The 52,748-nt window shown below is 57.5% G+C and carries 53 protein-coding genes; 47 read left to right on the plus strand and 6 right to left on the minus strand.

Annotated elements, in window-relative coordinates; all coding sequences use genetic code 11:
* Positions 1 to 110: 110 nt before the first annotated feature.
* Positions 111 to 317 carry a hypothetical protein gene (locus tag RWM61_RS09285; protein ID WP_313999840.1) on the plus strand — a complete coding sequence of 69 codons (207 nt, stop codon included), beginning with the start codon at positions 111 to 113 and terminating at the stop codon, positions 315 to 317.
* 75 nt (positions 318 to 392) lie between these two features.
* Here RWM61_RS09285 and RWM61_RS09290 read toward each other — a convergent pair whose 3' ends face one another.
* On the minus strand, positions 393 to 1,487 hold the full coding sequence (locus RWM61_RS09290) for a phosphodiester glycosidase family protein (RefSeq protein WP_313999843.1): 1,095 nt from the start codon (positions 1,485 to 1,487) through the stop codon (positions 393 to 395).
* Positions 1,484 to 1,915, minus strand: coding sequence for a hypothetical protein (locus tag RWM61_RS09295; protein WP_313999844.1), 432 nt, complete (start codon positions 1,913 to 1,915; stop codon positions 1,484 to 1,486). The genes RWM61_RS09290 and RWM61_RS09295 overlap by 4 nt, the downstream gene beginning before the upstream one ends.
* A 1,119-nt stretch (positions 1,916 to 3,034) precedes the next feature.
* Here RWM61_RS09295 and RWM61_RS09300 point away from each other — a divergent pair.
* The 7 genes from RWM61_RS09300 (at position 3,035) to RWM61_RS09330 (ending at position 10,555) form a co-directional block, all read left to right on the plus strand.
* A complete protein-coding gene (locus tag RWM61_RS09300; protein ID WP_399538289.1) occupies positions 3,035 to 4,609 on the plus strand; it encodes a 2-isopropylmalate synthase in 1,575 nt (524 codons plus the stop codon).
* A gap of 378 nt (positions 4,610 to 4,987) precedes the next feature.
* Positions 4,988 to 5,878, plus strand: coding sequence for an AraC family transcriptional regulator (locus tag RWM61_RS09305; protein WP_313999849.1), 891 nt, complete (start codon positions 4,988 to 4,990; stop codon positions 5,876 to 5,878).
* 315 nt (positions 5,879 to 6,193) lie between these two features.
* Positions 6,194 to 7,480 carry an MFS transporter gene (locus tag RWM61_RS09310; RefSeq protein WP_313999851.1) on the plus strand — a complete coding sequence of 429 codons (1,287 nt, stop codon included), beginning with the start codon at positions 6,194 to 6,196 and terminating at the stop codon, positions 7,478 to 7,480.
* 306 nt (positions 7,481 to 7,786) lie between these two features.
* Entirely contained in the window at positions 7,787 to 8,563 is a 777-nt protein-coding gene (locus RWM61_RS09315) for an ABC transporter permease (RefSeq protein ID WP_313999853.1), read from the plus strand.
* 148 nt (positions 8,564 to 8,711) lie between these two features.
* The gene (locus tag RWM61_RS20255; RefSeq protein ID WP_231504337.1) at positions 8,712 to 8,762 is read left to right on the plus strand and encodes a putative holin-like toxin; all 51 of its coding nucleotides are present in this window, start codon (positions 8,712 to 8,714) and stop codon (positions 8,760 to 8,762) included.
* A 289-nt stretch (positions 8,763 to 9,051) separates the two neighbouring features.
* Positions 9,052 to 10,083, plus strand: coding sequence for a DUF1835 domain-containing protein (locus RWM61_RS09325; protein WP_313999855.1), 1,032 nt, complete (start codon positions 9,052 to 9,054; stop codon positions 10,081 to 10,083).
* A 61-nt stretch (positions 10,084 to 10,144) separates the two neighbouring features.
* Positions 10,145 to 10,555: a DNA/RNA helicase gene (locus RWM61_RS09330; RefSeq protein ID WP_313999857.1), complete on the plus strand. Its 411-nt coding sequence runs from the start codon at positions 10,145 to 10,147 to the stop codon at positions 10,553 to 10,555.
* Positions 10,556 to 10,577: 22 nt separating this feature from the next.
* On the opposite strand, the gene RWM61_RS09335 is transcribed toward RWM61_RS09330, so the two are convergent.
* Both RWM61_RS09335 and RWM61_RS09340 read right to left on the minus strand, forming a co-directional pair.
* Positions 10,578 to 11,843 (minus strand): NAD(P)/FAD-dependent oxidoreductase, encoded by a 1,266-nt coding sequence (locus RWM61_RS09335; protein WP_313999859.1) that lies wholly within the window; start codon positions 11,841 to 11,843, stop codon positions 10,578 to 10,580.
* Positions 11,844 to 11,975: 132 nt separating this feature from the next.
* Positions 11,976 to 12,452: a VOC family protein gene (locus RWM61_RS09340; protein ID WP_313999862.1), complete on the minus strand. Its 477-nt coding sequence runs from the start codon at positions 12,450 to 12,452 to the stop codon at positions 11,976 to 11,978.
* Positions 12,453 to 12,774: 322 nt separating this feature from the next.
* Here RWM61_RS09340 and RWM61_RS09345 point away from each other — a divergent pair, with 322 nt between their 5' ends.
* The 36 genes from RWM61_RS09345 (at position 12,775) to RWM61_RS09520 (ending at position 43,188) form a co-directional block, all read left to right on the plus strand.
* A complete protein-coding gene (locus RWM61_RS09345) occupies positions 12,775 to 13,635 on the plus strand; it encodes a lysophospholipase (RefSeq protein WP_313999864.1) in 861 nt (286 codons plus the stop codon).
* A 189-nt stretch (positions 13,636 to 13,824) separates the two neighbouring features.
* On the plus strand, positions 13,825 to 13,977 hold the full coding sequence (locus RWM61_RS09350) for a hypothetical protein (protein ID WP_313999866.1): 153 nt from the start codon (positions 13,825 to 13,827) through the stop codon (positions 13,975 to 13,977).
* A gap of 15 nt (positions 13,978 to 13,992) precedes the next feature.
* Positions 13,993 to 14,409 (plus strand): DUF3905 domain-containing protein, encoded by a 417-nt coding sequence (locus tag RWM61_RS09355; RefSeq protein WP_313999869.1) that lies wholly within the window; start codon positions 13,993 to 13,995, stop codon positions 14,407 to 14,409.
* A gap of 123 nt (positions 14,410 to 14,532) precedes the next feature.
* Positions 14,533 to 14,967, plus strand: a complete 435-nt coding sequence (locus RWM61_RS09360; RefSeq protein ID WP_313999872.1) for a BrxA/BrxB family bacilliredoxin — start codon at positions 14,533 to 14,535, stop codon at positions 14,965 to 14,967.
* Between the two features lie 22 nt (positions 14,968 to 14,989).
* Positions 14,990 to 15,799 (plus strand): ammonia-dependent NAD(+) synthetase, encoded by an 810-nt coding sequence (gene nadE / locus RWM61_RS09365; protein WP_313999876.1) that lies wholly within the window; start codon positions 14,990 to 14,992, stop codon positions 15,797 to 15,799.
* 69 nt (positions 15,800 to 15,868) lie between these two features.
* Positions 15,869 to 16,954, plus strand: a complete 1,086-nt coding sequence (locus tag RWM61_RS09370; RefSeq protein ID WP_313999878.1) for a GTP-binding protein — start codon at positions 15,869 to 15,871, stop codon at positions 16,952 to 16,954.
* A gap of 353 nt (positions 16,955 to 17,307) precedes the next feature.
* A complete protein-coding gene (locus RWM61_RS09375) occupies positions 17,308 to 18,489 on the plus strand; it encodes an XRE family transcriptional regulator (protein WP_313999881.1) in 1,182 nt (393 codons plus the stop codon).
* On the plus strand, positions 18,489 to 18,953 hold the full coding sequence (locus RWM61_RS09380; protein ID WP_313999884.1) for a DUF4411 family protein: 465 nt from the start codon (positions 18,489 to 18,491) through the stop codon (positions 18,951 to 18,953). Before RWM61_RS09375 ends, RWM61_RS09380 begins: the two co-directional genes overlap by 1 nt.
* Before the next feature lie 515 nt (positions 18,954 to 19,468).
* Positions 19,469 to 20,770, plus strand: coding sequence for a DUF4367 domain-containing protein (locus RWM61_RS09385; protein WP_313999887.1), 1,302 nt, complete (start codon positions 19,469 to 19,471; stop codon positions 20,768 to 20,770).
* A gap of 240 nt (positions 20,771 to 21,010) precedes the next feature.
* The gene (gene alr / locus RWM61_RS09390) at positions 21,011 to 22,204 is read left to right on the plus strand and encodes an alanine racemase (protein ID WP_313999890.1); all 1,194 of its coding nucleotides are present in this window, start codon (positions 21,011 to 21,013) and stop codon (positions 22,202 to 22,204) included.
* 266 nt (positions 22,205 to 22,470) lie between these two features.
* Positions 22,471 to 22,752: a CopG family ribbon-helix-helix protein gene (locus RWM61_RS09395; RefSeq protein ID WP_313999893.1), complete on the plus strand. Its 282-nt coding sequence runs from the start codon at positions 22,471 to 22,473 to the stop codon at positions 22,750 to 22,752.
* 3 nt (positions 22,753 to 22,755) lie between these two features.
* The gene (locus RWM61_RS09400; protein ID WP_313999896.1) at positions 22,756 to 23,106 is read left to right on the plus strand and encodes a type II toxin-antitoxin system PemK/MazF family toxin; all 351 of its coding nucleotides are present in this window, start codon (positions 22,756 to 22,758) and stop codon (positions 23,104 to 23,106) included.
* A 97-nt stretch (positions 23,107 to 23,203) separates the two neighbouring features.
* Positions 23,204 to 23,488: a hypothetical protein gene (locus RWM61_RS09405; protein ID WP_313999899.1), complete on the plus strand. Its 285-nt coding sequence runs from the start codon at positions 23,204 to 23,206 to the stop codon at positions 23,486 to 23,488.
* 154 nt (positions 23,489 to 23,642) lie between these two features.
* Positions 23,643 to 24,365 (plus strand): SAF domain-containing protein, encoded by a 723-nt coding sequence (locus RWM61_RS09410; protein WP_313999902.1) that lies wholly within the window; start codon positions 23,643 to 23,645, stop codon positions 24,363 to 24,365.
* Complete coding sequence (locus tag RWM61_RS09415) at positions 24,362 to 25,201, plus strand: hypothetical protein (protein ID WP_313999905.1); 840 nt, start codon at positions 24,362 to 24,364, stop codon at positions 25,199 to 25,201. Before RWM61_RS09410 ends, RWM61_RS09415 begins: the two co-directional genes overlap by 4 nt.
* Positions 25,198 to 26,544, plus strand: coding sequence for an ATPase, T2SS/T4P/T4SS family (locus RWM61_RS09420; RefSeq protein WP_313999908.1), 1,347 nt, complete (start codon positions 25,198 to 25,200; stop codon positions 26,542 to 26,544). The genes RWM61_RS09415 and RWM61_RS09420 overlap by 4 nt, the downstream gene beginning before the upstream one ends.
* Positions 26,538 to 27,503 carry a hypothetical protein gene (locus RWM61_RS09425; RefSeq protein WP_313999911.1) on the plus strand — a complete coding sequence of 322 codons (966 nt, stop codon included), beginning with the start codon at positions 26,538 to 26,540 and terminating at the stop codon, positions 27,501 to 27,503. The genes RWM61_RS09420 and RWM61_RS09425 overlap by 7 nt, the downstream gene beginning before the upstream one ends.
* Before the next feature lie 40 nt (positions 27,504 to 27,543).
* Complete coding sequence (locus RWM61_RS09430; protein WP_313999914.1) at positions 27,544 to 28,446, plus strand: hypothetical protein; 903 nt, start codon at positions 27,544 to 27,546, stop codon at positions 28,444 to 28,446.
* A gap of 15 nt (positions 28,447 to 28,461) precedes the next feature.
* On the plus strand, positions 28,462 to 28,611 hold the full coding sequence (locus RWM61_RS09435; RefSeq protein WP_313999917.1) for a hypothetical protein: 150 nt from the start codon (positions 28,462 to 28,464) through the stop codon (positions 28,609 to 28,611).
* 30 nt (positions 28,612 to 28,641) lie between these two features.
* The gene (locus tag RWM61_RS09440; RefSeq protein ID WP_313999920.1) at positions 28,642 to 28,788 is read left to right on the plus strand and encodes a hypothetical protein; all 147 of its coding nucleotides are present in this window, start codon (positions 28,642 to 28,644) and stop codon (positions 28,786 to 28,788) included.
* Positions 28,785 to 29,210, plus strand: coding sequence for a hypothetical protein (locus RWM61_RS09445; protein WP_313999923.1), 426 nt, complete (start codon positions 28,785 to 28,787; stop codon positions 29,208 to 29,210). The genes RWM61_RS09440 and RWM61_RS09445 overlap by 4 nt, the downstream gene beginning before the upstream one ends.
* A 185-nt stretch (positions 29,211 to 29,395) precedes the next feature.
* On the plus strand, positions 29,396 to 29,884 hold the full coding sequence (locus RWM61_RS09450) for a hypothetical protein (protein WP_313999926.1): 489 nt from the start codon (positions 29,396 to 29,398) through the stop codon (positions 29,882 to 29,884).
* Positions 29,885 to 30,119: 235 nt separating this feature from the next.
* Positions 30,120 to 31,337 carry a Xaa-Pro peptidase family protein gene (locus tag RWM61_RS09455; protein ID WP_313999929.1) on the plus strand — a complete coding sequence of 406 codons (1,218 nt, stop codon included), beginning with the start codon at positions 30,120 to 30,122 and terminating at the stop codon, positions 31,335 to 31,337.
* Between the two features lie 575 nt (positions 31,338 to 31,912).
* Positions 31,913 to 32,455 carry an RNA polymerase sigma factor SigY gene (gene sigY, locus RWM61_RS09460; protein ID WP_313999932.1) on the plus strand — a complete coding sequence of 181 codons (543 nt, stop codon included), beginning with the start codon at positions 31,913 to 31,915 and terminating at the stop codon, positions 32,453 to 32,455.
* Positions 32,439 to 32,876, plus strand: coding sequence for a YxlC family protein (locus RWM61_RS09465; protein ID WP_313999935.1), 438 nt, complete (start codon positions 32,439 to 32,441; stop codon positions 32,874 to 32,876). The genes sigY and RWM61_RS09465 overlap by 17 nt, the downstream gene beginning before the upstream one ends.
* Entirely contained in the window at positions 32,864 to 33,109 is a 246-nt protein-coding gene (locus RWM61_RS09470) for a sigmaY antisigma factor component (protein WP_313999938.1), read from the plus strand. Before RWM61_RS09465 ends, RWM61_RS09470 begins: the two co-directional genes overlap by 13 nt.
* Positions 33,102 to 33,296 (plus strand): PLD nuclease N-terminal domain-containing protein, encoded by a 195-nt coding sequence (locus tag RWM61_RS09475; protein ID WP_313999941.1) that lies wholly within the window; start codon positions 33,102 to 33,104, stop codon positions 33,294 to 33,296. Before RWM61_RS09470 ends, RWM61_RS09475 begins: the two co-directional genes overlap by 8 nt.
* A 27-nt stretch (positions 33,297 to 33,323) precedes the next feature.
* Positions 33,324 to 33,728, plus strand: coding sequence for a hypothetical protein (locus tag RWM61_RS09480; RefSeq protein ID WP_313999943.1), 405 nt, complete (start codon positions 33,324 to 33,326; stop codon positions 33,726 to 33,728).
* A 142-nt stretch (positions 33,729 to 33,870) separates the two neighbouring features.
* The gene (locus RWM61_RS09485) at positions 33,871 to 34,257 is read left to right on the plus strand and encodes an ATPase (protein WP_313999946.1); all 387 of its coding nucleotides are present in this window, start codon (positions 33,871 to 33,873) and stop codon (positions 34,255 to 34,257) included.
* 322 nt (positions 34,258 to 34,579) lie between these two features.
* The gene (gene gatC, locus RWM61_RS09490; protein WP_313999977.1) at positions 34,580 to 34,867 is read left to right on the plus strand and encodes an Asp-tRNA(Asn)/Glu-tRNA(Gln) amidotransferase subunit GatC; all 288 of its coding nucleotides are present in this window, start codon (positions 34,580 to 34,582) and stop codon (positions 34,865 to 34,867) included.
* Positions 34,868 to 34,997: 130 nt separating this feature from the next.
* Complete coding sequence (gene gatA, locus RWM61_RS09495) at positions 34,998 to 36,440, plus strand: Asp-tRNA(Asn)/Glu-tRNA(Gln) amidotransferase subunit GatA (protein WP_399538293.1); 1,443 nt, start codon at positions 34,998 to 35,000, stop codon at positions 36,438 to 36,440.
* 16 nt (positions 36,441 to 36,456) lie between these two features.
* Positions 36,457 to 37,902, plus strand: a complete 1,446-nt coding sequence (gene gatB / locus RWM61_RS09500; RefSeq protein ID WP_313999952.1) for an Asp-tRNA(Asn)/Glu-tRNA(Gln) amidotransferase subunit GatB — start codon at positions 36,457 to 36,459, stop codon at positions 37,900 to 37,902.
* A 221-nt stretch (positions 37,903 to 38,123) separates the two neighbouring features.
* Positions 38,124 to 38,819 (plus strand): MgtC/SapB family protein, encoded by a 696-nt coding sequence (locus tag RWM61_RS09505; RefSeq protein WP_313999981.1) that lies wholly within the window; start codon positions 38,124 to 38,126, stop codon positions 38,817 to 38,819.
* 24 nt (positions 38,820 to 38,843) lie between these two features.
* Positions 38,844 to 40,763 (plus strand): DUF4097 family beta strand repeat-containing protein, encoded by a 1,920-nt coding sequence (locus RWM61_RS09510; protein WP_313999955.1) that lies wholly within the window; start codon positions 38,844 to 38,846, stop codon positions 40,761 to 40,763.
* 106 nt (positions 40,764 to 40,869) lie between these two features.
* Complete coding sequence (gene perR, locus RWM61_RS09515) at positions 40,870 to 41,307, plus strand: peroxide-responsive transcriptional repressor PerR (protein ID WP_313999956.1); 438 nt, start codon at positions 40,870 to 40,872, stop codon at positions 41,305 to 41,307.
* Positions 41,308 to 41,463: 156 nt separating this feature from the next.
* Positions 41,464 to 43,188: a glycosyl hydrolase family 18 protein gene (locus tag RWM61_RS09520; protein WP_313999984.1), complete on the plus strand. Its 1,725-nt coding sequence runs from the start codon at positions 41,464 to 41,466 to the stop codon at positions 43,186 to 43,188.
* Between the two features lie 122 nt (positions 43,189 to 43,310).
* Here RWM61_RS09520 and RWM61_RS09525 read toward each other — a convergent pair whose 3' ends face one another.
* Complete coding sequence (locus RWM61_RS09525; protein ID WP_313999960.1) at positions 43,311 to 43,673, minus strand: YgzB family protein; 363 nt, start codon at positions 43,671 to 43,673, stop codon at positions 43,311 to 43,313.
* Between the two features lie 154 nt (positions 43,674 to 43,827).
* On the opposite strand from RWM61_RS09525, the gene RWM61_RS09530 reads away from it, so the two are divergent.
* The 3 genes from RWM61_RS09530 (at position 43,828) to RWM61_RS09540 (ending at position 52,457) form a co-directional block, all read left to right on the plus strand.
* Positions 43,828 to 44,712 carry a nucleotidyltransferase-like protein gene (locus RWM61_RS09530; protein WP_313999964.1) on the plus strand — a complete coding sequence of 295 codons (885 nt, stop codon included), beginning with the start codon at positions 43,828 to 43,830 and terminating at the stop codon, positions 44,710 to 44,712.
* 191 nt (positions 44,713 to 44,903) lie between these two features.
* Positions 44,904 to 45,854, plus strand: coding sequence for a copper amine oxidase N-terminal domain-containing protein (locus tag RWM61_RS09535; protein WP_313999967.1), 951 nt, complete (start codon positions 44,904 to 44,906; stop codon positions 45,852 to 45,854).
* A 543-nt stretch (positions 45,855 to 46,397) separates the two neighbouring features.
* Positions 46,398 to 52,457, plus strand: a complete 6,060-nt coding sequence (locus tag RWM61_RS09540) for a CARDB domain-containing protein (protein WP_313999969.1) — start codon at positions 46,398 to 46,400, stop codon at positions 52,455 to 52,457.
* A 31-nt stretch (positions 52,458 to 52,488) separates the two neighbouring features.
* On the opposite strand, the gene RWM61_RS09545 is transcribed toward RWM61_RS09540, so the two are convergent.
* A partial coding sequence (locus RWM61_RS09545) for a hypothetical protein (protein ID WP_313999971.1) occupies positions 52,489 to 52,748 on the minus strand: 260 nt, incomplete at its 5' end.

Genomic DNA, 52,748 nt, shown 5'->3' on the forward strand with positions numbered 1-52,748 from the left:
GCAATTCCGAAAACAGCTTCAGCTTATTTAAGCGGGTTTACTGAATAGTTACGAGTATCCCTCGTCGTTTGGCCCTTTTACAAATTTATATCTATTAACGGGAGTTTTTCATGTTCGTCTTGTTCGGTGCTATCATAGGCTACCCAAACATGCCAGGAGTTCGATCGCAGTTCTGGTTTAATCAAGATGAGGCGAGTGATAAATCCAACGAGAAAAAAGTAGTTTTGGATGCCCACATGCTCTGGAAGCTGATTCATGATGAAAAGGAAGTTATCCCGATATATCCGAAAGTTGCATTTTTAATCGGATGCGTGTAAGCAAGGATATATCAATTTCTGCACGGCGACCCGCAAAAATAACGGGAGCCCCTTCTGCAAGGGGCTCCCGTCCAATCATTTAAAAAACAAAAAGTGCGTGGCCAGGCCTCTCAGCCTGCCGTCGGACGGCTTGTTGACGACCCGTCCGTTGAAGATCAGCGACGATGAGCCGCCGCCGTCGAGGTTGTACGCATCTTTGACGCCGAACCGTTCGAGCAACATCTGCATCTCCTTGAGCGTCGCGCCGGAGCGGCCGTTCTCGTTATAGCCGTCGGTGACGATGAAGAGCAGCTGGTCGTCCCTGTAGTTGGCGATGACCGTTCGCGGCGCACGGTAAGGGGTCTTCTGCCATTTCGGCGGAATCGGCTGTCTGCGTCCGTCCTTCATCAGCACGGGGACGAATGAAGCGCCGAACTTCGGCTCTTGCTTGTCCAGCTGATCTCTCGACTTATACTTGCCCCCGATCAGCTTCATATCCTTGTTCATGCCGACGAAAAACAAATCTTTATAGCTCGGCTGGAAGCCTCCGATATACCTGCCTCCCAACACCGTGGTGCTGAGCGGATACCGCTTCCCGCCGTCATCGGCATAACCGCCCGCGTTAACGCCGGCAACCGCCTTGTACCTTCTGGCGGCGGATAAGGTCGTTTCCGCTTTGCCTACCTTATCGTAACCCAGCACCATTCTCATCGCGTTGTCCGACTTCAGCTTGACCTTCATCGCGTAGCCGGTGAAGTTCTGCGCTTTTACATAAAACAACTGCGCCGTTAGCTTATTCGATTGAACCTGCTTCGACGGAGTGCCGATCTTTCCCGTAATTCTCCTGTCGTAGATTCGCAGCGGCTTGGACGCATAGTTTGCCGCCCGCCGTACCATGGTGTTCATGTCGGCGTTCGCCAGGCGATAGATCTGTGCCGATTTCTCGATCGTCTTTGTCGTCTGCGCCGCCAAGGCTTCCGCCTTATCCAGCCCGTCCGATACCGCTGCAGCCGCCTCCGTCGATGCGGCGCTTGCCGCCTCGATGTCAACGCCGCTCGAAAGTCCGGGATCGGCTGCAGCGCCGGCCGTGGTCAGCCAGCTCGTCCATACCATCCAGACCGCTATTCCGAGGAACGGCGCCGTCGCCAGCAAAATCAACCGGTTCAGATATTGAATTCGGACCGCCGTCATTTCAACAGCTCCAAGGTTTTCTCAAGCTCGTCCAATTGCCGCTTCACTTCATTGATTTGCGTGTACAGCTTATTGCTATTGTCGGTCTTGGTGCCGGCATTATCTTTCGTAAACGTCAGCAGCTCGTTCAGCGCGTCGACCTTGCCGGAAAGACCGGTAATTTGAGTGGTGTACTTCGCTTCCATCTGCCCGATCCGGCTCTCATAGTCCGTCTTCAGGGCAGCGATTTGGCGGTCGGCTTGTGCCTGGACATCGGCCGTAATGTCGGATTTCAGCTTGCCGGTATACCAAACGGTACCGCCGATGCCGCCTGCGACAAGAACGAGCCAAGCACCAACTAGAAGCAATACGGGAGGTTTGGCCGCCATTGAGCGGGCTTCCTTGCCATAGCCGCCGCCGGTGACCGTAGTCTGGATGTCGCTTTTCATTCTGTTGCTTGTTCACCTCAACCTGTTATTTTCCGACCCGCTGCTGCGGAATCTTCTCTATCTTACCATATTTATACGTCCGCGTCGGATAAAGTAGAATATTGAAATATAACTGTAACAATTTGTATATTGCTCGGTTGCTTGCTTTTGGGCAATTGGCCCCCGTTCAAAAAACTCAAAAAAATCGAATTGACAGAATATTTTGCGGGGAATATAATGGTCATCAACACTGAATTTCCATACCTTTCAAACGCGATGAGCAGGAACAGTAAGGACGATCCGGGGACGAACGGCGGCGGACAGCCGGCCGGTCGGCAGAGAGCTGCGGGACGGTGCGACGCAGACGAAGGATGCCTGAAGCTCGCCTGGGAGCGGAACGGTTGAACGGACGGCTCCGGCCGGACGCCAGACCGTAACGGCTTACCCCCGTGATCGGGTGCATGCCTGTCGGCGTCATGAACCGGCAGCGTGCGTAAGGTGGGCGCATCCGTTTACTGGAGCGTCAACAAGGGTGGTACCGCGCGGGCCTTCAATGCCTGTCGTCTCTTGATTATTCGAGAGGCGGCAGGCTTTTTTGCGGGGTCCCCGAAAAGTAACCGGAATTTGCTGCAGCGCTTCGCGTCACTTTTTGGGGTGATTTTGTTGAAGCGGAAGTTCAGCGGTGCAGTGCAACCATATATCACCTAAACACGACGAACAGGAGCAGTAGGATCTACCCGGAAAATGGTGCGGCGGAAGGCTATCGCCTCCGCCCGTGCCGGTCAGAGAGCCGCGGGACGGTGCGACGCGGCCGAAGGGAAATCCGAAACTCGCCTGGGAGTGGAACGGCGGAACACATCGGCTCGATTGGAGCCGGTATCGCGTACGCCGTTACGGCTTACCCCCGTGAGCGGGTGCCGGCGTGCGGCAGCGTTCGGGTCGATGACGATCGGCCCGGACGGATAATGCCCGCGCGCCGGCGTGAGCGGACCGCGCCTTCCCTGGCCGGTTAACGAGAGTGGTACCGCGGCAGTCGCACACGACCTGTCGTCTCTTCGAAACAAAGAAGAGGCGGCGGGTCGTTTTTTTTTGGCTGTCCCGGCAACGGGTTCAATTTTAAGGAGGTTAATGCAGATGACCATGAGCATCAACAAGACAAACGAAAAAACAAGAATCACGATATTCGATACGACGCTGAGAGACGGCGAGCAGTCGCCGGGGGCTTCGCTCGAGCCGGAGCAGAAAATCGTCATCGCCCGCCAGCTGGCGAAGCTGGGCATCGACGCGGTCGAGCCGGGCTTCCCGGTCTCAAGTCCCGGCGAATTCGCCGCGGTGCAGCAAATCTCGCGCGAGCTCCAGGGCGTCGAGATCGTCGGCTTCGCCCGGGCGGTAAGGGGCGACATCGACTCCGCGGTGAAGGCCACGCAGGATGCGGCACGGCGCAGGCTTCACCTTTTTATCTCATCGTCGGATATTCATCTGAACCATCAGCTGCGCAAATCGCGCGAGCAGGTGATCGATATCGCAAGGCAGATGATTGCCTACGGCAAGCAGTTCATCGACGAGATCGAATTTTCCGCGATGGACTCCACCCGTTCGGGCGTGGAGTTCGTCATCGAGCTGGTGGAAGCGGCGATCGGCGCGGGAGCGACGATCATCAATCTGCCGGATACGCTCGGCTATGCGCTGCCGGAAGAGTACGGCGAGCTGTTCCGCACCGTGCGCCGACAGGCGAGGGGCGGAGATGGCGTCCGCTACAGCGCGCACTGCCATAACGATCTCGGCATGGCCGTGGCCAACAGTATCGCCGCAATCCGGGCCGGAGCGACGCAGGTGGAAGTCACCGTCAACGGCATCGGGGAACGGGCGGGGAACGCTTCGCTGGAGGAGCTGGTCATGGCGATCGAGACGCGCAAGGAAGCGCTGCAGGCCGAGACGGGCATCAATACGGCGGAAATCTACAATTCGTCCCGTCTCGTCAGCCGGATGATGAATTTCCCGATCGCCTACAACAAGCCGGTCGTCGGCCGCAATGCGTTCCAACACGAGTCGGGCATCCATCAGGACGGCCTGCTGAAAAACCGCAGCACCTACGAGATCATGGATCCCGAAGCGATGGGCATCCCCCGCAGCATGATCATTCTGGGCAAGCACTCGGGGCGGCATGCGATCAAGCACCGGGCGGCGGCTTACGGCATCTCGCTGGATGAACGGCAAATGGAGGAGGTGTATGCGAAATTCAAAGCCGCGGCCGACGAGCGGAAAATCGTCACCGACGACCAGCTGCTGCGCATCATCGGCGAGGCGACGGACGAACACGAAGATCCGTATACGCTGGTAGATGTGCAGGTGCTGTCCGGCACGCAGCGCGCGCGAATCGCGTCGGTCACGATCCGGGACCGGGATGCGGAAACGGAGAAAACCTATTCCGGCATGGGGGCGGGTCCGATCGAGGCGGTTATCCACTGTGTACAACAAGCGGTTCCCGTTGCGGCGGAGTTGGAGGACCTGGAGCTGCATTCGTTGTCCACAGGCGAGGATGCGCGCGGCGAGGCGGTCGTTACGATCGTGCACCGGAATGAACGGTTCCGCGGGACGGCTGTGCATAACGATATCATTTTGGCGGCGGCGCAAGCCTATATCGGCGCGTGCAATCAAGCGGTGCGCAGCGGTTCGATGCATCGGCAGGCCTCCGCAGGGGAGCATGCCGGCTGATCCGCGGCGCAAGCGCCGGAATCACAGGGGTTGTGCACAAACTTATCCACATATCCACCGAAAGCTGTGTATAGGGGCTGCAACCACGTATTCTAGCTGCCGCGGCTTCGTTTTGCAATAGGGGATAGTTTTTTCACAGTCGTGCTGTGAGTAATGTGGATAATGTGCGTAAATTTTTTCATATTAGTCTGAATTTCGTGTCAAATATTAACGAAGTGTTAATCGACGCGGTTTGCAAGCCGTCAGTATCGCCTGAATTGCTCCACAATTCCCCGATTTCTGTGGATAAGCCTGTGGAAAAAGTGGATAGTTGGTCGGAGACCGATCTGCGTCGGAGTAATCGTTTGCAGCGCGCCGTCCATCTGCTAAAATACAATCATGAACCAAGCGAACACACGAATCCTAACACTGCTATCGCCGCCTTTGCCTTACTTTATCGAATCAGACCGCGTCACATACAGGCCCGGCGAGGAGCATCCGAACCGGACCAATATCGGCGCGTTTGACCTGCTGTTCGTCAACAGCGGGGCGCTTCATATCGGCGAAGAACGCCGCCACTGGACGGTTGGAGCCGGCCAGATGCTCATTTTGCGCCCTGACCGCTGGCATTACTCCACCGCGCCCTGCAAGGAGACGACGGTGTTTGACTGGGTGCACTTCCAGACGTCCGGCCCTTGGGAGGAAACGGATCATCCGCACGGCGGAGCCCTTCACGGCGATTATTACGTGTTCCCGATCCGGCTGCCGAAATATGCGGCGCTGCCGTCTCCCGCCAGGGCGCAGGAGACGTTTGCTCAGCTGCATGAAGCGTCCGGTGATTCCTCCCACGCCTCGTTCTGGGGAAGACAGCAGCTTTTTCTGCGCCTGATCGAGATGCTCGACGAAGGCTGGCGCGCCGATTCCGCCCCTACGTCGGTCGGCGTGGCGGAACGGGCGGCCGCTTTTCTGAAATTGAACTACCGCAATCCGGTCACGAACGGAGAGCTGGGCGAAGCGCTGCAGCTTCATCCGAATTACATCGCCCGCTGCATGACGGAGGTGTACGGCTGCACGCCGCAGCAATACATGCTGCTGTACCGGCTCGACCAAGCGAAGCTGCTGCTGCAGAAAACCGATTGGCCTGTCGCGAGAGTGGCGAAGGAAACCGGCTTCCGTCAGACGCCGCACTTCTCGCGGGTGTTCTCGGAGCATGCCGGCATTGCGCCGCTTCAATACCGCAAGCAATATATGAAGGCGGAATACGTCCGGGGAGAGCCGGAGCGAACATAACGGGCCTGAAGACCCGCCGGGAGACTGAATATGAGTATGAAAATGGACCGGCTGCTCGCGACGCGCGAGCAGTGGTTTGAGATGGGGATGACGCCTCCGCCGGTGTGAGGCGGGAATGCCGAATGAAAAAAGACATCCCGAACGGCCGATGGAACCGAAGCGGGATGTCATTTCTACATAAGCGCATTACTTTATTTTCCTCGCATTGAGCCACAGAGGCTGGAAGTTGACGCGTGTGCCGGAGCCGAAGGCGCGGTTGACGACGACGATCGTCGTCAAGGAATAGAAGTGCACTCATTTGAAGGAGCGTTGATCATGGCAAGCGGGCAAGCGGCGGCGGTTATACCGCCGGGGTTATTCCGGAACCGGTTTTTCCAGACGATTCTGCTGTCCAATGTATTGCTGCAGATCGGGATCTGGGTACGCAATTTTGCGATTTTGCTTTATGTGGCGGAGAAGACGAACGACGATCCGATGCATGTCGTCCTGATCCAATTCGTCGAGTATGCGCCGATCTTCATCTTCTCGTTCATCGGCGGCACATTCGCCGACAGGTGGCGTCCGAAGCGGACGATGATATGGTGCGACCTGCTATCGGCGGCATCGGTCTTCGTCGTGCTGCTGACGATGCTAACGGATGCCTGGCAGACGATCTATTTGGTGACGCTCGTATCGGCGATTCTGTCGCAGTTCTCGCAGCCGTCCGCGATGAAGCTGTTCAAGGCGCATGTGCCGCCCGAGCAGCTGCAGCAGGCGATGGCGATGTTCCAATCGCTGATGGCGATCTTTCTGGTGGGCGGGCCGGCGCTCGGGATTTTCGTCTATAACCAATTCGGGATTTACCTATCGATTGCGGTTATGGGCGCCGCTTTCCTGCTGTCGGCGCTTGTGCTCGTCCGCATTCCGGAAAGCACCGAATCCGCGCCTGCCGTTGATTCGGGCCCGGCGTCCCGGAAGGGCGGATTCTGGAAGGAAATGGGCGAAGGGTTCCGCTACGTATGGCGCAGCCCCGTACTGAGAACGCTCGGCGCGACGTTCGCGCTCGCCGGTCTCGCCGTCGGCATTACGCAGGCGCTCGGGTTGTATGTGGTAATCGAACGGCTGGATAAACCGCGTGAGTTTCTTCAGTACATCATGATGGCGGTCGGCGTGGCGATGCTGCTCGGCGGCGGTATCATTGCCGGCATTGCGAAAAAGGTGCCGCCGCAGAAGCTGCTCGCGTTCGGCCTCCTGGTCGGCGCGGCCACCACCGCCGGCATCGGTTATTCCGAGAACGCCGCCCTTACGCTGACGCTGCAATTCATCGGCGGACTCGTGTTCCCGGCGATCCACATCGGGATTACCACGATGATTCTGCAGTGGTCGGAGGAAGACGTCGTCGGCCGCGTCAACGGCATCCTTAATCCGATGTTCGTCGGCATGATGGCGGTCATGATGCCGATCTCCGGGCTCCTGAAGCGGGAGATGCCGCTGGAAACGATCTATGCGATATCCGGCTTGTCGATGCTGCTCGGCATGCTGGTGCTCGTGCCGATCTTCAAGCACAAGCCGCCGGAGTTGGCAGCCGCAGTCAAAGCGCCGAGCGGCATGCCGTCGCATTGAGGCCGGATTGATCTTAACACCGCACAGAGCGTTCGTCATTTTGCGTGGCTAAAGGGGCTGCGGAAGGTGGCGGGCGCTCTCTTTTTTGGAACAAGCAAGACCTTGCCGTCTTCAATTCCGGTATTATGAAAGAAAAGGGAACCTCTCCTCCCGTTAATCGTCTAATGCTCGAGGGGGCTAGGATGTGCAGGGCCGGGACAAAGAGCCGGATGTACGAGCTTATGAGCATATCAAAACCGTTTCAGACGTGCAATGTTGGTTGAGACCTGGCTGCCCTTCATTTCGTATAGTTTGATTGGATTATGAATGACAAAAGGAGTGCGGCGGCGATGGCGGAAGCAGGCGGCCCGGGCGGTGCTGTTCGCGGCGGCGGTTCTGGTGTATATGCCTCCCGTTCTATGGAGCCTGGAAGGCAGGACGGATGCTGTTATGTGGCTGTTTGTGCTGACGGCGGGCGCGCTCCCTGCCGCCGTACGCTTGAAGCTGCGCGCGAAAGGGACATATGCAAGCGACGTGTATGAGGAGAGCAAGGCCAGGGTGGCAAGCGCTTCCCTTTTGCTCTCTCAGGTGACGGAACGCAAAGGCAAGCCCCTCATCCGGCTCGGCAAACCGCTGCTGTTCCGCGGCTCGGGGCGGCTGTTCCGGCGCTCGGATGCGGGCACGGTGCTGGCCGAGATGCGGATCAAGGCTTTTTTGCGCAAGCTGGAGAACGTGCGGCTGTGGTTCGGCTTTTTCAGCGTCTCGTCATCGGCCGTACTGCTTTCCCCCGGCTGGGTCGCCCTGATTCTGGCTTTGCTGCTGCCGCTGCTAGCGGCGGTTTGGGCGCACCGCCATTGGAAGGATTGGCTGCAGGAGCCGTTCGTGGCGCAGTTCCGGTGGGAGAAAACAGCGATGCGGCAGGGGGCGTCCATCTCCCGCTTTTGGCTGATCATGCCGGGTGTCGTCATCCTCTCGGTGTTAACCGGTTTCAGCATCGGCGGTTGGCTGGGAATCGCGGCCGTTCCGGCGATATGGGCTTATTGGTTGGGGCTGAACAAGCTTTTGGCCGAGTGGATGGCGCCTGCTCCTTCCGTTCAAGAGTAGGGGATGAGGACACAAGAAATAACCCCATTCATAGGGGCTTTGTGGTAGAATAGCGTCAAGTACATAGATGGCTGCAAGGGCGGTCGGCTAAACCTCTCGGAAGGGAGGTGATGCCTTGGAGGTTAAAGATGCGTTGACGCTGATGTTCATGTTCGGCATGTTCATCCTCGCTTTGCTGACATACCTCAAAAAGAAATAGACCGCCCTTTCGCGAGGGAAGCGGTCTATTTCCACACCGTATTACCAAGCCAACCGCCTTTGAAGCGGCTGTGTACCCGAACCGTAGATGTTCGCGCATCTGCGGTTCTTTTGTATTTTAAGCATATCATACCCATTTTAGACGTGCAATAGTCCCTTACGGGGCCGAGTGGATGGTACCTGCTCTTCCGTTCAAGCCTGACGAAAAACGACCCCCATTTTGCTGCTTGCGAAGCGATAGCGGTACGACGACTGTAATTGGTATAATGGAAAAAAGGCGGTGATGCGGAATGCTGCATATAACGAACGGAGACATGGCGGCGAATCTGCTGCGGCAATGCGGGCTGGACGGGGATGTGCTGCCCTGGCGGGAAATGTGGATCGACGGACCGGCACGCATTCAGTGGGACGCGGCAGAGGCGGTCGAAGAGCGCGCCGTCTATTTCGAGCAGACGCTCGGCATCCCGAAGGAAACGTTTCAGCGGATTTCCATGGACCAGCTGGCCAGCCTGACCGCTGCCGCGGATGCGGAGGAGCCGGTTGTGCTCTGGTTCGAATACGATTTGTTCGACCAGACGATGCTGGCATCCCTGCTCAATTGGTTTCACCGGCGCAAGACGGCGGGGGCGCCGGTGGGCAGGCTGGAGTGGATCGTCGTCTCGTCTTATTCCGGACACGACGATTTTCGCGGGCTCGGCGAATTGTCGCCGGAGCAACTGCAGACGCTGTGGCCGCAGCGCGCGGTTGTCGGAAACGCCGACATCGCGTTCGCGGCCGAAGCTTGGCAATGCTTCGCTTCGATCGATCCTCAGCTGTTGGAGAAGTGGCTCGTGAAGCGGGCGCCGAGTGAAACGGCGCAAATGATGGCGCAGGCGATGCGCTTCCATCTGCGGCGGTTTCCGTCGATCCGCAACGGGCTTGGCGCGGTGGAGCGGGAAACCCTGTCGCTGTTATGCCACGGACCGGCCCGGCCGGACGAGCTGTTCCGGCGGATCGGGGATGCTTTTCCGATCTACGGCTTGGGCGATCTGTCGTATTGGAGCTACCTGAAACGGATGGAATCGGCGGGCATGCTCGTCATTCAAGGCGATCAGCCGCTGCCGGGCTTCAAGTCGGTGGGGCCTCCCGACTTCGATATGTGGCTGGTTATTTTGGCCGCTTACGGCACACGGCTGCTTGCGGGGCAGTCGGATCTGCTGCGCGACGGCCGCCATGCGGAGCGGTGGCTCGGCGGCGTTCGCATCGACAGCGGCGCGACGAAGGCCTGGCGATGCGCGGGCGGTGACCGCGAGGGCGGCGGGGCAAGCATGATTTTCATGTAAATGGGGTAAAATAAGGAAGACGGGCTACACGATCCAGAAAGAGAAAGGCGGTGCTTTCCTTATGAATCCCAATCATGCCGTGCAGTTCGCGTTTGCGGACCAGCACGACGCCGCCATGGCGTTTGCGACGCTTAACGAGCTGGGCTATTCGCCAGTGCGCAACGGCGACCATGTACATATCCATCTGGAACGCGGGGATCTCACATCCGCGCTCGAGATCGCCATGGCGCACGGCGGCCAGCTGTGCGGCGAAGCCGCGATGGACAATGAAGCGGCGATCGAGTCCGCTTACGATATGGATGCGATTCCGATTCCGGCGCATACCGTTAACGAAGACCTGCCGGACGTCTATATGGAAGCATCCGGCGAGCTGGGAGACGCCGGGAAACGCAATCGAAACGGCGACGATACGGACGGGTTGTTCGACCCGAGCGAATCTCTCGACTTCTTCCCCGGAGACGTCAAGGCGTAGCGTATACGCTTTGGCGTTTTTTTTAATTTTGAACGGCCGCAGCGGCGCTGATGCCGGCGGTGTAGCCGGTCGAGAACGCGGCGGTAATGTTGTAGCCGCCCGTGTATCCGTGAATGTCCAGCAATTCCCCGCAAAAATACAGCCCCTGCACCAGCTTGGACTGCATCGTCTTCGGATCGACATCCTTCAAAGCGACGCCCCCGCCGGTAACGAACGCTTCCTCTATAGAGAGCGTGCCGTTCACCCGAACCGGCAGCGCCTTGATTAGGCCTGCCAGGGTGAGCCACCCCTGCTTCGGGATGTTATCGTAGGTAATATCGGGCTTCACCCTGGACATCCGCAGCAGAAACATCAGCAGCCGCTCCTGCATAACCGGGCGCAGCACGTTCTTGACCGCTTTTTTCGGCTCATCCTTGGCGAGCTTCATCGTAGCCGCATATACTTCGTCCGCCGTCTGTCCCGGCATCAGATCGATCGTTACGTTGACATGACCGGCGCCGGATTGCCGAAGCGCTTTTACGACGAACTGGCTGCAGCGCAGCGCGGCGGGACCGGAGAGACCGAAATGGGTGAAAATCATATCGCCCTCGTGCGTGACGACCTTTTTCCCCTTCGTATTCCAGACGGTAACGGCGACATCGCGCAGCGATACGCCCTGCAGCTCCCTGTCCCGGATCCACGGCTCATCCGAGGTCAGCGGCACCTCCGTCGGATACAGCTCCGTGATCGTATGTCCCGCCATCGCCGCCCATGGGTAGCCGTCCCCGGTCGAGCCTGTTTTCGGAACGGACTTTCCGCCGACGGCGAGGATGACGGATGCGCCTTTAACGACTTCGCCCGTCGCCAGACGGATGCCGACGGTCCGGCCGTTATCGTACAGCACTTCGCGAACCGGGCTGTCCGTCCGGATCTCGACGCCCTGCTTGCGGACCTGGCCGACCAGCGCGTTCACGACGGTCGATGCTTTGTCCGATACGGGAAACATGCGGCCGTTGTCCTCCTCCTTCAGCCGGATGCCCAAGCCCTCAAAGAAAGCGATGATTTCCTTGCTGCCGAAGTTCGACAGGGCGCTGTACAGAAACCGGCCGTTGCCGGGAATATGCTTGATCAGCTCGTCGATTTCCTTCACATTGGTCACATTGCAGCGGCCCCCGCCCGAGATGCCCAGCTTGCGGCCGAGCTTGTCTCCTTTGTCCGCCAGCAGAACGCGCGCCCCATGCTTGCTGGCGGCGATGCAGGCCATAAGCCCGGAAGGGCCTCCGCCAACGACGATAACGTCATACGACATTCCCATGTCTCCTTGCTCGGTCTTTTTACCGTTATTGTAACCGAAAAAAGGGAGATTTGCAGAAGGCGGCGACTTTTCCGGGCTGCACCGCTAAATTTCCATTTATATCCGACACAAACAACAAAATAACGGTTACGGGAGCGTCACATTGGTGATGCCGAGCGAGTTGCCGTCGGGGTCTTTCATTCCGAATCCGCCTTGTTTGCCCATACCGGGAATAAGGTTGATCGAAGTGGCCTCAATCTGCCGCTCCGACACGAAGGTGTGGAATCTTTCCAGGTCGGGAACGAAGAAGTCGATCACGCTGTGCGTGATGCCGGTATGGCTGTTCCGAAAAGACAGCCGTTCCCGCGAGTCCGTCTCGACCAGATAAATGTCCGGGGCGCCGGCCGCCTGTCCGCCCTGCACCTGCAGCATGGCGGCATGCGCAAGTTCGACCAGAACCGTCAAGCCGAGCGTCTGGGCGTACCATTCGATGGACCTTTTCAGATTGGACACCGGTATTTCGATCGCGGCAACCCGGGGAACGATCCTCCACATGACCTCATCCTGAAAACCGGGATCTACCGCCGCCGCAACCGTCTTCTCCGCATTTGCTTCTTCCCTCATGTCAATCAATTCCTCCCACTATAAAGTGCAGCAGTGCGGCATAGGCTTCGGTATCGCCTCGTACCGCCTTCGAAACGAGAGCGCGCTCATCTTCGGCAGTCATTTTCATCCTCCTTCACTTATATAGACGCACGCATAGACGATTTCCGGTCACGAAGCGAAAGATTTTTTCTAAAATTTATTGTAAACGATTTGCGGACAAGCGTCGCTTAAAGGATAATCGGGGTATATGCGGGGAGCATGCCGTCGCCGATTTGAACGGGGTGGAACAGCTGCTGCCGCAACGCGAATGGAACGATAAGGAAGAAGGGGTGTGGAAAGGATGAACGGGCGGATTTGGCAAGAAACGTTTACTTTGCACACGGCGGACGGAGCCGCAATCCACGTCTCGCTTGCCGTTCCGCCTTCGGGCGAACCGGAATCGGTCGTCTGCGTCGTCCACGGCATCGGGGAACACGGCGGCCGGTACGCCCGTGTGGCTGAAGCGTTAACCGGCATAGGCGCCGCCGTTTTTGCGATCGACCTGAGGGGACACGGACGCTCTTCGGGCAAGAGAGGGCATGCTTCGGTTCGGCAGATGAGCGGGGATGCGGCTTTGCTTGTCAGAACCGCTTCGGCTCGTTACCCGGGAAAGCCGGTGTTCCTGTACGGACACAGTATGGGCGGCAATGTGGCTTTAAGCTGCGTGCTTCGGCATCGGCCGGCTGTCGACGGATTGATTTTATCGAGCCCTTGGTTGCGCTTGGCCTTCGACCCGCCGAAGTGGAAGCGGTCGGTCGGACGTCTGCTCGGCAGGCTGCTGCCCGCCATGACGATGTCGACCGGGCTCGACAGCGGGGCGCTCTACCGGAGCGACGAACAGTCACGCCTGGATTCGTACGATGAGCTTCTGCACACCAGGGTGTCCGCGGAATTGTTTTTCTCCATTGTGGATGAAGGAGAACGCTCGATCGCGGAGGCGGGATCCCTGGGCGTGCCTGCGCTGGTGCTTCACGGGACGGAAGACCGGGTCACCTCGCCGGCAGCCAGCCGGGAGGCGGCGGAACAGGCAGGGGAGCGGTGCGAATTCGTGTCCTGGGAAGGCGGTTATCACGAATTGCATAACGACCGGGACGCCGAACGTGTGCTGGCCTTCATCGCCGAATGGGTGCGGCGCCGCTGCGGGCTCCATGAGAGACTGTAGCGGGCTTTGCTTTGCCGATTTGCGAAGGAGCCGAAACGATAGGCTGTCGGATGAGGTTCACAGGATGGAGCGCGTGAGCCTCGTCGGTCAGACTGACCGGTGGGCGTGCCGCTCCGGCAGCCGCTAAGGAAAATGCAGGATAGAGCGGGCGCTGGCTGCGCATACTAGCCTCGGAAGGAGGCGGTAAACGTGTCTACGCAAGAACGCGGGAACAAACGCGAGTCCGATTCGGAAACCTACGAAGGCCCGAGCAAATCGGGCAACGGAGGGAACCGGTCCGATCGTCCGGGCACCTCGTCATACGACAAGCGGCTTGACGGCCCTAACCGTCCGTCCGTCTGACAGGGAGGGACTGCCGTGAGCCGCGAAACGAAAGGGGATCGTGGCCGGCCGGACCGCGGCGCATGGCGGGACGATCCGGAGCTCGATCCGTATGAAATTGAATTTCTGCCCCGGTTTCGAGAAGGGCGGGGACCGCGCGGCGCTTTCGTCAATCCGCACGGCGTGGTCATCGGCGATCATATGTATGCTTCGCCGGAGTCGCCGCTGGAGCAGTGGTCGACGGAGACGGATCCAGAGGTGATGAGCGGCGACGAATGGGTGCATCCCTACAAAGATATCGGCTTCCGCACGGAAGAGAACCGCAACCTGTTCGAGAAGGGCATTCCGCCGCAAGCAGGCATTTTCATGCATCCCGACAAGGATGCCGCGTATGAAGCGAATCGGCCGCATGACGGCGATTCGCCGGAGACGAAGAAGCAACCGGAGCGATGAGGCCGGTTGCTTCTTCGTTTGTCGGCGGGGGCCCGTTGGACCGGCGACGGGTTTTGCTTTCACGGGCAGCCGATGTATAATGGTAACAAACGATCTGATCTGAATTTGAGGAGTGATTGCGGTATGTCGATGTCTTTCGAGCGATACATGATGGATATGGTTCAACCGATGAGGGGCGAGCTGACGCGACTCGGAATCCAGGAATTGCGCACGCCGGAGGAAGTCGAGGCAAAGCTTCCGGAAGCGAAAGGGACGGCGCTCGTCGTCGTCAATTCCGTGTGCGGCTGTGCCGCCGGCCAATGCCGTCCGGGCGTTGCGGCCGCTTTGCAGCATGACGTGACGCCGGATCACCTGTTTACCGTATTTGCCGGCCAGGATAAGGAAGCGACCGCCAAGGCGCGCGAATATTTCGCTCCCTACCCGCCGTCCTCTCCGTCCATTGCGCTGTTCAAGGACGGCGAGCTCGTGCATTTCATCGAGCGCCATCAAATCGAGAACCGTTCGGCTCAGGAAATCGCCGCAGATCTGACGGGCGCATTCGACCGGTTCTGCCGGTAAGGCCGACAAGGAGGGGGACGATATGAGTCTGCAGCAGGAAATCATTGCAAAGCTTGGCGTCAAGCCGGAGATCAACGTCGAAGAAGAAATCCGCAGACGGGTCGATTTTCTGAAGCGTTACGTGCGTGAATCGAACACATCGGGGTTGCTGATCGCCATCAGCGGAGGCGTCGACAGCGCCGTCGCGACAGGGTTGTGCAAACGGGCGACCGACGAGCTGACGCAGGAGACCGGCAAGAAATACATGACGCTCGGCGTGTTTCAGCCGCACGGCGACCAATCGGACATCGCCGACAGCTATGCGACCGCGGAAGCTTTTCAATTGAAATACAAGGCTGAGACGAATATCGAGGACGCGGTCACCGAAATTACACTTGAGGTCGAACAGGCGTTCAAGCACATGGGCATGCCCCGTCATCTGAGCCGCGGCGGCAAAGGCAACGTCAAGGCGCGCACGCGGATGGTCGTTCAATACGCGCTTGCGTTCGACCTGAATCTGCTGGTCGTCGGCACGGATCATGCGTCCGAGGCGATCACCGGCTTTTTCACGAAGTGGGGCGACGGCGCGGTTGACGTTACTCCGCTCAGCTCGCTGAACAAGCGGCAGGTCAGGCAGTTGGCCGCCGCGCTGGGCGTACCGCAGAGCGTGCTCGACAAAACCCCGACCGCCGGTTTATGGGAAGGGCAGACCGACGAGGGCGAGCTCGGCATCACTTATGAGGACAACAGCGACTATCTGGAGGGCAAGGAAATCAATCCTGCCGTCGCGGAGAAGCTGGAGCAGAGGTATCGGGTGACCGAACATAAGCGTCAGCCGATTCCGGGCATTTGACGTACCGAGATGAAGCAGCGGAAACAGCCCCCGGGGGGCTGTTTTGCGCTTGCAGGGAGGTTTCATGCTATGCCGCAACATTCGGTTACAGCCGACGGCGGGCCGGACGAAGCCGTTGTCGTCCCCGTCCACTTGCTGACCGGTTTTCTGGGAAGCGGAAAGACGACGCTGCTGACGCGGCTGCTCGACTATTACCGGGAGACCGGCCGCAAGGCCGCGGTCATTATGAATGAGCTGGGAGACGTCAATCTGGACGGGCAGCTTGTCGGCGATGAAGTGCCGATGAGCGAGCTGCTCGGAGGATGTATCTGCTGTACGGGCAGGGGCGATCTCGGCCTTGAAATTCACAAGCTGATGGAGGAGCACAGTCCCGATGTGATTCTGATCGAATCGACCGGAGCGGCAAATCCGATGGAGATTCTCGACGGGATTACGGAAGCGGCGTTCTACGACCGTGTCGAGCTTGGATCCGTCATCGCCGTTGTCGACGGACCCGGGCTGATCGCGCAAGCCGCGCGAGGCAAAGGACGGACCTACAAGCTGATGCGGGACCAAATCCGCTGCGCGACGCGGCTGATCGTCAACAAATCGGACCGCCTTGCGCCCGATGAGCTTGTGCTGGCCGAGCAGACGGTCAGGGAATGGAATCCGCATGCGCCGCTCGAAGCATCGGTACGCTGTACGGTCGATCCCGCGTCGTTCGATGCGGATGCCGCTTATCCGGCGGCGGTGACGGCGGCGCATGAGCCCGCTTCTTCGTCGGCGGCGGAAGGGCAGCCGCCGGTCGGCGATTATGGCGAAGGCGGCTCCAGCCCTGTGCGCGGACAAGGCAGGCATGGCCGGGCCCCGCTCCACGGTTCGCACGGGCACGTCGTGGCGGTAACGCACTATTTCTCGCAGCCGGTAGACAGCGTGGCGTTCGAGGCGTTTCTTGCCGCGCTGCCCGATAACGTCTATCGGGCCAAGGGCATTCTCGCGTTCACCGACACGGCAGGCGGCCGCTTCCTGTTTCAATACGCGTACCGGGAAACCGACTTCCTGCGGATTACGCCGCAAGGCAAGGTGAACGACGTAGCCGTATTCATCGGCGAGAATTTGTGTGAGGAATCGCTTCGCCGCGATTTGGCGGAGCTGGAGAATCCGCGTGTTCCCTGAAGCTGACGGCGATTGTCGGAGGTTAATCAGCAACCCTTGAACCCTTGAACGCCGTTTCGGCTGTTCAAGGGTTATTTTTTCGGTAGGGGATGCAGCGGCGAAAGCGGAAGGGAGACGGAAAATAAGCGGCATTTCGCGTGTTGCACGTTGAAAACGTCTTCCGAGGTTACCGGAGATTTGATTCAGAACCAGACCTCTCACCACTTTCTGTGAGAGGTCTGGCTATACATATTTGGGTGCAACAGAACAAATCCTGTCGAACATTTTATCACTAGTTGTGGTAAAATTTATTTACGGGTCTATCGTATTGTGAGCCTTGAAGATCAAACCGAACGAAGATGGGGGGGAGTACGGTGGCACAAAGAATTAAAGCATCCATAAACCCCGATATTCTTGTCTGGGCAAGACAAACTGCTGGTTATAGCCAAGAAGAAGCTGCTAAAAAGATTGGCATAAGTCAGCTTACTCTGCACAAATGGGAGTCGGGACAAGACTTTCCAACCCTCAAGCAGCTTAGAAATTCCGGAAATGTCTACAAGCGGCCAACAGCATTATTTTATAGGACTATTGCTCCAACCGATGTTCCCAAATTGCCTGATTTCAGACTTGTTTATGATAAGGATAGTCATGAGTATACTCCTCAGTTGAGACTGGAGATCAGACGGGCGTTTGACAGAAGGGCTACAGCTATAAGCGTGAGTACGCTGCTTAATGAGACACCAAATGAATTCAAGCTCTCCGCCACCATAAACGATACTCCAGAGTCTGTAGCAAAATTAATTAGAGCTGCAATAAATGTTTCTATTGAAAAACAGTATTCTTGGAAAGACCATTACGAAGCATTGCGCACATGGGTTGCTTCCATCGAGGCATTAGGAGTTTTGGTGTTTCACATTAATCATGTTGAGGTCGAGCAGTCTCGTGGGTTTTCTATTGGAGAACATCCATATCCTGTTGTGGCGATAAATGGTAAGGATTCTCCACGTGGACGTATATTCACACTGTTTCACGAGCTTACACATATTATTTTGCACAATAGTGGCGTCTGTAACCTTCGTGACAATTATGAAAATCCACATCACAATGTCGAGTATTTTTGTAATCAAGTTGCTGGAGAATTTTTAGTTCCTAACACTGAACTGCTGCAACAAGATGTTGTTATTGAAAACAAGGGAAACTGGGAATGGGATGAATGGCGCTTAAGTACGCTTGCTAACAGATTTATGGTCAGTCAGGAGGTCATACTGAGGCGGCTACTATCTTTGAAAAGAACCACAGAACAATTTTATAACCAAAAACGTGAAGAATATTTGGAAGTATACAGAAGACAGGGTGAAGAAAACAGTGGCGGTTTCATCCCCTATCACCGCAGAGTACTCCGTACAAACGGTCGTGCTTATACGAATTTAGTTCTAAATGCTTACTACAATGACTCCATTACCTCTCGGGATCTGTCTAACTTTCTTGGCGGTATCAAGCTCGACCATATTGTAAAAATTGAGCAGGAAATTGGCCGCGGGGGGATAGATGCCTGATGTATTGTATTGATACTAGTGCCCTTTTACACGCATGGCGCCGCGACTATCCCCCTGATATCTTTGGCTCATTATGGGACATGCTTAATAGTTTGATAGAATCCAGAAAGTTGATTGCCCCAGATGAAGTTCTGTTTGAATTGGAGCGTGGAGGCGACGATCTATACCATTGGGCTAAGGAACGGGATTCTGTTTTCGTTGAGCCTGATGAAGAAGTACAGCAAATAGTAAAACAAATTGTTGATACATACCCTAATTTCGTTCCGCAAGAGAGTTCGGACGGTATTTGGGCTGATCCATACATTATTGCACTAGCAAAGGTTCGCGGGCTTATCGTTGTCACTGGCGAGAAAGCGGTTGGGCCGGGGGCTAAGAAAGCAAAAATTCCGAATGTATGTCACGATCTGCAGGTTGAATGCATCGATTTTCTGCAATTGCTTCGCAAGGAAGGTTGGAAGTTTTAGGGTGGCTGAGCCCTTTGTCGTTTCAGGGGTACAGTAGGGTGCAGCCGCGGTGCAGTCAGGGGTTCAGTCAGGGGTTCAGTTGAGCCCCAACCGCTCCGGACGGCTCCGGTTTACAAGGGTTCAGGGGGTTCAGTCCATCTTTACCCCCCAAGAGGAACAAAGCAACAGGAAGGTACAAAACGCAACAACCCGGAGTAGTGCAGACCCGACTGTACCTCCTGTTCCTACACTGATGCGACGGCCGCTGTACCCGGCTTCAAAGCTGCTCTGTAACCATTTACAACAACCGATTGTTTGCAACTTGTTGACAGAAAGCCCCTCCGACGGTCTTGTCTGCCCACCTTCTATAATATGTCCCAAACGTCCAAGCCCGCGTCCGAAGCGGCTTCTCGTCTCTAACACTTCTGCCCGAAAACTTGTCTTGCGTCCAAGCCGCAGCTCGTCTGCATAATTGGTCAAGTTCCCTCATAGACATGTTACCAGTTGAAAAAACATTGTGCAGAGGGGATGATATCATGCGTCGCATGATGCGGTTGGCGGCAATCGTCATTGGCATCTCGATCCTGATCGCGGGGTGCGGGGTGAAGAACGCGGAGTCGGTGGTCAAGGATTTGGATAAATTAGTCGGGGGGCTGGAAAGCTATCAGGGAAGCGGGACGATGACCCTATACACCGGACAGCAGCCGTTGGAATACCAGGTTGAGGTGTGGTACCAGAAGCCTCAGAATTACCGGATCGCACTCACGAACGCCAAGAAGGATATTACGCAAATCGTCCTCCGCAACGAGGAAGGCGTATTCGTCCTGACGCCGAAGCTGAACAAAAGCTTCCGTTTCCAGAGCGATTGGCCGCAAAACCAAGGGCAGGTCTACCTGTACCAGACGCTCGTTCAAAGCATTCTGGTGGACAATTCCCGCCAGTTCGCATCCGATAAGGACGCTTATGTGTTCGATGTAATGGCCAACTATCGGAACGGCTCGCTTGCGCGCCAGAAAATTTGGCTGGACAAACAGACCTACGCGCCCCGTCAAGTCGAGGTCAGCGACTCGAACGCCAACGTCATGGTTGAAGTCAAGTTCAATCAATTCCAATTCGATGCGAAATTCGACCCGAAGGCATTTGACATGGCCTACAACATGGGCGTGCAGCAGCCGTCGCCGCAAACCGACCAACCGACAACGGCGGAGCCGGAAAATGGCGCGGATGACGCGGAAGGGGTGGAAAACGAACAAACCGACGGTCAGGCGCCTGACGACGCCGGCGCCGAGAACCGCCAAACGGACGGCAATGCGCCGGCAGAGGAAGGCATGGAGAATGAGGCTACGAACGGCAATGCGCCGGCAGAGGAAGGCGTGGAGAATGAGGCTACGGACGGCAATGCGCCGGCTGAAGACGGCGCGGAGAACGAAGCGACCGACGGCAACGCGCCGGCGGAAGACGGTGCGGAGGACGACGCGGACAGCGCGGATGCCGGGCAAACCGAGTTTACCGTCATGCAGCCGTCCTACTTCCCTGAAGGCGTAGCCATGAAAGATATGGACGAAGTGACGGAAAACGGCACGAAAAGCGTATGGATGCGCTTTACCGGCACCTACGATTACACGCTGATCCAGTCGATGCCTCACGACCAGGCGGCATCCTACGTGCCCGGCTTCATGGTTGACCTCGGCTTTACGGTCGGCCAGCTGAGCGGCGAGGAGCAGCAGACCCTAACATGGACGTACGACGGCTACGCCTACCGTCTGACGAGCGCTTCGCTGCCCGAGGACGAGATGGTGAAAATCGCGCAGTCGGTCATGAGCGAACTGGACAAATAATGCTTTAACCGGTGCGAACGGTCACCCGCGCTGCGCGTCTATGAATCCCCGATCCCCGAAAAGCAACCGGTGCAAGCTTCCGAGCTTGCCCGACGCTTTTCGGGGATTTTGTACCTTGACGGGGACAGCTCCCCCCACTCATTACCATCGAAACGGGCCCCGCCGTTCATTGACAGCCCAATGCGAAATTGTTTACGATAGGTCTATTGGGTTTCAGGGAGAAAGCGAAGGTGAGGCAGCATGGACGCTTACTACCGTCCGACCCGGGCGGAAATCTCGCTCGACGCGTTGCGGTATAACATCGAAGCGTTCCGTTCGGCGATGCCGGCAGGCACGCTTCTGATGGCTTCGGTCAAGGCGAACGCTTACGGGCACGGCGCCGTGGAGACGGCGGCGGAAGCGGCGGCAAGCGGCGCGGATTATTTGGGCGTCGCCTTTCTGGACGAGGCCGTACAGCTTCGCCGTGCCGGGATCCGGACGCCGATTCTCGTACTCGGCTACGTGCCGCCCTCCGGATTCGCGCGGGCGCGGGAGCTGGGCATCTCGGTCGCGCTTTTCCGCGAGGACGCTCTGGAAGCGGCCGCTCAATCGGCCGGCGCCGGCGTTCCGCCGCTGAAGGCGCATATCAAAATCGATACCGGCATGGGGCGGCTAGGCCTTCTTCCCGGGCATGGGGCGGCCCCCTTCATCGAACAGGCGCTTCGCACCCCGGGCGTCGAAGTGGAAGGGTTGTTTACGCACTACGCGAAAGCGGACGAATGTGATAAAACGTACACGAAGCTGCAATACGACAGATTTGCCGACGTTGTGGATTATGTGAAAAAGCACGACCTGCCGATTCCGATCATACACGCCGCGAACAGCGCCGCGGGTATCGACACGCCGGAATGGGCGGGCGGCATGCTGCGTCTGGGCATCGGCATGTACGGCTTGTATCCGTCCGAAGAGGTGAACAAACGGCGGATTGAGCTGCAGCCGGTCATGTCGCTCAAGACGGAGGTCGTCATGACCAAAACCGCGCCCCCGGGCTGGGGCATCAGCTACGGCACGCGGTATGTGACGAAGGGCCATGAACGGATCGGCACGCTGCCGATCGGATATGCGGACGGCTACAGCCGGATGCTGACGGGTAAAGCCGAGGCGCTCATACGCGGTGTGCGGGTGCCGGTGCTCGGCACGATCTGCATGGACCAGTGCATGATCGCGCTCGATCCGGCTGCGGATGCGCGGGGCTTCGGCGCCTCCGGACCGGTCGAGGCCGGGGAGGAGGTCGCGCTGCTCGGGCGTCAGGGCGACGAGACGATCTCCGCTGAAGACATCGCCGCCAAGCTGGGCACGATCAATTATGAGGTAACCTGCATGCTGGCGGCCCGCGTGCCGCGCGTATTCGTTCGCGACGGGCGGACGGTATCCGTGACGAACCCGCTGCTGTAGCGGCGCGGTTCGCCTTTTTGCCCGCCCGGGCAGCCGCCGGACGGCTGCCGGACCATTTTCCGACAAAAAATTAATCTGCCGTTCGGAAGGGATTAACCCTCTAGGCGCGAATACAGTATGGCAGGTTTCACTGTCATGGATCCGAGTGTGGATGCCGATATAGCATATAGGTTATATCGGGCGCATAGTATATTGGTGTATATTCGTTCCCGGTAAACGACATACTGGTAACAGGTTTTTGGAAATGTTTTGGGGGTGCGTTTTTCTTGGCCAATGTGCAGAACACGAAACGAATCATGATCAGTTTGCCGGATCACTTATTGCAGGAGGTGGACGGTATCGTAGCTCGCGAAAATTCAAACCGCAGCGAATTCATCCGACAGGCCATGAAGCTGTACCTCATTGAACGGAAGAGGCGGCAAATCCGTGAATCCATGCAGCGCGGATATCTGGAAATGGCGAAGATCAACCTCAACATGGCTTCGGAAGCCTTTCATGCGGAGGAAGATGCCGACAGTACGCTCGGACGTCTCGTAAGCGGGGTGTAGAGCTTGATCGTTAAACGCGGCGATGTGTTTTTCGCGGATTTATCACCGGTCGTCGGATCGGAGCAGGGCGGCGTACGTCCCGTGTTGGTCATTCAGAATGACATCGGCAACCGCTTCAGCCCTACGGTCATCGTGGCGGCGATTACGGCGCAAATCCAGAAGGCGAAGCTGCCGACCCACGTCGAGATCGACGCGAAGACGCATGGCTTCGACAGGGATTCGGTCATTTTGCTTGAGCAGATCCGGACGATCGACAAGCAGCGGTTGACCGACAAAATTACGCATTTGGACGACGAAACGATGCGCAAGGTCGACGAGTCGCTGCAAATCAGCGTAGGACTGATTGATTTTTAACAAACGAATGAGAAAACGAGGGAGCCGACGGTGTCGGTTCTTTTGTGATAGACAGATCGGAAGCCGCTGCCCTACAATCTAAACAAATGTGGAAATCATGTTCCGGACGGCCCGCACCGAGCTGATCCGCCGGTATACGTTTCCGGTTTGGGCTTATTTCCGCAAGGTGCTGGAGGCCGGCAGGGAGCAGGGGGTTTTTCGTTTCCGGTCGCTCGACCACACGTTCATGTCGCTTGTCGGCGCGATTCTGTACCAGAACAAGGCGGATTATTTCGCTCCGCTGCTCGGCGACGCGGAGGCGTATACCGACAATCTGATCGAGGAATTGACGGCGTTCATTCTCCATGCTATCGGGATTTCGACGCCGGCTGCGGATAAATGACAAAATTTTCTGTGAATGTATAGACAAGAGAAGGGGTTTTTGGTAGACTAACGACAACAAAGCACCTATTTGTTGAAGCTACGCAATGCGAAGAACGCATGCAACGGGCTAAGCCCTTTGCTGCGTTCTTTTTTGTTGCCCGGGGGGAGTTTACGTGAACAGGAAACGCAATCTGGCGGTAAGTCTTACGGCTGCCGCATTGGCTGCAGCGCTGGTCTACGGCGTATACGAGCTGCAATTGAGGCAAATCGATTTGCAGGAAACGGTGCGCGTGGTGGTGCCCGTCCGGTTTATTCCGGCGGGGGAGCGGCTGACGGAGAAGGAGCTGGGATGGAAGGCGATCGCCAAGGCATCCTTCGAGCCGGGTATGCTGCGGAGCATGGATCAAGCCGCCGGGATGGAAACCGCCATTCCGATCGGGGAAGGAGAGCCGATTCTGGATTGGAAGCTGGACCGGTTCCGGCTGCTGCCGAATCGTGACGAATTGACGTTTCAAATTCCGAAAGCCTATGTGCTGTCGGTCTCCAGCGGCATTCGGGCCGGCGACCGGGTGATGCTGTACGTTTCCGGCGAGGGAGCCGTTTCGGAGAGGCTTTTCGATGCGCCCGTCACTGTGGCATCGGTCAAGACCTCGGCCAATCTGGAAATCGACGACCCGCAGAACTCGAATTTGCTGTCGATGGCAAGCGGCAACCGGGAGCGAATGTACGCCTCCCGCAGGGATGCCAACGGGACGATTGACGTCGTTAATCTGAATCTGACCGAAGAGCAGTGGCTGCGCATTGACGGCTTAGTCAAGGACGGCAAGGCCAAGCTGGTCGTGGCGTTCAGCCCGGAATCGCCGCTGTCCGGACGGACGGGGGGGAACGGATCGTGAGCAGCTCGCCGCTTGTCGTCTTCACGGGTACGACGCCGAATATAGGCACTACGCTGGCCGCATTCGCTTCAACCGTTCGCATGGCGGAAATAAGCGGTCAACCGATCGGCTATTTATGCCTGAACCTGAAAAGCTCCAAGCTCCACCGGTACCTGCGCGTGGAGAAGCCGGCGGTCACGCTCGATCGTTTGCGTCCCGAGCTGCAAGCCCGCACGCTGTCGCCGGAGAAGCTGAAGCTGGCTGCGTTTCGGCCGCCCGCGTTTCCCCGCGTGCATATTTTGTTCGGCAATATGCTGCGGGACCAGGCGGAGTTTTTCGGACCGGAAGAGGTGGAGCACCTGCTTGATACGGCCAGGGAGGCATTCCGTATGACGGTGGCCGATGTCAGCGCGTACTGGGACAATGCGGCAACCGTTACCGCGTTGCGGAAGGCGGACAGCCGGATCGCGGTTACGACGCCGGCCTTGTCGCACTTCCAGGAGGACGGCAGACGCGGGCTTGGCCAGTCCTCTCCCTTGTTCGGCGTGCCGGCGGACGCCTATGACCTCGTTATCGTACGACCGCCATGGAGAAACGGAGGGTTTTCGATGAAGGACGTGCAGAAAGAAACCGGACTTTCCCCGCTTGGGGAGTTGCGTTTGACGGAGCCGATGCTCACTCTCTTGGACAGCGGCAGGCTCGATGAATGGCTGGCCGGAGACGAGGGCGGCAAGCGTGCCATGGCGGCGGAGGCGGAGCGGCTGATGAGCCGGCACGGCGTCCGTTTCGGCCGGCCGGCTGCCGCGCAGCCCTGGTATCGGAAGCTGCTGGCGCACCGGAACGGAGTGGGCCTGTGAGCGGCGAACAGCCGCGCAGTCCTGTCCGCTTCTCGCCTTCGGACTATGCGGCCAAGCTGCGGCTCGCGCTGCCTGAAGAGCCCGGCATGCCGCCGGACGGCGGGCATAAGGCAAGCTCGCCGACCGATTTCCGCAAGCTTGCGGAAGACATCCGCAATTATGTGGCCGCGCCGCGCGGCATGACGGAGGAGGAACGAAGAAGCTACAGCGAGCGGCTGAACCGTGCGGTGCTGGGCTTTCCGAAGGAGCGGGCGGAGCTGCTGGCCGTCATCTCGGACCGGTTGATCCGCAAGCGGGTGCATCGGCTGCCGGATTACCGGCATCCTTATGAAAGTCTGGCCGAGGCGCTGTTCGCGGAGGTGATCGGCTTGAATGTGCTGGAGCTCGTGCTGCGGAATAAGGAGGGCCTGGAAGAAATCCAGGTTGTGGGCACACGCATTTACGAGGTGCGGGAAGGCAGGACTGCGCCATCGGCCTATCGGTTTTCTTCCGTCACGGAGGTCGAACGAATCCAGCAGAATCTGGTCCTGTTCAACAACGACCGAATCAATCCGCGCAAACGGTGGGCGGAAGTTTCGTTAAGCGACGGCGCGCGCGTGACGATGACCGGCTTCGGCTTTACGGCGGACCCGACGCTGACGATTCGGTTCTACACGGTGAAGCGCTTTTCGCTGGCGGCGTTGTGCGAGCCCGAGTTCGGCACAATGGATGAAGCCGTTCGCCGTCTGCTGCTCGGCTTGCTGAAGGCAAGGCTCAACCTGGTCGTAATCGGTCCGACGAATTCGGGCAAAACCCATCTGCTGAAAGCAATGCTGGCGGAAGTGCCGGACGAAGAGCGGATCGTCACGATCGAGAGCCGGTTTGAAATGATGCTGCGCAAGGAATTTCCGGACAAGAACGTTATCGAATATGAGACGGACGAAGAGGATCCGCTGCACAGGTCCGCGCAAGCGTTCAAGCTGGCGCTCCGGCAATCCCCGCACCGCATCGTTCATGCGGAGATCCGGGACGAGGATGCGAATATTTACGTCCGGGCTTGCACCAGGGGCCACTCAGGCAGTATGACGACCGTGCATGCCAATGCTTTGGAGGACGTGCCGGATGCGATCACGGATATGTGCATGCTCGACGGGCGCGCCATGAATCCGGAACGGCTTGCGAAACGGATCGCGGCGTATGTTACGCAGGTCGGCATCGAAATGCAGATGGTGAACGGCCGACGCCGAATCGTTCGGATCGGCAGGTACGTTTGGCGGCACGGGGGCATCGCCGTGGATGACTGGGCGCGGTACGATCCCCGTTCGGACAGCTGGCGGATTCGGCAGGAGGCTCCGGTATGCTGAGCGGGCGGGTGGAGGACTGGTGGTTGGCGGATTGGCGAATGACGGCCGCCGCGTGCGCCTTGTATCTGTTGTCGTTCGTAGCCATTGAACGGCTGCTGCGCTTGTATGGGTTGCGCGGTGAAACGGCTGCCCGCTTGGATTATCGTCGGCGGGAAGACTGGGGTGCCAAGCTGGACAGGCTGCTGGCCCGCTTTGAAAGTCCCTACGGGCATCTGGCGGTGCTGCTGGAAAGCGTCCGTTGGCGGATTAAACCGTCAAGCTTCGCATTGCTGTCCGGCATGCTGCTTATTACCGGCTTTGCGGCAGGCGGACTGCTCGTCCAGAGCCCGAAAGGAGCGATCCTGATGGCTGGGCTCGCCGGCGGCATGCCGTATTTGGCGCTGCGGATTGTGCTTACGCAGCGGCAGCTCCAGATCCGGCTGGAGTTTCTCCCCGCTGTCGAGCTGTTCTACCAGTGCTATATGATCACAGGGGGAAAGCAGGTCCGCAATGCGCTGCAGCGGACGGTCGAGGAACGCCGCCTGCTTGGTCCGATGCAGCCGGTGTTCGATCAGTTGTACCGCAATCTGTCCGTTAAAGGCGACGACGAGGCAAGCCTGCGGATTTTTTCCGCGGCGCTGGGCCATATATGGGGCGACTATTTCGCGAATATTTTGCGTGTCGCGCTTGCGGAGGGCTGCCCGGTAGCCGACAGCCTGAAGCGGCTGATCGACGATATGCGCCAAGCGCAGCGCGCCAATCAGCTGGAGCGCAACCGGCTGCTGGAAATCCGGTTGGCGAACTTTTCGCCTATTCTGTTCCTGGCGTTATTTCTCGGCATTAACTTTCAGTACAACCCGGACAACGCCTATACGTACTATGTGCTTGACCCGAACGGAAGAGACATGCTGCTTAACGCGCTCGCGCTGATTTTCAGCTCGTTCGTCATGGGACTCTATTTGTCGCGCAAAAAAATGTAGGGCACCGGTGGGCCGGCGCTGTGGGGAAGGAGATTTACGAGTGAATGAAACATTATTGCGGCTCGTAACGGGCGGTGTGCTGGCGGCTCAATTCGGCCTCGGCTTCATAGCCGTCAGCACGTTGCTGCGCGCACTGCTGAAGCGGAGGCCCCGATGGGCGCACCTGCCAATGGAAGATGGAACCGGAACCGGCCGGCGTCTTCCGGACCGATGGCTGCGCATCGGTGGATTTTCACGGGCCAGCCCTTCTTTCCTGGAGCGTGAATCGCTGCTGGCCGGCTGCGGCTTCACCGCCGATGCGGCGATTTACGCGGTCGGTCGGCGAGCGGCGTTGCTGCTGTTCGGAACGGCCGGGACGGCTGCCGCTTTATTTCCGGCGAACATACCGATCCAGGGGCTCTCGCCATTCGCGCTTGCCGTCGTATGTCTGCTTGCCGCAACGGCCTGCTGGCTGGACAAGCCGTTATTGGAAGCCTTTCGGCGGTATCGGGGGCAGCGGATTATGAGGGAGCTGAACGCCGTCAGCAACCAGCTGCTTTATTTTGCGGGCACCTCGATGAATCTGCATGTGAAGCTGATGCGCTGCGTACCGTATACGTCGGCGATCCGTCCCGACATGCAGCGTATGCTGGGTGAATGGTACCACGACGCCGGGGATGCGATCCGGCGGTTCAAACAGCGGATCGGGACGCCGGAGGGAGCGGGCTTCGCGGAGACGATCGAAGCGCTGCGGCTGCATGAGGACGAGGCTTATTATGAACTGCTCAAGGAGCGGGTCGCCGATTACAAGGCCAAGCTGGAGCTGGTCCGGGAGAGCCGCAAGGAATCGGCGTCTTATGCATTGTTCGTGATTGCGGGCGCACCGATCCTGTATACGTTCCAGATCTTCATTTACCCATGGGTGCAGGAAGGACAGAAGCTGTTTCAGTCTTTGAATTCGTAGGAGGGATGAAAACGGATGCGTAATATTCTTATGACCGTGATGCTGCTGGTCGTGGTCGTGCTGTTGTTCAACTCGGTTATCGCCCAGGACGGTACGGGAACGCAAGCACAGATTCAATCGCAGGGGGACTCCGCCAACAGCCGGATCGGCGCGTTGAATCCGTAGACACATTTGGTCGAAAAGGGGGGCCGGTTGATGAGAGCTATTTTGATGACGGTCATGCTGCTGGTCACGGCGGTTCTTCTGTATACCGCGATGGCCGAGGGGGAGACCGGTACAAAGGCGCTGCTGGAGCGTTCCGGCAGTGCGATAGGCGAGTCGATTCGGAGGCTTAGCCCGTGAAATCGCTGCTTGTATTCGTTCTTTTCGCGACGACGCTTTGTTGGCTTATGTTTTCTCCGATTTACAAGCATGTGCTGATCGTACGCCAGGCCGTGCTTCAGAAGGAAGTCGACTATCTGCTCGAAATCGGCGCGAACGGCGATCACGGCTACATCGACGCGGAGATGACGGCGGCTTCGAGGCAACGGCTGGCGGGTTACGGCCTAAGGCCGGAGGACATCGAGTATGAAGCGGCTTCAACAACCGGCGCCGCGGCGGACAATCCGGCGGCGCCGCTGACACGCGGAACGGGACTGGAGCTTACCATTCGCTATCCGTACGAGCGGCTGTTTGAAATCGACCGGCTGGTCGGGCTTGCGCCTCCTGGCGGCAATGCAAGGATAAGCGCCTACGGCATGAAGATGAGCGAATACGTGCCGTAAGCGACAGGGAGATGGCGGGTGCAGGGTACATGTGGCCGTACACCGCCATGCAGCGCCGCCGCGACATACGCCGGAAAAGGCGCGCGACGGAAGACATAGTGCCGACAGGAATACTCTAATAGGCAGGTGATTGTGAAAAGGAGCGAGCAAATCGCTGAGTAATGAAAGGGGTTGAATAAGAACGGATGTACAAGCTGCTCCTGCTGACGATGCTGTCCGTCGTCTGGATGATGATGCAGACGCTGCAGCTCGACGAGGAGCTGGCCATACGCACGTTGTTTTACGGCAAGCATGCGGTAAACCGCGCCGTTCATGCGGCAGCGCAGCAGCTCGATCCTGAAGCGTTGGCGGACGGGGTGGTCCGCATCGATCCGGAAGCGGCCGAAGCGGCTGCTCTCACTTATCTGCAGGCCAATCTGCTGATCGATCAGACCGGCGTGCCCCTGCCCGGCACTCGTCTTCGCGAGCGGGTGGAGGTGCTCGTCTTCCGGATCGTGAACGAAGGCGAGTCGTTTCCCTACACCTACAGGAATGAAACTTATGATTATGAGGTGACGCTGCGGAAGCCGGGCGTGGTCATGATCGTCCGGCTTCGCAATCCGCGCGTTTTCACGATGCTGGAGCCGATCGAGTGGGCGATCAAGGGGGCGGCGGAAACGGTGACGGCGGACTGAAGATTTTGAGCAGGCCAAGATCATTTTATGCTGGAACGCTAAGCTGGCACGCCCCTATTTTTATTCTTGAAAATTAGTTCGTTACCGTTGGCGGCTTTGGCCTGAGTATGTGGTTCGACCACCATCATGCAACACCGCAACGCGAGTCGGGAAAATGACTGCAGCATGGCAAACGTACAGCCGCGATGGTACACTGTTCGCAGGATAACATCGATCTCGTTCGGAGGTGTGCTGTATGTATGAGCTTTTGCCGGCAGGGGAATCGGCGGCGCGGATTGAACGTTTGCAAGCGGTGCTGCGGGAAGAAGGCGCGGAAGGACTGCTCGTCTCGCAAAGCACCGATCTTTATTATTTGACCGGCACGATGCAAGCCGGCTATGCGTTTGTTCCGGCAGAAGGCGAACCGGCGTTATATATCCGGCGGAGCCTGGAGCGGGCCCGGCGCGAGTCGCGCATCCGCACGGTTGAACTCGGGTCGTTTCGTATGTTCGCTGCGACGCTGGAGGCCGATTTTCCGGTCCTCTCGAAGGGCGAGTCCGTGTGTGTGGCGGCACCGCTGGATGCATTGCCGGCGCAAACGTATGTAAAGCTGACGGAGCTGTTCGCCTCCATCGGCGTGCGGATTACCGACGGATCGTCTGTGATGCGGCGGCTTCGGATGACCAAGTCCCCGTGGGAGCTTGAGCGGATATCGTCAGCCGCGGCTGCTGCGGCGGAAGCGCTTGAGGAGTCGTTGAACGGGCTGCGCGAGGGCGTCACCGAGCTGGAATGGATGGCGCGCTTCGAGTACGAGATTCGCCGGCGCGGCCATATCGGCGTCATGCGCATGCGCGCCTACAATATGGAGGTGCTCACCGGCATGGTCGGCTCCGGAGCGGCGGCAGCGGAGCCGACGCTCTTCGACGGTCCTGCCGGCGGCCGGGGATTGGGGCCGGCCGTGCCGCAAAGCGTCAGCCGCAAGCCGTTCGCCCGCAATGAACCGATCCTGATCGACATCGGCTGCTGCATCGACGGCTATGTGATCGACCAGACGCGCACCGCCGTCATCGGGGAGCTGCCGGAGAAGCTTGCGGCTGCATACGACACTGCGGAGCGGATCATGCGCCGGGCGCAGGAACTGCTCGTTCCGGGAACGACCGCCGAAGCGCTGTACGCGGAGACGCTGCGTATGGCGGAAGCCGCCGGTCTGGCCGACCATTTCATGGGCTTCGGGGCGGACCGTGTTCGTTTTGTCGGCCACGGCATCGGACTTGAAGTGGACGAATGGCCCGTATTGGCCCAAGGCTTCGACATCCAGCTGGCGCCGGGCATGGTGCTCGCTGTCGAGCCGAAATTCACGTTCCCCGGCCTTGGCGTCGTCGGGATCGAGAACTGCTATGCCGTTACGGCTGGCAGGCCCCTCACGCTTACGCGCTCGCCCGAAGAACTGATCGTTGTGCCCCTGATGAACTGATTGATGAGCCGTTATGCTGCGAGGCCGAACAAACCCCGCCCTCGGCAGCAACATTCGATAATATTTCTACTGAGGCAGGGATTCTCCGGCTCTCAAGCACAAGTTCCGCTCTAGCTGGCGATTTCACACGTTTGAGACAGGGGATATTCCGCTCTCAGCGTATAAATTTGCTGTACATTATGTTGAGGCGGGGATTTTCCCGGTCTCAGCAACCGTTCAGGATCCGGCATTTGCAAGGCGGCCATCAGCCGCTTGCGGAAGCCGGATTTTTTGCCGTTTCGTTCCCCGAACTGCCCGCCATGCCTGACCCCCCCGCATCATCCGCTGAGCCAGGCATCATGCCCGAACCAGCCCTAGTCGGTTATCGAACCTTTCCACCTTACCCGACCCGCCCGCAACAGCTGCGTTTTGCCTATGCCTGCTGACCTGTTCATTGTTCATTTTACAGCCCGGTTATCCGAAGTCTCTTAAAACGACCCTTTTTGAATGCAAAAAATTTTTCACCGGTGCGTGAACGTTTTGATGCCGCCGGACGTCATATGGTCGATTCCGGAATTGGAGGGGGCTGCTTGCACGTGACGCAAGCCGAAGAGACATTATGGAAGCAAGCCCGCAGCGACAGCAAGGCCATGGCCGTCCTGCTGCAGCAGCACTACGCTTTTCTGTACAAATACATGCTCAAGGCGACGATGAACCGGACAATCGCGGAAGACCTCGTGCAGGATACGATGCTGAAGGCGATCGAGAACATTGCGTCCTATCATGGCAAATCGAAATTTTCGACTTGGCTCATATCGATCGGCACCCGGCTTTATCTCGACGCACTGAGGCGCGGCAAACGCGAGCGCAAATGGCAGGAGACGGAGCAGGCTCAGGCGCTTCGGGCGCTGAAGTACGAGGCCGCGTCGGCGGGGAGCGATTTTCCCGAGGCGATGGAGGCGCTGGCCGGGATGGAGGAACACGTCCGGCTGCCGATTCTGCTGAAATATTATTACGGCTACACGGTCGATGAAATTGCGGCCTGGATGGATATTCCGGCGGGAACGGTTAAATCGCGGATGCATAACGGCATGAAACGGTTGAGAAAGGAGCTGAGCGAGCATGACAACGGGGCGTAAACGGGGCGACAAGTCGGCGAAGGCCCAGCGGCAACAGAAACAAGGACGCGAAAATGAACACACGAGGCGTTCGGGGCCTGCGGCTGAAATGGAGGTCGGCGACCTCGAAACCGAGCAATGGCTGAACGAGAGCCTGCGCCGGTTCGACGCCATGTTCGAGCCGCCCGCGCCGAGCCTGCAAGCGCTGCAGGAGCTTGCGGACAACGGCCGCAAAGCGGCGAATCGCAAGCTGTGGCGCGATCTCGTTTTGTTCTGGATCGTGGGCTGTATCGTCACCGGCGGCGTCATGCTGCTCCTGAAGAGCGATATTGTCTGGTTCGCCGCGCTTCAGGCCGCCGCAGCAGTCGCCGGAGTCGCATTTGCCGCCGTCACGGGCAAGAGGAGAACGGCTGAGAGGACGGGGAGCAAATGGGCGAACTGAACCTGGACGGCCTGAACGAGCTGAGGGATTTGCCGCTGTGGTTGCTCATCGTACTGCCTGTCATCCTGCTGTCGCAAGCGACCTGGCTGTTCCTCGACGCCCGCAAGCGCGCGAAATACCCGTGGTTCTGGGGACTATGGGGATTGATCCAAACGCCGATGCCTTTCATACTCTATTGGCTGATCGTGCGGATCGACTGGAAGAAGATCAAGAGGGGGAAATCAAATGGATAATCAAACGTTAATAACAGTTGTCATTCCGATACTTGTGCTGCAGCTCATCCTGCTCATCACCGCGCTGACCGTCTTAATCCGGGCCGAGCAAACCCGCAGACCAAAATGGATGTGGGCGCTGATCATTGTGTTCGTCAACATTTTCGGGCCGATCGCGTTTTTCCTGTTCGGCAGGAAGGCGGACTGAATATGGCGCTCGTTCGACATCGGCTATTTGCCGCAAACGCCTCCGCTGTACGGCTGGATGACCGGCCTCGAGTTTCTCGTCCACTGCGGCCGGCTTTGCGGCATGCTCGTGCTGCGAAGCCTGCTGCTGTATTGGGTGTCGCTGGCCATCATCGGCACGCTGACGATTCTGTTCAGCTCGCTGCTTCGCAGCGCGGCGGGCGCCGCATTTTCCGCGCTGGGCGCGGTGGCCGTGCTGTCGGTCCTCTCCGCGCTGTTCGCAGACGCGCTCGCCTGGAGCCCGAGCCGTCTGTCGGGCTACGCGGCATCGCTGCTCATAACGGGCACGGTCGAGGCAGCCGTATGGCCGGCCCTCGCGGTAACCGTCGTGTGCGCCGCTGCCGCGCTGACCGCCGCGGTCGGCGCTTTGAGCAGGCGGCCCTCGCTCGACTGAATCTGCGGGCCGCGCGTATCTCTCAGACTTCGATTTGCACCGGACTCTATTTTTTTGTAGGATAGAGTCATAGGCCTACAAGACTTACATCATGCTGCAAAGCTGCAAGACTTATAGGTACGGTTGGTGGGGGGCGAGAGCGATGTTCAAGCTTGGCCAGAAAATCGTCATTGTGGCGGATCAATTCGAACAGAATTTGCCGATCGGAGATCATGCTTATGTCATCGCCTACGATCGTAATGCGGACAATGCATTCGACTATGTTATTCGGGTGCCGAAGGCGAACAAAAACTTTTTCGTGCCGGCGGGCGACGTCGAGCTTGAGGAAACGCTGCTGTCCCAGGAGGCGGACCGCGTGGAACGGGAGGCGCTGATCGATTTCGCGCTCGCGACGCATAACGAGGAGCTGTTCAGGCGGATCATGAACGGCGGCGATGAGCTTGCCGAGGCGCTTGATGAAGAGGGCGTAAGCGAAGTGCAAACGCGCGAGGATTTCATCAGGCAGATCAACCTGAAGGCATGGATCTGATCGACCGCAGCGCAAGGCGTTTTTCCGGGCAGCCGGAAGGACGCTTTTTTTGTTCTTCCAGCTCTGTTGAATAAGGAGTTAATGGTGTGCGCCGATCGATAAATAACGGAAAATCTTTCATGTAAGCATCGCGGGAATCTTGCCAGATAATTGTCGTTCAAGACTTCAAGGAGGGTTCCCGGAGCATATGCCTTCGCGAAGCAAGCTTAGGGCTTGAGCAAGGCTTGCAGCGTGCAACGTACAATCCGCATTGAGTTGCGGACGGGCTGTAGGCTATAATGGGAAGAATGAGCGAATGAGCCAAGAGGAGGTAACGCAAGCGATGAGCATTACGATCAAGGATGTCGAGCATGTCGCCAATCTGGCGCGGCTTGAGCTGTCCGGCGAAGAGAAAGAGGTCTTCACCGGACAGCTCAACGCGATCCTGAAATATGCGGAAAAGCTGAACGAGCTGGATACGGCCGATGTCCAGCCGACCACCCATGTTCTGCCGATCACGAACGTCATGCGCGAGGATGAGAAGCGCCCGTCGTGGCCGGTCGAGCAGGTGATGAAGAACGCGCCGGACGAAGAGGACGGCCAATTCCGCGTGCCGGCGGTGCTGGAGTAGCGCTCCGGCATCCTGCACGGCCGACGGAGCGCGGGCCGCGGACTGCGGATCGCCGATGACGCCGCGCACCGACAACCATGCACCATGCTGCACCTTTTGAAGGGGGGAACCGCTGTTGGCAGCTTTTGATATGCGCCTGCAGGATTTGCATAATCAAATGAACAATAAACAATTGACCGTCGCCGACCTGGTCGACGAGTCGTACCGCCGGATCGCGGAGACGGAGCCGAAGATCCGGGCGTTCATTACGTTGGACGAGGAGAACGCGCGCAAGCAGGCGGCGGAGATGGACCAAGCGCTGCAGGCGGGCGGCGAGCGCGGCTTGCTTTTCGGCTTGCCGGCAGGCATCAAGGACAACATTGTGACGGAAGGGCTGCTGACGACGTGCGCCAGCCAATTCTTGCGCAACTATAATCCGATTTTCGACGCCACCGTGACGAAAAAGCTGAAAGCCGAGCAATCGGTCACGATCGGCAAGCTGAACATGGACGAGTTCGCCATGGGCGGCTCCAACGAGAATTCCAGCTTCCATCCGTCGTACAACCCGTGGAACACGGAGCGCGTGCCGGGCGGCTCGAGCGGCGGCTCGGCGGCGGCGGTTGCGGCCGCACAAGTGTATTTCGCGCTCGGCTCGGACACCGGCGGGTCGATCCGCCAGCCTGCCGCCTACTGCGGCGTCGTCGGTCTCAAGCCCACCTACGGCCTCGTATCGCGCTTCGGCCTGGTCGCTTTCGCTTCTTCGCTTGACCAGATCGGGCCGATCACGAAAAACGTCGAGGATTCCGCATACGTGCTGCAGGCGATCGCCGGCTACGACCCGCACGATTCGACGTCGGCGAACGTGAGCATTCCCGATTATACGTCCGCGCTCAGCGGCGACGTGCGCGGCCTGCGCATCGGCGTGCCGAAGGAATATCTCGGAGAAGGCATCGACCCGCAGGTGAAGGAAGCGGTCATGGCAGCTTTGAAGGTATATGAAGGACTCGGCGCGACGTGGGAGGAGGTTTCGCTTCCGCATACGGAATACGCGATCGCCGCGTATTATTTGCTGGCATCCTCGGAAGCGTCGTCCAACCTGGCGCGCTTCGACGGCGTCCGCTATGGCGTGCGCGCCGACAATCCGGACAACCTGATCGACCTGTACCGCAAATCGCGCAGCCAGGGGTTCGGCTCCGAAGTGAAGCGCCGGATCATGCTCGGCACCTATGCGCTGAGCTCGGGCTATTACGACGCGTATTACCTGAAGGCGCAGAAGGTGCGGACGCTGATCAAGCAGGATTTCGACAACGTGTTCGAGCGTTTCGACGTCATTGTGGGGCCGACGGCGCCGACGACGGCGTTCAGGATCGGCGAGCAGGTGAACGATCCGCTGACGATGTATCTGAACGATATTTGCACGATTCCGGTCAACCTGGCCGGCGTGCCCGCGATCAGCGTGCCGTGCGGTTTGGCGGACGGCCTGCCGGTCGGCCTGCAAATCATCGGCAAGGCGTTCGACGAGACGACGGTGCTGCGCGCGGCTTACGCTTATGAGCAGTCGACCGAGCATCACAAGCTGCGTCCGCAGCTGTAGGAGGAGCGAGAAACCCATGACGCAAGCAACCAAATACGAAACGGTCATCGGGCTGGAAGTGCACGTGGAGCTGCATACCGAGAGCAAAATTTTCTGTGGTTGCTCCACGGCCTTCGGCGCCCCGCCGAATACCCATACCTGTCCGGTCTGCCTCGGGCATCCCGGCGTCCTGCCGGTCCTCAACCGGCAGGCGGTCGAATACGCGATGAAGGCGGCGATGGCGCTCAATTGCGAGATCGGGGCGATCAGCAAGTTCGACCGCAAAAACTATTTTTATCCCGATTCGCCGAAGGCGTACCAGATTTCGCAGTACGACCGGCCGATCGGGCTGAACGGCTGGATCGACATCGAAGTGAACGGCGAGACGAAACGGATCGGCATCACGCGCCTCCATCTGGAGGAGGATGCGGGCAAGCTGACGCACGTGGACGGGGGCTATGCGTCGCTCGTTGACCTGAACCGCGTCGGAACGCCGCTGGTCGAGATCGTATCCGAGCCGGACATCCGCACGCCGGAGGAAGCGAAGGCGTATCTCGAGAAGCTCAAGGCGATCATGCAGTATTGCGAGGTGTCGGACGTGAAGATGGAGGAGGGCTCGCTGCGCTGCGATGCCAACATCTCGATTCGTCCGTGGGGGCAGGAGAAGTTCGGCACCCGCACCGAGCTGAAAAATATGAACTCGTTCCGTGGCGTGCAGCGCGGTCTCGAGTATGAGCAGTGGCGGCAGGCGGAGGTGCTGGACGGCGGCGGTACGGTGGTGCAGGAGACGCTGCGCTGGGACGACGCGGCCGGCCGCACGATCTCGATGCGCGGCAAGGAGGAAGCGCACGACTACCGCTATTTTCCGGATCCGGATCTTGTGCAGGTGCATATCGACGACGAATGGAAGGCGCGCGTGCGGGACTCGATTCCGGAGCTGCCGGACGCGCGCAAGGCGCGCTACACGGGCGAGCTCGGACTGCCGGCTTATGACGCGGGCGTCATTACGTCGTCCAAGAAGCTGGCGGATTTCTTCGAGGAAAGCCTGAACTATACGAAGGACGCCAAAGCGGTGTCCAACTGGATCATGGGCGATCTGCTCGGCTACCTGAACGCGAACGGGCTGGAGGCCGAGGCGGTGAAGATTACCGGCCAGGGGCTGGGAGAAATGATCGGTCTGATCGAGCAGGGAACGATCAGCAGCAAAATCGCCAAAACCGTGTTCAAGGAGATGCTGGAATCGGGCAAGCGTCCGCAGCAGATCGTCGAGGAGCAGGGGCTCGTGCAAATCAGCGACGAGGGCGCCATCAAGGCGGTCGTCGATCAGATCGTGACGAACAACCCGCAATCGGTCGAAGACTATAAGGCGGGCAAGGAAAAAGCGATCGGCTTCCTCGTCGGCCAGGTGATGCGGGAGACGAAGGGCAAGGCGAATCCGGCGCTCGTCAACAAGCTGTTGGTCGAGCGGCTGAATCAGCAATAAGAGGTTTCACGGCATGGCGAAGGCGCGTCCCGCGGGGGCGCGCCGTTTCAATTTCCCATCGCTGCGAGCCTCCGCCGGTTCCGGTGCGCTTGGCCGGTATGTTGCGATCCCGGGGGATCGCGTTTTGCAGGCATGAAGCCGGGTTAACCTCTATAAAACCCTCATAGTATGTTACAATATAACTATTGCGGAAAGGTTGTGAGCAGACGTTGTCATCCGTTATCGATAATCCCTGGTATATTAACGAGCTGGACATTTCGCTGCGCTTGTTGCTCGCCGTCCTGCTCGGCGGTTTGGTCGGCTTCGAGCGCGAGCAATCCAATCATGCGGCCGGCCTTCGAACGCACATCATGGTATGCCTGGGCTCCTGCCTGCTTATGTTGCTCTCCATTTACGGCTTCTCGGACTTCGTGAACCAATATAACGTGCGCGTCGACCCGGCCCGTCTCGCCGCAGCGGTCATTACGGGCATCGGCTTCCTCGGCGCCGGCACGATTCTGCATACGGGCAAGGCGATCACGGGACTGACGACCGCCTCGTCGATCTGGGTCGTGTCGGCGATCGGGCTCGGCGTCGGGGCCGGCTTTTATTTCGCGGCGATCATGGGCACCGGTATGGTTCTTTTCGTGCTGTGGGGCATGGATAAGATTGAAAGGAAGTTTTTCAACGGCAAGCGGGAACGGACCGTCGTCATCGCCGCCGACGACAGGCCGAAGCTGCTGCAGCCGGTTCAGGAGCTGCTTCAGCGGCAAGGCGTAAAAATCCGCAAAATATCCGTGCGCGACGATTCGACCGGCCATGAACCGGGCCGCCTGATCATTGAGGCGCAGGTGATGCTGCCGAAGCATGTGCAGGAAATGCTGCTGCTCGAGGAGCTCCGCAAGCTGGAGGGCGTGCACGCCGGCAGCGTGGAGTAGCGGAAGGAAGGGCGGCGCGATGTCATGACGCCAATGAAACGTTTCTGGGCCGCCCTGCTCTCCTTCACGGTGCCGGGGGCCGGACAATTGTATATCGGCCGTATCCGGACCGGGCTGATCCTGCTGCTGTCGGCGGTGGCGGTGACCGTCGCAATCGTTTATTACGCGGGCGTGTCGGGCGGCCGCTTTGCGTTGCTGCTCGTTTACCTGGGGCTGGCTCTTCCCGTTATCTATTTCTACAGCATGTACGATATCCTCCAGGCCACGTCCAAGTCCAAGGGAGCGCCAACCTCGGGCTCGCCGATTCCGGATGCGGCCGGCGCCGACGCCGATTCCGATTTTGCGGCCCGGCCGGCCGCAACCCGCTTGCAAGGGCTCGGTTTGATCGGCGCCGGTTTGCTGCTGCTGGCGCTCGTTCGGCCTACGGAGACGACCGAACGGTGGCTCATCCGGATCGGGGATTATTTGCCGGCTGCGGCCTTGCTGACGGTCGGGGCGCTGTTGTATGCCAAAAGGGGGAGGGCGATGTACCGTTTGGGGAGGATGACGGCAGCGGCCGTCATCGTGGCGGTCGGCGCCGTTTTATTATGGGATCAGGTGAAAGGGCGCAACGATATCGCGCTGCTTATTCATTGGTGGCCGGCGGTGCTTATTCTGCTCGGCATTGAGATTGTGGCCGTTTCGATCGGCGGCCGGACGACCCGGAAACGGCTGTCTTTCGACGCCGGCGGTTTTGTGCTGGCGGCCGTCATTGCGGTTGCGGCGGTCGGCGTGACGCAAATCAATGCGCTGCCTTTCAAGTGGATCGACCAATGGAAGGTCGATGTCGGCGGTATGACGGGCTTCGGCGAGGAGAAAGGCTTTCGGTATGCGAAAAAACCGGTCGCCGCAGACCTTTCGGACCACGCGCGGGTCCTGGTCATCGACAATCCGAACGGTGAAGTCACGGTGCGCGAGGGCGATGTCGAAGGCATTCGGGTCGAGGCGGTAGTCTGGGTGGATACCGAAGATCGGGCGGAAGCCGACGGAATCGCGGAGAAATCCACCGTCGACATAACCGGCGACGAGAAAGTGACCATCGCGGCCAAGGGGGCGGCGTTCGGCGTCAACGGAAGCAGGCAGCCGCGGATGAATCTGGTCGTGACGATTCCACGCATGCCTGATCCGGCGGTCGGTATGGACGCGATTATCGACTCAACGGTTCCGGATGCGGAGGCGGGAACGCCGGCATCGGCGCCGGCCGCGCCCGGGGAGGAGCCGGTTCCCGCGCCGCCGGCCCAGGAAGGCGCCTCCGAAGAGGGAAACGCGAACGCCCCTGAGGCCGGGCGCGGCCTGCAAACGATCGCCATTCAGGTCATGAACGGACCGATTAACGTATCCGGGCTGCGCGCCGGCGAGCGGGTCATCGCGGAGACCGCGAACGGGGAAATTGCGCTGCGGGATATTGGCGCTTCGGTGAAGGCGACGACCCGGAACGGCGGCGTTGAAGCTTTTGATATCGCCGGCGACGCGGAGGTCGAGACGTTCAACGGTACGATCCGCGCGGAGCGGATCGGCGGTCGGGCGGTCGTCTCAACCGTCAACGGCGGCATCAAGCTTGCCGCGGTGGAAGGCGATGTCGAAGCCGATACGAAGAACGGCGCCATCACGATCGCCGAAGCGCGGGGCGCTGTATACGCGGATACGCTTAACGGCCGGATCGAGGTGCGGAGCGCGACGGTAGGCGGGACATGGGATATCGGAAGCGCGGTAGGCGAAATCGCGCTTAATGTGCCGGAGAACGGCGACTACGAGGTATCGGGCTCCGTCACCTTCGGCGATATCGAGACCGACTTGCCGCTGGAAGTGAGCAAGAAATCGATCAAGGGCCGGATCGGCGAAGGAACGTACCGGATCGGCATCGACGCCAACAGCAGCATTGAAGTGAAGCGTTACCGGCCGTAATCGGACATCACAAATCGGACAACGACTAAACGGACATCACATAATTGACAAAAATGAAATCAAACACGTACAATGATGCTAACTACTTATGAAAGGCGTGAGGGGAATGGGAACAAGCGTCGGCGAAGCTCTGGAACAACTCAAGATGACCGGCGTCCGTATGACCCCGCAGCGCCACGCCATCTTGACATACCTCATGGATGCGATGACCCACCCGACGGCGGATGAGATTTACAAGGCGCTGTCACCGCAATTTCCGAGCATGAGTGTAGCAACCATTTATAATAACCTCAGGTTGTTCGTCGAGGCCGGCCTGGTGCGTGAATTGACATACGGCGACGGTTCCAGCCGTTTCGATGCGGATTTATCCGACCATTACCATGCCATCTGCAAATCGTGCGGAACGATCGTGGATTTCGAGCATCCGCCGCTGCTTGATGTGGAGCGCGTGGCGTCGAAGGAAACGGGCTTTGTCGTGGAAGGGCATCGGATGGAAATTTACGGCCTGTGCCGTGACTGCGCGGCCTCCGGCAAATCGCATTAATCGGCTAGCTGCCGAGACGGAACCTGATCGGACTTTCGATCGTCAATAGACGTACAGCAAGCGCGGGCCGTCGCTCCGCCTTCCTGTACGTTTTCTTTTTGCGGGGGCGCAGACAAGAGTTATCTTATACTGGGGGGAAATGCCATCTTGGAAACGGTGAAGCTGCGAACGCCGGGACGGAGAAGCTCGGGCCTTCGCCGGTTAATGGTGTTCTGCGCGCTGATCGGCGTTCTGATCGGCGGTTATTTAGCCTATTTGCGATATATCCCTAACGGGGACCGGCTTGTGCCGGATTACGGCTTCGAGTATCCGCTCGTTTACAAAGGGAAAGTACTGGATGCCGGCGCCAGGAAGGAAGGCGAGGAATTGAAGCTGCCGCTCGATGCCTTACAGGAGGTTCTTGGCGCCGAAGCGCCTATCCGTTATGAAGCGGAGAGCGGTTCGATTATTTTGACGACCGCGGACAAGGTGCTTTATATGAAGACCGATGCGCTCACGGCGACCGTGAACAGCAAGCCGTTCGATCTGACGATTGCCGCCGAGTCGGACGACGGCCGGGTTTATTTGCCGCTGACCCCGCTCACCGAGCTGTTCGGTCTGCAGGCTGAGCAAGCAGAGGGAGATGCGGGAATCGTGACGCTTTTCCAGCCGGGACAGGCTATTCAGCGCGGCCGCTTGCCGGCGGCGGAGGGAGCGGTCATACGGAGCGGGCCGACCATTCGCGCGACCATATCGGAGCAGGTCGAGAGCGGCGGCGAGGTGCGCATCTGGGGCGAGGAGGACGGCTGGTACCTCGTTCAGGGGCCGCAAGGCTATGTCGGTTACGCATCCAAGTCAGATATCGTTTTAGGAGATGTGGAGAAGGTTTCTGAACCGAAGCGGGATGAACCGTTCATTGCCTGGAAGGTCATCGGAAGCAAAATCAACCTGGCCTGGGAGGCCGTCTACCAGGTTGCGCCCAATCCGGCGGACATCGGGCCGCTGCCGGGGGTCAATGTCGTCAGTCCCACCTGGTTTGAACTGAAGGACGGCAAAGGCGCGATCCGGTCCAAGGCGGACAATAACTACGTCGCTTGGGCGCAGAACCGCAATATGCAGGTGTGGGCGCTGTTCAGCAACGGCTTTGATCCCGATCGGACGACGGAGGCGCTGGACGACTACGGGACGCGGTTCCGGATGATCCAGCAGCTGCTCTCCCTGGCGAAAATGTACAAGCTGCAGGGCATCAACATCGACTTCGAGAATGTCTATATGAAGGACAAGGCCAACCTGGTTCAATTCGTCCGGGAGATTACGCCGCTGGCGCATGATCAGAACCTGGTCGTGTCGATCGACGTGACGCCCAAGTCGAGCAGCGAGATGTGGTCGGCATTCCTCGATCGGGAGGCGCTTGGCCGGACCGTCGATTTCATGGTAATCATGGCGTACGACGAGTATTGGGCGTCCAGCCCGACTTCCGGGCCGGTCGCATCGCTGCCGTGGGTGGAGCGTTCCGTCAAGCGTATTCTGGAGGAGGACAACGTGCCCCCGCGCAAGCTTGTGCTCGGCGTTCCGCTTTATACCCGGATTTGGACCGAGAAGAAGGGCCCGGACGGCAAGGTGCAGGTGTCCTCCAAGGCGGTCGGCATGGAAGCTATCGAGGAGCTGATCGCGGAGCGCAAGCTGAGGCCCGTCTATCAGAAGGAAACCGGACAGCATTATGTCGAATATGTGGAGAACGGCGCCCTGAACCGCATCTGGATCGAGAACGAGACATCCATGAAGGCAAGGGCCGAGCTCGTCAAAAAATATGGCCTGGGCGGCATCGCCTCCTGGCAGCGGACGTTCCAGAAACCTGAGATTTGGCAAACGATACGGGATACGCTCAATCTGCGCCCATAAGATGCACGTATAGCTCATAGATTGTATAAAAGAAGCTTCGTCCTCCCGGCGGCCTGCCGGAAGGGACGAAGCTTTTGGCGCGTATGCGATTGGCTGTGGAGGTGGGGAATGCGGCCTTGCGCTTACGTTGCTTGCCCGTTCGCCTGGTCGGCGGCGTGCGTCGCTTTGTCGGGGTCGAGCGTCAGCATCGTTTTGCAGAACATGCAGCGGTCGGTTTTGCCCAGCATTTTCGTCGGCTTATGGCATTCCGGACATTCCAGCATCACCGCGCTCGTCGACAGCATGCCGGCCCAGAAATAAATGCCCATGCTCACGAGCATGGAAATCAGGCCGAGAACCAGGAAGATGCCGGCGGCGATTTTGGCGGCTTGTCCGCCCCAGAACACGATGCCCCCCGTGCCGAGTATCATAATGCCCATGCCGAACAAGGTGAAGAAAAGTCCCCACAGACGGAATTCGTTGATTTTGGCGGATTTGAAAAACATGAACGTTCATCCTTCCGAAAAAGAGATGTCGCGACTTTCTGCAAACGAGCAGGAAACGGACCCACGGTTGTCGAACAATACATAGAACCGCAGAATATCATTATAGCTTATACCGCTGAAGGAAGCCAGGAATTCTCTGCTATGGGGGATCGTTGTGGAAGCGATAAAAACGCATTTCTTCGACATGTTTCATAACCGGGCCGGGCTGGTCGGCCTGATGGCGATCGACAATCCGTATCCGTACAATCCGCTGATCGACGGGCTGGATCTTCTCCTGCTCGCTGTCATGGAAGGGGACGATCCGGACCGGTGCGTGGAGCATGCCGCTTATGGCGGCAAACGCGTTCAGATCCGGTCGGTCGTGCCGTCCGTATTGGAGCAATGGATCGCCGGCAATGAAAACCGAAACATCATACCATGGTTGGTGCGGGGTGAGATTTTGTTCGATCGGGATCAATATTTGGCGCAAATCAGGCAGCGGCTTCTCGCCTTTCCGGATGAGCTGCGCAAGCAGAAAATGCTGGCGGAGTTCGCCGCGTTCCTGCGGACGTACCTGCATGCCAAGCAGGATCTTCAGGACGGCAACATTCTCGACGCGCACAGCCACATTTTAACGTCGTTGCATCATTGGGCGCATATCGTGCTGATCGAGGAGGGCGTGCACCCGGAATTGACCGTGTGGGCGCAGATCAAGGGCTACAACCCCGGTGTTTATAAATTGTACGAGGAGCTGACGGTCAGCCCGGAAACGCTGGAGCAGCGTGTCCATCTCGTGCTGCTGGCTTGCGAGTTCCATGTCATGAGCAAAATGAAATCGTGCTGCCGGCTGCTGCTCGATCTGATGGAAAACCGCGAGGAGCCTTGGAGCGTGATGGAGCTGTATAACCATCCGGAGCTGCGGCACTTGAGGGTCGATCTTTCGCTGCTGCTGCAAAAGCTCGTCGTTCGCGGCTTCATCCGCGAGGTCGCCGTTATTCCCGATTCCGGCGATACCGACGAATTGGAGCTGAAATACGCTCCGCTCGCAAAAGAGGCTTGATCGTTGAGGGCGTTGTCTGCTATAATATGGGAAATGAATAGGAACGGCGGGAAGCACCCGCCTTGCATGCCAGTCGTGCAGGGGGTGCTTTTTTGTTGTTCCGTCTTTTGGGAGAATGCGTTAATATTTAATGAGGTTTACAAAATTAGGGTGAGGCCGAGAGCCGGAGAATTGAAGGGGAGAGATTAAGGATGAACATGACCATGAGGATGGCAAACAAAATGAAAATGGCAAAGGTGCTGGTCTTATCTGTTGTAGCTGCGATGGCATTCGTATCGGTTGCTCGGGTATCGGCGTCGTCGTCGAATCATAATCTTCCGGATCTGGCGGTGCTGCTGAATGGGAGAAAGATTGAGTTCCCCGACGAGAAGCCGCAGGTGGACAGCAGCTCGCGCGTGCTGATCCCGGTTCGATTTGTTTCAGAGGCGTTGGGGGCGAAGGTAGGGTTTGAAGGGAAGACGGTGATCATCACGCAAGGCGCCAAAAATGTGCGGCTTACGATCGGCTCGAATGCGGCGCTCGTTAATGGCGAGCGGCTGGTGCTGGATACGAAGGCGGTCGCCGTCAACGGGCGGACGCTGGTTCCGCTGCGTTTTGTCAGCGAGGCGCTCGGGCAGAAGGTGCGCTGGGACGCCGTTAGCCGTTGGGTGTGGATCGGGGAGGAAAAGGTGCCGAGTTTGCAGGAGAGTGATGTGAAGGTCTATCCGCTCGATGGGTTTAGAAAATACTTTACGAAAGCCAAAGGTGAGTATCTGTATGGCGCAAAAGACGTAACGATCTTTACTCAGAAAAATTTTCCGATTCGGTTTGAGGATGATTATGATAATGTGACGATTTACAGTGTCACGCTCGTCCCGGTGAAGGACTACTTTGAGGTACAAATGAACTATTCCGGTAAACATTTCGGCATTTACTACCTCACCGGAGATGGTATCCCGAGGGCTCGCTTTAATTCTGCAAAATATCGGGTCAATAATCCGGATGGTACTTTTACAGCGACTTTTAGTTTTAGGAGTGAAGGGGATTTTCTCTTTTACAACATCAAAAACTGGAAGGACATGAAGCCGGAAGATATAAAATATGTGGGATTCTCCGTGGGGTTGGAAACACTTCCGCTTTTGGAAAAACCATTTGCAAATTAAGGGGCGGCGTAAATGAGAAGAAGACGGAATATCGCTCTTTTTTTTCTTATAATGCTTATCGTTACAAGCATACCTTTTGGTGCTTTTGTAAATGCGGGCACTATTCCGTCCATTGCGGATAACGATCCGATTGTGGGCGGAACAGATGCCAATAAGTTCTATTTCGTGGCGATGTATTCAACTGGTATCAATAAGAATCCGGATGGTTCCTGGACGCCTGGGCGATGGGGTGGATCGCATCCGAATATTGCTGCGCCGTATGAGTTTACGTTAACCGACAGAAAGATCGTCGGCTTGGAGGTCAAACCTTTCACACAAGCGATGATCGATCAAGATGCCAAATGGTTAAAGGTGTATGAGAAATCGCGAAGTGACTATGCTTGGTTAGCTATTGATAAAGCAGTGAACACTACGTACACGCCGAGTCCGGTAAATATCACGGGAAAAGGGACCGATACCGTTTCCTTTGACATCAATATGACGGGCATCGTCCTGGATGCTCCAGCGCCGGAAGAAACAACACGTGGCGAGGAAACCATAGGCATGAAGTTCTACTTCCCCATGCTCATCACCATCACGACTGAACCGCAGCTCATCGTCAAGCATTGGTCAACAACGGGGCAAGATCTGTCCAGTTTTTTTCCAACGAAAACAACGGCGCTTGTAAACGGGCAATCGTACAGCACGACTCCGCCGACGAATGCCAATTATTCTTATGTCGGCTATAAAAAATCGGCAGGCGGGACTCCTTCCGGATCAATTGTAAACGGACCGCCGCCAACATTCACCTATGACAATACCTACAACATCTATTACCTGAATCTGTATTATGACCCTGTTTCAACAGAGCCGGATCTCGTGGCTGACGACATCGCAGCGGTAGGAGATGTGGTTGTCGGCAAGCCGGCGACATTCAAAGCGACTTTTCGCAATGTGGGGCCGACCTACAATGGATCGTATAGCGTGAAGATCATGGAAGGCGCGACGAATATTAAAATCCAGCCCTTCTCGATAGCTGAAAAAGGCACGACGAAAGAAGTCCAGTTCACGTACACATTTCGCAGTACGGCCAGCAAAACGTTTCAACTGAGCGTCGACAGCGCGGCAAACATCAAAGAATCAAACGAAAGCAACAACGTCATTTCACGGAGTTTTACCGCGTTGACAAGCGCGCCGGTCAGTTTCACCGGCGATTTTGACATTGTGCCGCCGACCATCAATTACCGGGACAGCTTTACCTTTCGTCCCAAAAATTTTGTCCTGAATGGATGTACATACCGATCGCACTCCTACAAAATCGAACGCAACGGGATGAGCTATCAGACCAATCCGGTATTCGGGCAAACCACGGACACCAGTTACTCGCAGGGTACATATCCATGGGTCATCGGCGTGGGCTATCATAACGTCTACCTGAAAATCCGGACGAGCTGCGGCGAATCGGAGTGGATCGGGCCGAAGCCGCTCACCGTGAGCAGCCCGGCCGAAAACAATCCGCCGAGCTTTCGTATCGGCTTTGTTTTTCCCAATGCGCCGACGAAGCCTGTATACGAAGTGGTGAAAGGGACAAAGCTCGATTTGATTTACATCAATGATCCCAGCGTGCCGACGCCGACGGATCCGGACGGCGATTCGCTTTATTTTAACGGCTTCGATTTTGCATCCGGCACAAGCTTCATTCAATCCATCCCTTCCAAAGGATCGGAATATATTGACGGCTGGCGCGGCATTACGATGGACACGCTCGGCTATCATTCCGTTACCGGCGTCATGCGGGACGAATGGGGCGCCACCGCTACCGCCTCAACCTTTATTAACGTCATCCCGGAAAATCCGGTTCCCGTTGCGACGTGTCCGGCCGAAGTGATTGAAAACCATCCGGTGCCGGCTTCTTCCTTCGGTTCCGGCGGCAGCTACAGCCCGATCGGCAGGACGATCGATTCCAGCAGGGACGAGTGGACCAACCGGCTTGCCAGTTACCCTAACGGGACAAGCAGCAATATCACGGCGACCGCATCGCTGCATGTATACGACAGCGCGGGGCTGAAATCGCTCCGGGCCGCCGAGTGCTCCATCACCGTCAAACCGGACCTTCCGCCTGTGGCCAAGCTTGTCGTGCCGCCGGTCGGCATCCGGAACGTATCGGTTGAAATTTTCAACCGCTCGACCAGCCCTGACGGCGATCAAATTACCGCCGCCGAATACAGGTACAAATATGATGCCAATAACAACGGATTTGCGGATGAAGCCTGGCAGCCGGTAACGGGTACCCTGGCCAAGATCAATTTTTTACCCGCCAAAGTCGGCAAATATTTATTTTACGCCAAAGTAACGGAGCAGTACGGGAAATCGGACGACACCGCGAGCGAATCGGAATCGGTCTACACCCTGGATATTGTCAACAACGCGCCGGAAGTTTCTTTCAAGATCGAAGGGAATAACCCGCAGCCGAATTTGGACCCTTATACATCAGTTGCTCCGTCGGCCATGCTGGGCTGGCCCGTGTATGAAACAAACAGCTCGAAGTATGTCCTAAACAAAACAAACCTGTGGCGCGTCACGGGCGGCAAGCTGGTCAGCGGCGAAGGGCGAAACTTCGGGCCGCAGATGCAAAACTTTTATCGCTATAACCGAACAATCAACAATTACAACCGGGTATCGCTTGATTCGTTTCCGTTGGTGAACAACGGGTACGGCAATAACAGGCTCTCCCCGTGGAGATCGGCGACAAGCTATACGCTGTCCACGACCCTGGTGGACGAGGAGAAGAACCAGCCGCTCATTTATAGCTCCTCTTGGACGCAAAAGCCGCCGAAGTTCCGATCGAACAAGAAATTTTTATACCTGCAACCGCAGAGCTCCTATAATAGCGACACCGGTGCCTATCAGGATCGCATTGTCGCCATCGATCCGAAGAAGCTGTCACCGATCGTTTCGACTACGGTATGGTTTTCGACGACCTATTCGTACCGGAACGGAAGTCCGACTGCCTTTGTCATCAAGCAGCCCGACAGCACAACTTTCACTTACAATGGCACCAATCTAACAGGCTATAAACAGCGGATTTGGGATTGGGAGATGGTAGGAAAGACGATTTACGTATTATTTATCTGGAAAGGCTATTACAATAATCAGCAAGTGATGTTTGGCGAAATGGCCACCTATGATGCTTTAACGGGGGATAAATTGAAAAGCTCCTTCGATACGCCGGGTTTTGATGCGCAACAAATATTTCCGGGTGAAAATACCGGGGCTTTCGGATACGAGTTTAAATTTACAAAAGGGGAAAACCTGGTACTTGCCACAAATTATCAAAGCTACAGTACCGTGCAAAACATTACCAATAAAGTAGCAGAGATTACGCCCGAATTATCAATTGTCAGACGTGCAACATGGAATATGTTTGCGCCAACCGATCCCTTTGTCATCGGCCAGCCCGCCAACGGCAGGCAATATCGCCAGAGTGATGCATGGAACGTGGACGCAAACGGGGCCATTTATATTTACGAGGGCTGGCGCGTTAACTATGACAGCCGCTACAACTATAACAGCGTGATCACCAAATACAATCCGGATTTCAGCTTGGCTTGGCGCACGGCATTGCCCTATTCTCCAGCCAATAATGCACCTTCGTGGGATCACTCGAGTACCTTTGCGGGGAGTTGGTCGCATAACGAGCCTTATGTTTCAACCGCGTACGATTACGCAAACAATGAAATTATCGCCAAAATCTATTACGATAACTACCGTCCGGGATATATGTTCCCCGACACGCACGAGGAGTCGATCGTGATCGATGCCAACGGGGGATGGATAAAGGAACGGCTTGGGACCTTATGGGGGCAAAATCTCCAACTATATCACTATGGCAGTCATCTGTTCAGCGAGCCGCAGGGAACGCAATGGACGGCCAATTGGTACGGCCGGCGCAGTCTGTTCCCCAGCAGTACGGTAACAAGAGAGGGATACCGGACCAGCTTTTTAAAGGATGCCTCCTGCACTCAATATTCCCTGACCGAGGGATACAACCGGGTATTTGATGCCGGCGGGAACGGGATCGGATATATCGGCGCGCCTTCGGACCAGTGCAGGCAACAGTTCGGCGAGTATTTCAGTGACGGGGTTTACGTAACGATTAAGCAAGCGTACATGGGCTGGGGGAATACAAGCCCTGGTTATGCTTCGGTGGGTGTATCCGTTGGGCCTCCATCGACGGCTCCTGAGCTGGTAAGGTCGTTTACGAACGGGCAGTTCTATTCCAATATTACGTTGGAGGACGCGGAGGTTAAGTACAGTTTCAGCATGGACGACGTCGATTATGACACGGAGTGGCTCGGTTTTTCGTTCAGAATGTCAGATGCCCGCAATCGCTATTCGTTTGAAACGGACGGCAGCAATGTGGCGATTGCTAAATACGTCAACGGCGTTCGGACCGTGTTGGCGAGTGGAACGTATCCAATGCAGGACAAGAAGGATTACGGCATTCGACTCCGGTTCGTCGGCAACCAAATCGAGGTATGGTTGAACAATATCCCGATTTTAAGCGCGGCTGACAGCACGTATACGTCGGGAAGGTTCGGTTATTTTTCTGACAAGTCATTTGTCTCCTATGGACCATTCCAATATAAAGCCGTTTCGGCCGCCAATGTATGGTCTGCGCAATATGCCATATGGGATGGAAGCAGCGCGAGAGCCGATGTGCAATACAGCGATATTACGTTTACGGACCCGGAAGGCGATCCTCAGGCGGGGGCTTACCGGTGGACAATCCGGCATACGCCCAGGTTCATCGACAACCAGGGGTTGTCTGCGATAAACGGGCAGGTGTTCTCAACACCGCAGCTAACATTCGATAAAGTCGGCGACTATGCCGTCAAGCTGCAGGCTCAAGATGACCCGAATCCAAGTTACTTAATGCCGAGTATGGTGTTTGACGGTTACCGAAAGCCATCGAACGAATTTTCCAAGCTGATCACCGTGCACCGCAGACCGATTGCCGATAAGGATAATACCAAGGCCGCGGACGGGAAAATTTTGTGGACCGACCGCAGCCGCGATCCTGATCGATACGCAAGCGCGTGGAACTATTCGGCCGAAGCGACGGGGATCGATTATTTGGCTACCAAGGGGATAATGGAAAAACGTTTTTATTACGTTTCGCCGAGCGGTACCTATGTAGCCGAGAAGCTGATTACCCCAACGGAAGTCGGCACGTATGAAATCGGTATGGCTGTGAAAGACGAGTACGGGGCGTGGTCGACGTTCGATATCGACTACGTTGCCGTCACCGTTTTGCCTCGGCCGAATACAGCGCCGGTTCCGGGGTTCGCGGCGAGCCGCATGACTGCGTTCCGGGAAGATCCGATCACGATCGATTCCACGGCTTATGATGCGGAGGACGGCGCGAGAACCGGCTTGCCTCATACCTATTATATTCGGAACGTGACGAACGGCGGGATCGAGACGATTCAGAGTACATCGAGGACCGACTGGGTGAAAGCGTTCAGTTCTCTCGGCGTGATGAACATCCGCCAAGTCGTTGAAGACTCGGCCGGGGCCACCGCGCAGTACGAGCTTCAAGTGAATATCGTCAACCGAAAACCGGTGGTAAACGTGACCGTCCCGCCCAGCGCCGACCAGTCGGCTCCAACCAAACTGACAATGCTGAAACCTGCGTTCAACTGGTCGTATACCGATCAGGACAGGGATGCGCAGGTCCAGTACCAAGCCAGAATTTATCGGTATGGCGGAGCGCTTCAACTCGATTCCAATGTGATCAACGGTACTGTTGTGACATGGACCCCGGCTGCCGATCTTCCGGAAAAGACGAACCTGTATGTCATGGTGAGGGCGTTTGACGGCTATGAATGGAGTGACTGGAGCAGTCCGAAGTTTTTCTATATTGAAACCAACCGGCCGCCGATTCCCGAATTTGACTGGAACCCGAAGCCCGTCTGGGAAGGCGATACGATCCGTTTGATTAATCGATCGGCCGACCCGGACGGTGACGGTATGTCGTACAGCTGGTTAATTCGCCATCTGGAGTCGGGCTCGCAAACCACGTCGACGGCGCTTGAACCCTATCTTAGCGCGGCAACGAAGGGTACGTATCGCGTGACGCTTGACGTATGCGACAGCAAGGATTTGTGCAATACGGCACCGGTAACCTATGACATTAGGGTTCTCCCATTGAACATAACAGGAGAGATTTACCATATGCCGCCCTGGTTGGCCCGCCATCGGGAACAGGGGCATGAGACCGCGGTGGATCCGAAAGATTTTTATGCGGGAGAAACGTTGCGGCTGTTGGCTATTACGTCAAATGCTCCTGTCCGGGAAGTTCAAGCGGTGTTGGAAACCGCCGGTATTGACGGCAAGACGCTGAACACGACAATTGCGCTGCGCGCTGCCGACGTGCCCGATCGCTATACAGCCGACATGTACGACCCGCAGTGGAGCTCATTCGACAAAGGTCTGCCGAAAGGTATCCATTATGTTCGTTTTCGGGTTGCCTACATGAACGGCGTAACCAAAGAAACGGATGTACCCTTCCGCATTATCGGCAATATTATGAGTGCGGTCGGCGTTCAACGCCGGCAATAAAATTGCAGTCAAGGCTGGGCGAAACCGGCATCTAGAAAAATGTCGCCTTAGCCTTGACTTTGTTTGCGGCGGTATGATACATTAGTTTTCGCCGCTTCGAGGGAAGTGATGCAAGGGACGGATGCCGGTTCGGCTGGCAGAAACTCCCGAGAAAAAAAGCTTGCATCGAAGAGGGCGAACGTGATATATTATAAAGGTCGCCGCTGAGAGAATGGCGATGAAAGAAAGAAACGAATTTTGTTCCTTGAAAACTGAACAACGAGCGAAACTGCCCTGTCATTCCGCAAGGGA

Source organism: uncultured Paenibacillus sp., from assembly GCF_963515335.1.
GTDB lineage: Bacteria > Bacillota > Bacilli > Paenibacillales > Paenibacillaceae > Paenibacillus_I.

Coding starts and splice junctions, on each gene's coding strand:
- RWM61_RS09450 (WP_313999926.1), top strand. CDS start 29,396: ATGTACAAGCTGCTCCTGCTGACGATGCTGTCCGTCGTCTGGATGATG.
- RWM61_RS09535 (WP_313999967.1), top strand. CDS start 44,904: ATGAACATGACCATGAGGATGGCAAACAAAATGAAAATGGCAAAGGTG.
- RWM61_RS09310 (WP_313999851.1), top strand. CDS start 6,194: ATGGCAAGCGGGCAAGCGGCGGCGGTTATACCGCCGGGGTTATTCCGG.
- RWM61_RS09475 (WP_313999941.1), top strand. CDS start 33,102: ATGGATAATCAAACGTTAATAACAGTTGTCATTCCGATACTTGTGCTG.
- RWM61_RS09525 (WP_313999960.1), bottom strand. CDS start 43,673: ATGTTTTTCAAATCCGCCAAAATCAACGAATTCCGTCTGTGGGGACTT.
- RWM61_RS09485 (WP_313999946.1), top strand. CDS start 33,871: ATGTTCAAGCTTGGCCAGAAAATCGTCATTGTGGCGGATCAATTCGAA.
- RWM61_RS09315 (WP_313999853.1), top strand. CDS start 7,787: ATGACAAAAGGAGTGCGGCGGCGATGGCGGAAGCAGGCGGCCCGGGCG.
- RWM61_RS09385 (WP_313999887.1), top strand. CDS start 19,469: ATGCGTCGCATGATGCGGTTGGCGGCAATCGTCATTGGCATCTCGATC.
- RWM61_RS09300 (WP_399538289.1), top strand. CDS start 3,035: ATGAGCATCAACAAGACAAACGAAAAAACAAGAATCACGATATTCGAT.
- gatA (WP_399538293.1), top strand. CDS start 34,998: ATGCGCCTGCAGGATTTGCATAATCAAATGAACAATAAACAATTGACC.
- RWM61_RS09325 (WP_313999855.1), top strand. CDS start 9,052: ATGCTGCATATAACGAACGGAGACATGGCGGCGAATCTGCTGCGGCAA.
- RWM61_RS09305 (WP_313999849.1), top strand. CDS start 4,988: ATGAACCAAGCGAACACACGAATCCTAACACTGCTATCGCCGCCTTTG.
- gatC (WP_313999977.1), top strand. CDS start 34,580: ATGAGCATTACGATCAAGGATGTCGAGCATGTCGCCAATCTGGCGCGG.
- RWM61_RS09470 (WP_313999938.1), top strand. CDS start 32,864: ATGGGCGAACTGAACCTGGACGGCCTGAACGAGCTGAGGGATTTGCCG.
- RWM61_RS09340 (WP_313999862.1), bottom strand. CDS start 12,452: ATGAGGGAAGAAGCAAATGCGGAGAAGACGGTTGCGGCGGCGGTAGAT.
- RWM61_RS09290 (WP_313999843.1), bottom strand. CDS start 1,487: ATGACGGCGGTCCGAATTCAATATCTGAACCGGTTGATTTTGCTGGCG.
- RWM61_RS09440 (WP_313999920.1), top strand. CDS start 28,642: ATGAGAGCTATTTTGATGACGGTCATGCTGCTGGTCACGGCGGTTCTT.
- RWM61_RS09360 (WP_313999872.1), top strand. CDS start 14,533: ATGTCGATGTCTTTCGAGCGATACATGATGGATATGGTTCAACCGATG.
- RWM61_RS09345 (WP_313999864.1), top strand. CDS start 12,775: ATGAACGGGCGGATTTGGCAAGAAACGTTTACTTTGCACACGGCGGAC.
- RWM61_RS09435 (WP_313999917.1), top strand. CDS start 28,462: ATGCGTAATATTCTTATGACCGTGATGCTGCTGGTCGTGGTCGTGCTG.
- RWM61_RS09330 (WP_313999857.1), top strand. CDS start 10,145: ATGAATCCCAATCATGCCGTGCAGTTCGCGTTTGCGGACCAGCACGAC.
- nadE (WP_313999876.1), top strand. CDS start 14,990: ATGAGTCTGCAGCAGGAAATCATTGCAAAGCTTGGCGTCAAGCCGGAG.
- alr (WP_313999890.1), top strand. CDS start 21,011: ATGGACGCTTACTACCGTCCGACCCGGGCGGAAATCTCGCTCGACGCG.
- RWM61_RS09285 (WP_313999840.1), top strand. CDS start 111: ATGTTCGTCTTGTTCGGTGCTATCATAGGCTACCCAAACATGCCAGGA.
- RWM61_RS09540 (WP_313999969.1), top strand. CDS start 46,398: ATGAAGTTCTACTTCCCCATGCTCATCACCATCACGACTGAACCGCAG.
- perR (WP_313999956.1), top strand. CDS start 40,870: ATGGGAACAAGCGTCGGCGAAGCTCTGGAACAACTCAAGATGACCGGC.
- RWM61_RS09370 (WP_313999878.1), top strand. CDS start 15,869: ATGCCGCAACATTCGGTTACAGCCGACGGCGGGCCGGACGAAGCCGTT.
- gatB (WP_313999952.1), top strand. CDS start 36,457: ATGACGCAAGCAACCAAATACGAAACGGTCATCGGGCTGGAAGTGCAC.
- RWM61_RS09455 (WP_313999929.1), top strand. CDS start 30,120: ATGTATGAGCTTTTGCCGGCAGGGGAATCGGCGGCGCGGATTGAACGT.
- RWM61_RS09335 (WP_313999859.1), bottom strand. CDS start 11,843: ATGTCGTATGACGTTATCGTCGTTGGCGGAGGCCCTTCCGGGCTTATG.
- RWM61_RS09425 (WP_313999911.1), top strand. CDS start 26,538: ATGCTGAGCGGGCGGGTGGAGGACTGGTGGTTGGCGGATTGGCGAATG.
- RWM61_RS09465 (WP_313999935.1), top strand. CDS start 32,439: ATGACAACGGGGCGTAAACGGGGCGACAAGTCGGCGAAGGCCCAGCGG.
- RWM61_RS09510 (WP_313999955.1), top strand. CDS start 38,844: ATGACGCCAATGAAACGTTTCTGGGCCGCCCTGCTCTCCTTCACGGTG.
- RWM61_RS09295 (WP_313999844.1), bottom strand. CDS start 1,915: ATGAAAAGCGACATCCAGACTACGGTCACCGGCGGCGGCTATGGCAAG.
- RWM61_RS09405 (WP_313999899.1), top strand. CDS start 23,204: ATGTTCCGGACGGCCCGCACCGAGCTGATCCGCCGGTATACGTTTCCG.
- RWM61_RS09380 (WP_313999884.1), top strand. CDS start 18,489: ATGTATTGTATTGATACTAGTGCCCTTTTACACGCATGGCGCCGCGAC.